This window comes from Paenibacillus sp. OK076 (assembly GCF_900110055.1).
Taxonomy (GTDB): Bacteria; Bacillota; Bacilli; order Paenibacillales; family Paenibacillaceae; genus Paenibacillus.
Genome location: NZ_FOCH01000001.1, coordinates 1,557,128 through 1,614,798, shown reverse-complemented (window position 1 = coordinate 1,614,798; position 57,671 = coordinate 1,557,128). Strand labels below are relative to the sequence as shown.

Below are 57,671 nucleotides of genomic sequence, written 5' to 3'. Positions count from 1 at the left end.
GATATTGGAGTGCGACGTAACAAATCTTACGACACGTTCCTGCATCTTCTCCATATATTCAAACGTCTGAGGCACGCCTATCACGAGTCCGTTCATACGGATCGGATGAATGGTCATGGTTGCACTACCCGCGATCAGGGAATAGGTTGAAGCAACCGCGATTGGAACCCCAATGCTGTGTCCTCCTCCAATGACGACGGTAACGGTAGGTTTGCTAAGTGAAGCAATCATTTCGGCAATAGCCAAACCCGCCTCCACATCTCCTCCTACCGTGTTTAAAATGATCAAAATGCCTTCAATTCGCTGGTTCTGTTCTGCTGCAACCAGCTGCGGAATGATGTGCTCATACTTTGTTGTTTTATTTTGCGGTGGTAAAATTAAATGCCCTTCCACCTGACCGATAATGGTCATGCAGAAAATGTTTGATTCAGCTGCAGGTGACTGCGTTTGTCCAAATTGCTGAATGGCCTCCGTTACCGGAGACATGGTCTTTTCCTCTTGTGCCGGCACTTCCGGTGCCTCGGTGCCCGGTTGTTCCGATTTGGGTGTTTGCTTGCTTTTCATGTATTCACTCATTCGATTAATCCCCTTCTCCAGAAACATGTAATGTATTTCCTTAGTATGGGGAATGTTCCAGCTGACTTATACCCCATTACCATCAATTTCTCCAGAATCTGGTGTTGGGCCAGAAAACAACAAAAAAAGCCCCTTCTCTACGAGGAACCGTCCAATATTACTCGTAGAGAAGGGGCGACTGTGTGCCTGAATTTATGTTTTTGTTTGATTTATTTTAAACTTCCATAATGATTGGCAAAATCATCGGTCTACGACGAGTTTGCTCATACAAGAAGCGTCCGAGAGCATCTTTAACATTCGTTTTGAGTGAAGCCCATTCGTTAACGTTCTCACTCATCAACTTCTGCAATGTGCTGCTGACGATGCGATTGGCTTCATCAAGCAGTCCTTCCGATTCGCGTACATAGACAAATCCACGAGAGATAATGTCCGGACCGGATACAATTTTGCCATCCTGTTTGCTCAGTGTTACCACGACAACCAGAATACCATCCTGTGACAGCAACTTACGGTCACGCAATACGATGTTACCTACATCGCCTACACCCAAACCGTCGATTAACACGTTACCTGCAGTAACTTTACCTGCCTTGCGTGCAGCTCCGTTTTGAATTTCTACCACTTCACCGATATCCGTAATAAAAATGTTGTCTGGATCAATACCTACAGACTCAGCCAGTACCGCGTGGCGGCGCTGCATACGGAATTCACCGTGAATCGGCAGGAAGTATTTCGGTTTCATCAGGTTAAGCATCAGCTTGAGCTCTTCCTGGCTACCGTGACCGGATACGTGAACGCCACTGTTTGCACCGCTGTAGTGCACATTGGCACCCAAACGGAACAGTTCGTCAATCGTACGGCCTACATATTTCTCATTACCCGGAACTGGTGTTGCCGCGATAATTACTGTATCCCCAGGCAGAATATCTACCTTACGATGAGTGGAACGAGCCATACGTGTCAATGCTGACATTGGCTCGCCTTGGCTACCTGTGCAGAGAATTACTACACGGTCAGCAGCCATTTTGCCTACTTCTTCCGGCTCAATGATCATGCCGTCTGGAATCTCAAGGTAACCCAGTTCAGAAGCAATACCCACCACATTTACCATACTGCGTCCAATAACTGCGACTTTACGTCCAGTTACTTCAGCTGCATTGATAACTTGTTGAATCCGGTGTACGTTGGAAGCAAACGTTGCTACAACAACACGTTGGCTTGCTTTACGGAAGATATCTTCCAGAACGATACCCACATTTTTCTCCGAAGGTGTAAATCCAGGTTTCTCTGCGTTAGTACTATCGGACAAGAGGGCAAGTACGCCATTCGTTCCGATTTGTGCCATACGCTGGAGATCTGCATATTGACCATTGACTGGAGTGTGGTCAAATTTGAAGTCACCTGTATGAACAACAGCGCCTTCCGGTGTTTCGACACATACGCCGACGGAGTCCGGAATACTATGGTTAGTAGCGAAGAACGTTGCTTTCAATACAGAGCCGAGTTGGATCTCGGAATCCGCATCAATCAGGATGCGTTTTGTTTCACCCAGCAAATTGGCTTCTTTCAGCTTGTTTTCCACAAGTCCGAGAGTAAGCTTTGTTCCGTAAACGGGAACATTCAAGTGTTTCAGAACATATGGCAGACCACCGATATGATCCTCATGTCCGTGAGTCAAAATAATACCTCTTACTTTGTCACGGTTTTCAGTCAGATAAGAAATGTCAGGAATGACAATGTCAATTCCAAGCATATCTTCTTCCGGGAATTTAAGACCAGCATCTACGACTACAATGTCGTTAGCGTATTGGATGACGTACATATTTTTACCAATCTCGCCTACGCCGCCCAAAGCAAAAATCATCAGTTTATCGTTGTTATTTTTCTTAGACAAATGAATCTAAACCTCCTATGGTAGTTGGACGTCGTACCTTATTATTTTATTGTAAGTTAAGAAAAGCAGTCCATCACACCCATGCCCGTAAATAGGGATGAATGCAAAAGAGCACCTTTATTCACGATATTTGGAAGAAGTTCTTCGAAGTTATTCCCCTTCACCAACAAGATGGATTTTGAAATGATCCTCCTTAGCCGTTCCTTCCTTTTTCACCACAAAGCTACACCGAGAAACGATGTCGCTTTCAATTTCAAAAAAATACCGCACCCAGTCACTTGACATCATTATACATGATTAAAAACAAAAAAAACAAGTCACTCTCTCGTGAACCTCTACGTTTGCCTCCAGTTGTGAAAAGAAACCTAACAATCATCGTCAAAAAAAAGAACCGCCTCCTCTTCAACGAGGAGCGGTTCTTCTGCAATTTCTATGGGTTTATAAAAAATTCACAAACCCGTTTAATAACGTATTATTGATAATTAAACAAGCCACGAATAAAACCTTGCTCATCCTCTGTTGCAGCTATAAGCGGTAGGCGTACAGATCCGACATTCAGACCGCGCAATGTGAGAGCGTATTTCACCGCTACAGGGTTCGGTAAAGGCTGCGGGCACTCGAACAGACCTTTAAACACCGGAAAGAGCTTCTGATGGATCTGAGCCGCCTGTACAGGTGCACCACCGAAGTAGGCATCAATCATTTCTTTCATCTCAGCGCCTACCACATGGCTGGCAACACTAACGATCCCGTAAGCACCTACAGCAATCGCTGGCAAACCAGAAGCATCGTCACCGGAATACACCCTGAAATGTCCCGGTGCACCAGCAGCAATCTGCGTGACTTGCTCCAAAGAAACACATTCCTTCGTAGCAACAATGTTAGGAATCTGTGCCAAACGAAGCGTTGTTGCAGCTGAAAGACTGGCTGCCGTACGTCCAGGAACGTTATACAACATAACTGGCAGTTTCGTCGCGTTCGCAATCGCTTCAAAGTGTCTAAACATTCCCTCTTGACTGGGTTTGTTGTAATAAGGAACAACCAGCAAAACGCCATCTACACCAGCACGTTCAGCGTCCTGAGTCAGATGGATGGAATGAGCGGTGTTATTGCTACCCGTTCCAGCAATGATTTTGCACCGTCCAGCCGCATGTTTTACTGCGAATTCGAATAGCTCTACTTTTTCTTTGTCGCTAAGCGTGGGAGATTCTCCAGTTGTTCCAGAAATAACGAGCGTCTCTGACTTTTGATCTTCAATCAAATAGTCTATTAGACGTGCAGTTTCCTCCAAATGGATCTCCCCTTGTTCGTTAAACGGAGTGACCATTGCTGTAATCAATCTTCCAAAGTCCAATTCGATTCCTCCTTCAAAACAGGCCCGGCTCCGCTGACTTCAAAGTACTACAAGTGAAGTTCGAATGAGGCATGAAGCGCCCTCAGAGCTTGAACCATATCTTCTTTTTTCACAAGTACCCAAATCGTTGTATTGGAATCTGCAGATTGCAGGATCTGAATATCCGCCAGTGTCAAGGATTCCACGATCCGTGCCATAATGCCTGGCACTCCGTTGATCCCTCCGCCGATGACGGAAACTTTGGCACAGCCGGAAAGACTTTGCGGTTTAAGACCAATCTCCTGCAATACCTGAATGGCTTTCTCGGAATCACTATCAAAAACGGTATAGACAACTCCCAGGGGGGTAACATTAATAAAATCGACGCTAATCGAATTTTCAGCCATCGTTTTGAACACTTTCAGCTGCAAGCGATCTGCACCGCCCGGCACTTCTACCGTTATTTGCGTAACATTACTTACATAGGCAATCCCTGTTACATATCGGTCGACAATGCCTGTCTGCACATCCTGGAATCCTTCTGGATGCGTAACCAGCGTCCCTTCACTATCTGCAAAGGTAGACCGGACACGCACTGGAATCTGGGATTGCATGGCAATCTCGACTGCACGCGGGTGAATTACCTTGGCTCCTTGATGGGCCATATTACATATCTCGGCATAACTTACAACAGTCAAAGGACGAGCGTCCTCCACGATACGTGGATCTGCTGTCAATATCCCATTTACATCCGTGTATATGTCAACCATCTCAGCGTGTAATGCTGCACCAAGTGCTGTAGCTGACGTATCGCTTCCTCCACGACCAAGCGTTGTAAAGTCCCCGTTCTCGGTCTGCCCCTGGAATCCTGTGACAATGACAACACGCCCACTCTGAAGCTGCTCCAGCACACGAACAGGACGGACATCCAAAATTCGGGCATTCCCGAAATTGTCGTCCGTCACAAAACCTGCTTGTGCACCGGTCAGCACTGTAGTTGGAATGCCTTCATGTTCAAGTAGACTGCTCAAAGTCGTCGCAGATATAATTTCACCACAGCACAGCAGTAAATCCTTTTCGCGTGCAGATAGTGCATTTCCGTTCTGTGCAGCCCAGTCCAGTAACGTATCCGTAGCATAAGGCTCGCCGCGGCGGCCCATCGCTGACACAACGATAACCAGACTCAATCCTGCTTCAAGTTCACGTTTAACATGACGGAGCACATGCTCTCTCGCCTGAACGGTAGAGAGAGACGTACCTCCGAATTTCTGTACCATGATGCGCATCTTTATTCCTCCATTTGTGTACGCAAGAAGACTGGACACGGGTCAAATCAACAAATGGATCACCCTAGGGAGCGTTCCGATGCGATAATTTCAGCTATTTATACGGCATTTCATGCCGCTCCTCATCAAAGATTGTTGGAAACAATCCCGGATGAAGGCCGCGGTTGTTATCGAGATCATGACGCACACGTTCCCCGTGCACTGATCCCGCTTGCCTGACTTCATCATTGCAAGCAGGAATTCCCTTTTATGAAAGGAACGTGGACACAGGTAGCTGTTTATGCCAGCATAACGTCCCTCATGATTTTCTTTGTCTCTCGAACCATCTTCATTTCTTCAAGCGTATAACCGTTATCCCCGAAACTAAGTCTGTTCAGAACCCTGTCTGAAAACAAACAGATGTTACGGCGGACCCAATAAACATCAAGCCTGTGCAGAACGCTGCACAATCATTGGCTGCAACTGTTTGCCTTCAAGCGCACTCCAGCATGCCTCCGGAATCAGCTCCATTTTCGCCACTAACGAATTCGGTTTTTTCACCGGATCATCCTGCCCAAATGGCACAAAATACACATGTTTGGCCACCAGCAGTTTGGCGATGTTCGCCGCATTCAACCCGAGACCGTCATTGGTGGAAATGGCGAGTACAAGCGGACGCTGATTTCGCATCTGAGCTTTGGCTGCCATTAAAACCGGACTGTCCGTCATCGCGTTAGCCAGCTTGCTCGTCGTGTTCCCTGTGCATGGAGCAATGACGAGCACATCGAGCAGCTTGGAAGGACCTAACGGCTCTGCCTCAACAATTGTAGAAATGATATCATTCCCCGTTATATCTTTCAACTGTTTTTGCCAATTTTGCGCGGTCCCAAAGCGTGTATCCGTAGTCAGAACCGAGTTGGATATAATCGGGACAACATTGGCACCTTCGGCCACGAAGCGGCTAATCACCGGCATAACCTCTTCAAACGTACAATGAGAACCTGTAATTGCGTAACCTACCGTTTTTCCCTGCCAGTTCATTGTTCAACCTCCCGTGCGTTTTGTTCTTCCAAAAGCAAACGGATTAACACGTCGGCAATAATGCCGCCAGCCGTTTTGGGAGCAACAATGCCGGGGAGGCCAGGCGCAAGCAGCGCTTTGATACCGCGCTTTTCGGCATACCTGAAATCACAGCCGCCAGGAGCGGATGCGAGGTCGATAATGACTGCTTTTTGCGGCATTTTGGACAGGATTTGTGCTGTGATTATCATAGTCGGTATCGTATTAAAAAGCAAGTCAACTTCCCCGGTTTGAGCGGCCAAATCCGTTGTCATAAAAGGCTTCCAGCCCATTATGGCTGCTCGAGCAGCATCCTCTTCTTGCCTGATTCCCACCCGTACATTTGCCCCAAGTCCCTGAAGCGTTTTGGCCATTGTGAAACCTGTTCGACCCAAGCCAAGCACTATACATTCCGAGCCGTGGATCGTGAAGTCCGTCTCCCGAATCGCCATGGCAATAGCGCCTTCGGCTGTCGGAATGGAGTTGTAGAGCGCGATATCATCACGATCGAGCACTTCAACAAGTCGCAGACCATTTTCCCGGCACAAATCACGTAAAAAAGGCTTCGCCATACCCGTGAACACAATACAATGCTCCGGCAATGCCGCAACATGTTCCTTTTTCAAAAAAAGCGGTGTATCACTGAACGAAGTGCTTACTTTCCCCTCATCGTCACACCCAACTACAGGAAGCACCAGCACATCTGCCGAAGCAAGCACATCGTCCTCCAATTCCTGGTGTTCGATACCCGGAATGGAACGCTCCAGCTTATCGAAGCCAACCACACTTACCGTAGCATCCAGCTCTGCGCACTTTTGAATGACTTCAAGCTGCCGCGCATCTCCGCCCAGGACTATAATCCGGACACCGGTCAGCATCGGGACGTCACTCCTTTCACCACATGTATGCCTTATCGTATGCAGTGGCCCACAGGGGGGTGAAACAATAAAATTGAAGCAGGCAAAGAAACATTGGTTCTATCGTTCAAACAAAAGAAAAAGAGCCGCCCCCGTGGGGACGACTCTTCGAGAACATGCTCAGTAAATTAAACTGTGAAGCTCTTATTGCTGAAGATGCTCCTTATTTACAGTGTAGTTTCAGAACCTTTATTTTCCGGTGTGACCGAATCCGCCTTCTCCACGTACAGTTTCCGACAGTTCAGCGACCTCGGTTAATTCAACTGCTGGAACGGTTTGAAAGACGATTTGGGCAATGCGCTCCCCACGTACAATCGTGAATGGCTCCTGACCCAGATTAATCAAAAGGACCTTAACCTCACCGCGATAATCGGCATCAATGGTACCTGGTGTGTTCAGACAAGTAATTCCGTGTTTGAAAGCCAGACCGCTGCGAGGGCGAACCTGTGCCTCCAATCCAGCGGGCATCGCCATCGCGAGTCCCGTAGGAATCAACGTGCGCTGTCCCGGCTGCAATACAACCTCTTCCTGCAATGCCGCAACTACATCAAAGCCGGAGGCCAACTCTGACATTTTTTGAGGCAACTTAATATCTTCATTGCCCGGTAACTTTTGAATTTGAACGTAATGCAACAAAATCATCCCTTCTTAATCCAGCGATGGTACGATCCGAAGCACCGACCATAGCGAGAGCAAATGGCTCAGCAAACATCAGGTCCAGCACAGCATCGACATCGTCCATCGTCACTTCTTCAATTTTGGCAATCATTTCGTCCAGCGTGTGATGTCTGCCCAGCATCAGCTCGTTTTTGCCCAAACGGTTCATCCGGCTTCCCGTACTTTCCAAACTGAGGATCAGACTGCCTTTCAGCTGTTCTTTTCCTTTACGCAGCTCATCTTCAGACAACCCATTTACAGCCAGATCGTGTAGGACCTCTTTGGTCAGATCCAGAACTTCCTTCGTCTGTTTCGGCGCTGTACCTGCATAGATGGTGAAAAGTCCACTATCCGCATGGGAACTATGATACGAATAAACGGAATAAGCAAGGCCACGTTTCTCCCGAATTTCCTGGAACAGTCTGGAGCTCATACCTCCACCAATCGCATTATTCAGCACGACCATCGCGAACTGAAGCGGATCTCCGATCTTACATCCCGGGAACGAGATACAGATATGATTCTGTTCCGTTTTCTTTTTGTGAAAGAGTTGTCCGCTCTGGAATGCAGGCAGCGTGACCTGTTCAGCTACACCGTTGACATCAAAAGCACCAAAATGCTTTTCCATCAAATCGATCACACTGTCATCAATGTTACCTGCGATACTAATAACGGTATTCTCAATCGTGTAGTGCTCTTTCATATATGCACGCAAATGGCTGGAGTCCATCGCCTTGAGGCGCTCCTCGGTACCCAGAATCGGATAAGCGAGCGGATGCTCACCATAAGCGGCCAAGGCCATAAGATCATGGACCATGTCATCCGGCGTATCCTCATACATCGATATTTCTTCCAGAATGACATTTTTCTCCTTGAGCAGTTCACCATCATCCATTTTAGAGCGGAAAAACATATCAGACAGCACATCGACAGCTATTGGCAGATGTTCATCCAATACTTTGGCGTAATAACAAGTGTATTCTTTCGAAGTGAACGCATTCACGTTACCACCAATGGCATCGAATTGCTCCGCAATCGCCTTGGCATCATAACGATCCGTTCCCTTGAACAGCATGTGCTCAATAAAATGGGACACGCCGTTGTTTACAGGCTGCTCATTGCGAGAACCTGTCTTGACCCATATTCCAAATGACACGGAACGACAGGTCGGAATCTGTTCCATGACAACTCTGAGGCCATTGCCCAGCTGAATTTTTTTCACGGTTGGCCCTCCTACATCTCTATAATTGCCTGGATTTCAACGTCAAGTTGAAATCGACATTTGGTTCCAACTGTTTGATAGTAACAAAAAAACATCATTCACTCAACCGCTGAACCCTGCACCCGCTCCGATGACAACGTTTCGCTAACGGTTCCAAGCGTCAAACCCTTGGCCCCTATGGAATCAATCATTCCTTTTAAAGCTCCTGAAGAGGCAGCCGTGGGGTGCATCAGAATTAATGTACCGGCTTCTACGTTTTTGGCAATTTTGGCTACAACCGAATCAGAACTTGGTTTGCGCCAATCTACGGTATCCAATGTCCAAAGCACCGTTTGTAGTCCCATGCCGGAAGCAATGTCAACCGTCTGTTGATTAAAATCACCGGAAGGTGGAGCAAACCAGTGGTTCTCTACACCCAGCTTTTCTCTGAGCAGGTCCTGGGTTTTACTGATTTCCAGCTTCGCCCGCTCCTTACTCAACTGACTCATATTCGGATGTGAGTAAGCATGATTTGATAACTCATGTCCACGCTTTTGGATTTCCTTGGCCAGTTCCTCATTTTTGCTCAACCAGCTTCCATCCAGAAAAAAAGTAGCTTTAACTTTTTCGGCATCCAGCGTATCTAGCATCGGGATAATGAATTCATTGCCCCACGCAACATTAATCATGAAAGACACCATTGGTTTCTCTGCATTTCCCCGGTAAATCGGGTGTGCACCCAAATCCTTAAGCTGGATTTCAGGTACAGTCTGCCGATAGACATACGCTATCTTGGTATTCAGCGTTCCACCAAGTGCTTTGCGATACGTAGCTTCCACATCAATCTCTAGTCCGTTATACCCGGGTATTGCTTTCCAGACCCGATCCACTCTGGCATTTACCGGAGCGATTTTCGTTTCGGCCGCTTTATCCCGGATCGCCGACAACAGCTGCTCTTCTCCGGTTGCCTCTTTGAACATATCAAATGCATTTTGCGTGCCTGGTCCATCACGGATTTCCGTAATGTATGTACGTACACTGCCCACTTGTCCGATCAGTATGACAGCTGCCATACCCACCAGAACAGCCGCCAGCTTTTTGGATTGGTTTCCCACAGCTCCATCCTCCCGCCGTCTTTGTCCCCATCATATGAGGACAAGAGCAAGAATATGAATAAAACAAGCTGTTCATGTTAACTATCTTCAAAGCTGGATTCATTGGCTTTATCTGTAGTCAACCCATTATATATACGTATTTAAACGTTAAAAAAAGAGCCAGAAATTCACATTCTGTCTCTTCATTCAATCTATCTTTTCATAAAAAAGTTGGCACGCATTCTATGATTGAGCCGGAGCTTCAGCAGTTAATACGGCTTTGCGGGACAAGTTGATACGGCCTTGAGGGTCAATTTCCGTTACTTTTACCGTAATGGAATCACCAATGGCAACAACATCCTCCACTTTAGCAACACGCTCTGTAGACAATTGTGAGATGTGTACCAGACCTTCTTTGTTCGGCAGCACCTCAACGAAAGCACCAAACTTCTCAACACGTTTTACTTTACCTACATAGATCTCGCCGACCAGTACTTCACGCACAATGCCCTCGATGATCGATTTGGCTTTATCATTCATCTCTTGGTTTGAAGAGGCGATAAAGACACGTCCATCCTGTTCAATATCAATTTTAACACCGGTTTCCTCGATGATTTTGTTGATAATTTTACCACCTGCACCGATAACATCACGGATTTTGTCCGGATTGATATGCATGGTTGTAATTTTAGGCGCATATTGTGACAACTGCTCACGTGGAGTTTTCATCACTTCGGTCATTTTGCTCAAGATGTGCATACGACCTTCTTTGGCTTGAGCCAATGCTTCGGACAAAATTTGACGATCAATACCATCAATTTTGATGTCCATTTGAATAGCTGTTACACCATCAGGTGTTCCTGCTACTTTGAAGTCCATGTCACCGAGGTGATCTTCCATACCTTGAATATCGCTCAGGATGGATACATGATCTCCGTCTTTAATCAGACCCATAGCTACACCAGCTACTGGAGCTTTAATTGGTACACCTGCATCCATCATAGCCAATGTGCTGGCACAGATACTTGCCTGGGAAGTTGAACCGTTCGATTCCAATACTTCGGATACCAGACGAATCGTGTATGGGAAGTCTGTTTCGGAAGGAATTACTTTGGAAAGAGCACGCTCACCCAGAGCACCATGTCCGATTTCGCGACGACCTGGAGCACGCAATGGACGAGCTTCACCTACGCTGAACGGTGGGAAGTTGTAGTGATGCATGAAACGTTTCGTTTCTTCAAGACTGATTCCGTCCAAAATCTGAACATCACCCAGTGCACCAAGAGTACAAACGCTGAGCGCCTGTGTTTGTCCACGAGTGAACAGACCTGAACCGTGAGTACGTGGCAGCAGGGAAGTATCACATTCAATTGGACGGATCTCAGCGAGTCCACGTCCATCCGGACGAACTTTATCATGTGTGATAAGACGACGCACTTCTTCTTTAACGATATCGTGCAGCACTTCTTTCACATCTTTGAGCAGTTCTGGAGTCTCAATATACTTCTCTTCGAAGTGAGCAACGGTTTCGTCATTCACGGCATCGATTGCATCCTGACGCGCATGTTTCTCAGCAATTTTAACCGCTTCAACCAGACGAGCACTGGCGAACTCACGTACACTGCTGTTCACTTCAGCATTAACGGCATGCAATTTCACAGCCATTTTTTCTTTACCAGCCACTTGTACGAGTTGTTCAATGACTGCAACAATGTTCTTGATCTCGTCATGTCCGAACATGATTGCTTCAAGCATGATTTCTTCCGGAACTTCGTTCGCTTCCGCTTCAACCATCATGATGGCATCTTTGGTTCCTGCAACAACCAGTTCAATCTCACTTACCTCAAGCTGTGCAATCGTTGGGTTAATGATGAACTCACCATTAATACGTCCAACTTTCACGCCACCAATCGGTCCGCTAAATGGAACATCCGAAATGCTCAGTGCAGCCGATGTACCGATCATGGCAGCAATTTGCGGTTCGCAGTCCTGATCCACACTCATAACGATATTAAGTACTTGTACATCATTCCGGAAACCTTCCGGGAACAAAGGACGGATTGGACGGTCTGTCAAACGGCTCGAAAGAATTGCTTTCTCACTTGGTCTGCCTTCACGTTTAATAAATCCACCTGGGATTTTACCTACGGCATACAATCTTTCTTCATAGTTTACCGTTAATGGGAAAAAGTCCAGATCTTTAGGCTCACTTGATGCTGTCACGGTACACAATACAACGGTATCCCCGTACGTTACCTTAACGGCAGCATTAGCCTGCTTGGCCAAACGCCCTGTTTCAAGCGTAAGCGTTCTTCCACCAAGCTGCATTTCAACACGCTGTTCCATGAAATCCCTCCTTTTATTCGTTCCTAACACAATGGATTCTGCATTTTCACAGTATTTCCTGCTTGTCCTGTATTCATTAACTCCACAGCAACATGCTCACTTGCAAAACAAAAGCTCCTTGCGGAGCCATCAGCTACAAATATATGGCAACATGTTCATCTACAAAACAACCCGGCTGTAAGCTCCGCTTGTCCTTTTAGACAAAGGAATGACGGATAACAGCCAGGTTGATTTTGAAAACATGTACGATAATTAACGACGCAATCCGAGTTTTTCGATCAGTGCGCTGTAACGTTTAACATCTTTGTTTTTCACGTAAGCCAAAAGCTTACGACGTTGACCTACCATTTTCAAAAGTCCACGACGTGAGTGGTGGTCTTTCTTATGCGTACGCAAGTGGTCTGTCAAACTTCTGATGTTTTCCGTAAGGATAGCAACTTGCACCTCAGGTGATCCAGTATCGGACTCATGAGTTTTGTGCTCGTCGATCAGTTGTTGTTTACGTTCTTGAGTCAATGCCATCCTATTCACCTCCTTCATTATAATCGCCATTAGCCTCGTCACCGCCGGTGAGAGCAAGTAACCAAGCCAAGGTTATTGTTGTCTCAATCGACAACGTAGTACATTATATCATAGTTGCCCAGACAAAGTAAATGTAAACATGTATTTTGTCCTGAGCCTTAGGTTAACAGGCGGGCGGCGGTTAATGCATCTTCACGAATCTGACTGATCAAAGCATCAATAGAGTCAAATTTTCGCTCTGCACGAATGTAGTGAACGAGATCAACCTTTAATTCCTGGTCATATATCTGCCCATCAAAATCAAGCAAGTGCACCTCAAACGTAGGTTTCATCCCGTTTTCGTGAAAGGTAGGTTTCACACCAAGGTTCATAACGCCACGCAGTTCCTGCTCCCCATACTGCACACGAACAGCGTAAACGCCTTTCGCTGGCGTAACATAATGATCCGTAAGTTCAAGGTTAGCGGTAGGAAAACCAATGGTCCGCCCACGTTTCTCTCCATGAATTACAATTCCCCTGATGCTGTAAGGTCGGCCGAGCCATTGGCTGGCTTCGTCCATTTCTCCACGTTTCAATAGGCCACGAATGAGAGAACTGCTTACCTTCTCACCATTTAACAGGAATGGAGGTACAGTTTCCACCGTCATTTCGCCTTCTCCCAATGTGCGAAGAAGCTGCTCATCCCCTGCTCCCTTGTGACCGAAGCGGAAGTCAAAACCAACGACCGCTGTTCGAGTCTGAAGCGGAAGCAGCAGATCATGTGCAAACTGCTGCGGCGTCAATTTTGAGAACTCCTCATTGAATTCAACCACATAAAGTACGTCTACACCCATCCCTGCCAGGATGTCTTCTTTATCTCTCAAGGGAGTTAGATAACCCTCGTAATCCCCTTTGCGCATAACTTCCTTCGGATGAGGATGAAAGGTCATCACCGCTGCCTGCATGCCCGTTTCGCGTGCAATGCGGACAGCTGACAAAATGACACTTGCATGTCCGAGATGCAGCCCGTCAAATTGACCGATCGCAAGCACTTGGGGATGTGTGCCCTGAACAGCCGATTGTAACGTCTGCGGATAGGTTAGCATTACGGTTTTCACAATCATTCACCTGCATTTCACTTGATAGGCCAGGCTTGAGTACCACCACTCAAACCAGAAACCTCTTTATTCCGGTAAAAAGACTTTAACAGCTCTCACCGTTGCTTTCAATTCATCCCGCTCAAATATCCCCAGAAACGTTCCATCCTGATCATATAACCGCAGTAGACCAGGTTGCTCTGCAGGCGGTTCGAGCAAACGCGCCGACAATTTCTGGCCCTGAAGTGCTCCTTTGGCTTGATCCGCACCCACCGTATGTGCCGGAATGGACGAAATGGCTTCATCAACCGGAATCAACACTTCGGCTAATGTTCCATCAGTCATACGTTGTTCCACTTCTTCAAAATGAAGGCAATGATCAGCAGAAATCCCTGCCGATATCGTGCGCTCCAGGTGTAGCATAGTAGACGGATATCCCAATTTTTTGCCGATATCCACGCATAACGTTCGAATATATGTCCCTTTGGAACATAAAGCGCGGAACGATATATCCGTAGTGTCGCCTTGATTTTCAATTCCTGTCAATTCGAGCTCATAGATCGTAACTTCACGGCTCTTGCGCTCTACCGTCTTGCCTTCACGAGCAAGCTCGTAGAGGCGTTTCCCATCCACTTTGACCGCAGAATACATAGGCGGAACCTGTGAGATAGTGCCTACGAATTGCTCAAGCACCTGCTGAACCTGTTCCTCTGTCACTTCAACGGCCTTCTCCGACCGCTCAATAACCTCACCCGTCATATCCTCCGTGTCTGTAGACAGACCCAGACGTAGCGTTGCCAGGTATTCCTTGGGAAGCTCCTGCATGTACTCCACCACACGGGTTGCCCGTCCAAGACAGAGCGGAAGTACGCCAGTAACTTGCGGGTCCAATGTACCGGTATGACCAATACGTTTCATTTTGAGAATGCGACGCATTTTGGCCACAACATCATGAGAAGTAAATCCCGCTGGTTTGTACACCGGAAGTATACCTTCGAATGGTTTTACCATTGAGTATTCACCTGCTTCAGCACGAGTGTGACGATATCTTCCAACTTGCCTTCTACGCGACATCCAGCTGCGAGAACATGTCCGCCTCCACCAAAGTTCTGTGCAAGCGCGGCCACATCAACCTTGCCAGCAGACCGAAGAGATACTTTCACCGCATTGTCATTGATCACTTTAAAAAAGATGCCCACTTCCACACCTTGAATGTTACGCGGGTAATTGACTACCCCTTCAAGATCTTCATTGGCCGCTCCACAAGCGATCATATCTTCTGGTGTAATGACTACCCAAGCAATCCTGCCATCGTCAGTCATTTGCAGACTTGAAAGTGCCTGATTCAATATACGGACTTGGGGAAGAGTAACCTGTTCAAGCAAAATCTGTGCAAGATAAGGTCCGTCCACACCATGTTCAAGCAATTTGGATGCGGTGGTCATCACATTAGGACTCGTATTGGCATAGCGGAATCCACCTGTGTCTGTTAGCAACCCCGTATAGACTGCTGTAGCCACATCCTTATTCCATTTCACTGGGAAAAGGTTGAGGAAATCAAATAGAATTTCAGCTGTTGCTGCGGCATCTGGCTTAATGATGTTTACTGTACCATACGCGTCATTGGTTGGATGATGATCAATATTTAAAATGACAGCATCTTCTGCGAAATAATGTCGAGTCAGGCCTACTCTGGAAAAGTCTGCACAATCCACACAGATTATCGCTTTATATTTCCGTTCCGGTGGTTGTTCGGTCATGTTCACAATCTTGCCAGCTTCCCACAAAAAATTCATGCGCTGTGGAATTTCACCTTCATTAATCATCGTGAATGTCTTGCCCAGACATGACAGCAGCCAGCCCACCGTTACCGTCGAGCTGACTGCGTCACCGTCCGGCTGTACATGCGACACGACCAGGTAATCATCATGCTCCAGCAGAAATTGCTTTCCGTCCTGAAGCGCCTGTTCATAAGTGTGCATTGCCGTCTCCTTTATGCTGTTACTCGGATTCGTTCTTGTCGGTACCGATATCACCAAGCAGCTTCTCAATTCGGCTGCCATATGCAATAGATTCGTCAATCTTGAATATCAACTCGGGAACATGTCGAAAACGGATACGCTTGCCCAGTTCCGAACGCAAAAATCCATTTGCTTTTGCCAACGCTTTAAGCGAGTTATCCTTTTGTTCCTGTTCACCGAAGACACTCAGATAAACCTTGGCTTGCGACAAGTCGCCTGTAACTTCGACTCCCGTTACGGTAATAAAGCCGATACGAGGATCTTTCAGTTCAGACTGGATGAGCAGACTTAATTCTTTCTTAATCTGCTCGCCCACTCTACCTGTACGAATCTTAGCCATTGTTGTTCACCTCATGCTTCCTTGCTTATCGTTGTACTGTCTCCATAATGAAGGCTTCGATAACGTCGCCTTCTTTGAGATCATTGTATTTATCCAGCGTGATACCACACTCATAGCCTTGAGCTACTTCTTTGGCATCATCTTTGTAACGTTTCAGGGAATCCAGCTTGCCTTCGTAAAGGACGATTCCATCACGAATCAGGCGTGCTTCCGCGGAACGCGTAATTTTACCAGAGGTAACCATACATCCAGCAATGGTGCCGACTTTACTGATGGAGAACGTGCTACGAACTTCAGCATGACCGATTACTTTTTCTTTGTAAATCGGATCAAGCATACCTTTCATCGCTTGTTCAATTTCTTCGATAACGCTGTAGATCACGCGATGCAGACGAATGTCTACTTGCTCTTGATCTGCCGTCGCTTTCGCCTGATTATCAGGACGAACGTTGAAACCAATCACGATGGCATTGGATGCTGCAGCCAAAATGATGTCGGACTCTGTGATCGCACCAGCGCCGCTATGAATGATTTTCACGCGTACACCTTCAACTTCGATCTTCGCAAGGGAACCTTTCAATGCTTCAACCGAACCTTGTACGTCACCTTTGATGATAACGTTCAGGTCTTTGATTTCACCGTCTTTGATGTGTTGGAACAAATCGTCCAATGTCACACGTGTGTTTGTACCCAGATCGGATTCACGTTGTGTAATGGCACGTTTGTCGGCGATAGAACGCGCTTTACGCTCATCCTCGAACACCATGAATGGATCTCCCGCACCTGGAACTTCAGTCAGACCGGTAATTTCTACAGGTGTTGAAGGTCCAGCTTCTTTTAAACGGCGACCTTTGTCATTCACCATCGCACGTACGCGACCGAAACAGTTACCTGCAACAAAAGCATCTCCGACTTTCAGTGTACCGTGCTGTACAAGAATACGGGCAACTGGGCCACGTCCTTTATCCAGCTCGGCTTCGATCACTGTACCACGGGCACGTTTGTCCGGGTTCGCTTTGTACTCGTTCACTTCTGCAACGAGCAGGATCATTTCAAGCAGACCTTCCAGACCAATTCTTTGTTTCGCCGAAACGTTAACAAAGATGGTGTCGCCGCCCCACTCTTCCGGAACGAGTTCATAGTTAGTCAATTCTTGTTTTACTTTATCTGCATCTGCACCCGGCTTATCAATTTTGTTGACAGCTACGATAATTGGCAGTCCAGCCGCTTTGGCATGGTTAATCGCCTCAACGGTTTGTGGCATAACACCATCATCTGCAGCTACAACAATAATGGTAATATCCGTAACCTGTGCTCCACGTGCACGCATAGCAGTAAACGCTTCGTGACCCGGTGTATCCAGGAACGTAATTTTTTTGTTGTTAATTTCAACTTGATAAGCACCGATATGCTGCGTGATACCGCCTGCTTCTCCGCCCGTTACATTCGTTGAACGAATCGCATCAAGCAATGTTGTTTTACCATGGTCAACGTGACCCATGATCGTAACTACCGGTGGACGAGATTGCAAATCTGCAGGATCATCATTCTCTTCCAGAGTTTCGAAGCGGTCATCTTCAAGGACAATTTTCACTTCAACCTCAACACCGAACTCTCCAGCAAGCAGCAGGATTGTTTCGATATCAAGCTCTTGGTTAATCGTTGCCATAACACCCATTGCGATGAGTTTTTTGATAACTTCGGAAGCATCTTTATGAAGCAGCTTCGCTGTTTCACCAACAGTCATATCACCACGTACGATGATTTTCTTAGGTGTGTTATCGATTTTCTCACGTTGTTGATACTGTTGTTGATTTCTGTTGCGATTGTTCTTGCCACCACGATTACCGCGGAAGTTGCCGCCACGGTTGTCGTCATAACGACGTCCACCGCCACCGCTGTTCGAACGATTGCCGCTATTGTTGTTATTGCCGGAATTACCTTGACCGCCTCTGCGTTGGCCTTGTCCTGAGCTCTGTCCTTGGCCACCAGTACGGTTGCCGCCAGTGCCCGTGTTGCCACCGCTGTTCGGTCCTGCGCTTCTTGTTTGACCGCCACCAGTGTTCGATGGACGTTGACCCGTACTTTGAGGACGGGATGCTGTACTGCTTTGTCCACCTTGAGCTGGTCTTGGACGATTACTGGATTGTCCTCCTTGGCTTGAGCCTTGGGAAGAGTTTGTTCTGTTGCGGCTGTCTTGGCCGCTAGGTCTTTGGGAGCCATTGTTATTGTTGGAATTTGGTCTATTGTTCATACCTACCTGCTTTTCCTGTTGTATTTTTGTTTGTACGGGACTACCGGATGGTTTGCTGCTATTCGGCGTGTTCACTCCGCCGGCCGGCTTGTTGCTGTCCACTGTTTTGTCACTGCGCACTGACGAAGTAGCAACGGATTTTGCTTCGTTGCTTTGTTTGGAAGCGGCAGTGGATTTTATATCTTTAAAAAATTGTTCCACCTTACCGACTGAACCATTCTCCATGACACTCATATGATTGTTTACGGGAATATCCAGCTTTTTAAGAATGGTTATAATTTCTTTACTACTCATATTAAGGGACTTCGCATATTCATAAACTCGCAATTTATCCTTGTTTTCCTGTTTACTCAATATACTCCACCTCCGACATTATACCGACTTGCTTGGAGATCATTTTTGCAAACCCTCGATCCGTTACTGCAAGAACAACCCGCGTTTCTTTACCGATACTTGAGCCCAGACTATCCCGGTCAAATCCGATCACCAGTGGAACGTTATATGTCCCACATTTGTCGCGAAATTTCTTTTGTGTATTGGCCGAGGCGTCACCCGCAACAATAACCATTTTAGCTTCGGAAGAACGGATCGCTTTAAGTACAATTTCTTCACCTGTTACAAGTTTGCCTGCACGCATGGAGAGTCCCAGATAAGACAATGTTTTATTATTCATCATGTTCACGCTCCTGCGCTGCGATGAATTCGTCCTCTACCGCAACGAAATCAGCTGCCAATTGCTCATAAATTTCCGGTGAGACTTTGCCTTTTAGCGCCCGATCCAAAGACCGGTTTTTGAGTGCAAGCTTAAAACAGGACTCTTTGCCGCATAAATAAGCACCACGTCCGGATTTTTTGCCAGTCAAATCGATCAGCACTTCATCCTCTGGCGTTTTAACGATACGGATCAGCTGCTTTTTGGGCATCATTTCCTGACACGCCACACATTTGCGCAGCGGTACTTTTTTTGTTTTCATACGTTAGCGCCCCCCGTGCTTTACTTTAGTCGACGGAGACGGAATCTTGGTGCATTTCCGAAGAAGAATCTTTCTCTCTGCCGAATTCCTGTTCCGCCTGGCTCTCGCTCTTAATGTCGATTTTCCAGCCGGTCAGTTTGGCTGCCAATCGGGCATTTTGGCCTTTGATCCCAATGGCGAGGGACAGCTGATAGTCAGGAACAATAACCCGAGCCATCTTTTCTTCCTCGAATACTTGAACTTCCAATACTTTGGAAGGACTAAGTGCATTAGCCACATATTCGTCTACCTGGTCGGAGAAACGAACGATGTCAATTTTTTCACCGCGCAGCTCACCCACAATGGTCTGCACGCGCATTCCCTTCGGACCTACACATGATCCAACCGGATCAACTTCCTCATTGCGGGAATGAACAGCAATCTTGGAGCGGAAGCCCGCTTCACGGGCGACGGAGCGAATCTCGACCACACCGTCAAAAATTTCAGGTACTTCCAGTTCAAAGAGACGTTTCAACAAACCCGGATGGGTACGGGACAAAATGATTTGCGGCCCTTTGGTCGTATTCTCGACCTTGGTGATGTACGCTTTAATACGGTCACCATGAACAAACTTCTCGTTCGGCATCAATTCGGTCAGCGGTAAGGCCGCTTCGATTTTGCCCAGATCGATGTAGATATTGCGCAAATCCTGACGCTGCACCACTCCCGTAACGATATCTTCTTCCTTATCAACGAAAGCGTTGTAGATCAGGCCGCGTTCGGCTTCACGAATCCGCTGGGTCACTACCTGTTTGGCAGTCTGTGCGGCGATACGTCCGAAATCACGCGGCGTAACTTCAATCTCCGCAATATCTTCCAGCTGGAAGTGTGGGTTGATCTCTCGTGCAGCAGGCAATGAAATTTCGGTACGTGAATCCAGAACTTCTTCTACGATCAATTTGCGGGCGTATACCCGGATAACACCCGTATTACGGTTCATGTCAACACGCACATTCTGGGCGGTGTTGAAATTACGCTTGTAGCTGGAGATGAGTGCTGCCTCGATCGCTTCAAACAGCACATCCTTGCTGATCCCTTTTTCCCGCTCCAATTCATTCATTGCTTCAATAAAATCCATACTCATGAATGTTGATCCCCCTTTCAAACATGGCATCTCATACGTAAAACGGCGAAAGGCTCTAAACTCATGAGCACCTTGCCGTTATCGTGAGATGTGTCTTTTTTCATTAATAAGTGAACAAGGCACTTAAAACAGAATGGCCAGGCGCGCACTCGCAACCTTGTCATAAAGAATGGCATGCTGTTTCTTGCCTGCTTCGATCACAAGTTCCCCGTTATCAAAGGAAAGCAGCTTGCCTTCAAATTCCTTTATACCATTTACCGGCTCGTAGGTTGTAACAAATACATTTTTGCCTACGGATTTGGCAACGTCCTCCGGTTTCTTCAGTGGACGCTCCGCACCGGGAGAAGACACTTCAAGGAAATAGATGGTTGGAATCGGATCGTTCTCATCCAGCTTGGCGCTTAGCTTTTCGCTGATCAAGACACAATCGTCGATGTCGATGCCACCCTCTTTGTCGACATACACCCGTAAAAACCAGTTGCTGCCTTCTTTGACGTATTCGATGTCAACCAGCTCGAAGCCTTGTTCGTTCAAGTAGGGTTGGATCATTTCTTCCACGGTAGATTTAATGTTCGTTGTGCTCAAAACCGATAACCTCCAACTTAGGTTACACCAGCAAATATGGACTGGCAATTTCTTCATTACCCAAGATTCTTGTATACCAAAGACTAAAGAGTGGGTTTCCCCACTCTTTAGAAATTCGTACTATCTCGTTCACTTCAAAAATTATAACATAGTCTGGTAATAGTGACAAGTAAGCGATCACTCTGTCATTTTAACCACTAATGAAGAAAAATTTACGTAATCACATCACAGACCATAATTAGATACGCAAAATGCCATTTTAGAACAAGGATAATTGATTGCTTTCCGGCAAACCACGGAAGCATCCCATACCCGTTAGCAGCTCAACAATTGTTTTACTTGCTTTGGACTTCTGCTGGAAATCTTCAATCGACAGAAACTCTCCATGCTCTCTTGCCGCAGCGATATTGCGTGCAGCATTATCCCCGATTCCGCCCAATGCCGAGAACGGAGGAATAAGTGAATTTCCGTCAACGATAAACTTCGTCGCTTCCGAACGATACAGATCAATCGGTTTGAGCGAGAATCCGCGAGCTGCCATTTCCAATGCCATCTCAAGGACAGGCAGCATGTTCTTCTCTTTTGGCGGTGCCTGGAAACCTAATTGTTCAATCTCTACAATCTTCCGATAGATGGGCTCATAGCCCTGACATACCAGTTCAATGTCAAACTCATCCGCACGAACTGTGAAGTATGTCGCATAGTATTCAATGGGGTGATACAGCTTAAAGAAAGCTGTACGCACTGCCGAGATAACGTAAGCGGCCGCGTGGGCCTTCGGAAACATGTACTGGATTTTAAGACAGGAATCAATGTACCATTGCGGCACCTTGCAATTTTTCATCTCATCAATCCATTCTTGCGGCAAACCACGTCCCTTACGCACACTCTCCGTAATTTTAAAGGCAAGACTCGCGTCCATGCCCGCCTTATAGATCAGGAACAACATGATATCATCCCGGCAACCAATCACCGTTTTGATGTTACATGTTCCATTTTTGATTAGATCTTGTGCGTTACCAAGCCATACCCCCGTACCATGAGACAATCCGGAGATCTGGAGTAGATCGGCAAAAGAGGAAGGCTGGGATTCGACAAGCATCTGACGTACAAACTTCGTCCCCATCTCCGGTACACCAAAAGTGGCAACTGGTGAACGAATCTGCTCTGGTGTAACACCCAGTGCCTCCGTCGAGTTGAACATGCTCATGACCTTAGGATCATTCATCGGAATAGTTGTAGGATCGACACCCGTCAAATCCTGCAGCATCCGCATCATGGTTGGATCATCGTGCCCCAGAATATCGAGTTTTAGCAAGTTCTCTTCGAAGGCGTGGTAGTCAAAGTGTGTGGTTTTCCACTCCGCATTAACATCATCCGCCGGGAATTGAACAGGCGTTACATCTTCCACTTCAATGTAATCCGGTACAACGACAATACCACCGGGATGCTGTCCTGTGCTACGTTTTACCCCGGTACAACCGGAAGCCAAACGGTTCAGCTCAGCGCCGCGCCATTTCTTATGATGTTCTTCCTCGTATTTCTTGGCAAAACCAAACGCCGTTTTCTCAGCGACTGTACCAATTGTGCCCGCACGGAACACACTCTTTTCGCTGAAAAGCACCTTGGTATAGTTATGGGCATGCGGTTGATAATCACCTGAGAAGTTCAAGTCAATATCGGGAACCTTGTCCCCTTTAAAACCAAGGAAAGTCTCAAACGGAATATCCTGTCCTTCGCCTTTTAATCGGCCTCCACAATTAGGGCATTCTTTCTCAGGAAGGTCAAATCCACTTGGCACACTGCCGTCGAGGAACCACTCACTGTGTTTACACTCCGGATTCACACAAATATAGTGTGCTGGCAATGGATTAACCTCGGAAATCCCCAGGAAAGTAGCAACTACAGACGAACCAACCGATCCCCGGGAGCCGACAAGGTAGCCGTCTTGATTCGATTTTTTAACCAAACGTTCCGAGATCAGATAGTTGGCAGAGAAACCGTATTTGATGATTGGATTCAATTCTTTCTCCAGTCGTGCCACAATGACTTCCGGTAGTTCCTCACCATAAATTGATTTGGCGGTATTATAGCAGGTATTACGAATTTCATCGTCTGCACCTTCCAGAATCGGAGTAAACAGCTTGTCCGGGAACAGCTTGATTTCCTCGAATCGATCCGCCAATTCAACCGTATTCGTAACGACGACTTCGTAGGCTTTATCTTGGCCCAGGTACTGGAACTCTTCCAGCATTTCATCCGTCGTTCTTAGGTGAGCATCCGGTTTACGTTGATCCTTGAGCGGGCTGAAGCCTGTAATTCCGTGAATGGTGATATCCCGATATAGCTTGTCGCGCGGCTCCAGATAATGCACGTTACCTGTGGCTATGACTGGTTTCCCCAATTTTTGACCAATATCGACTACTTTACGAACCGCGAGCTTCAATTCCTCTGGTGTAGCCACCAGCCCTTTGTCCACCAAATGCATGTACATGGTGAGAGGCTGGATTTCCAAAATGTCATAGAAATGCGCGATCTCTTCCGCCTCTTCAAGTGATTTGTTCAGCACTGCCTCGAAAAACTCACCTTTTTCACAACCGGATAAAATAATGAGACCTTCACGCAAATTGATCAGCTTCGATTTTGGAATACATGGAACCCGCTTGAAATGCTCCGTATGAGAAAGAGATACCAGTTTATAAAGGTTCTTTTTGCCGACATCATTCAAAGCATAGATTCCGCAATGGAATGGACGCGTATTCGAGAGATCAACTCCGACATAATCGTTAAGCCGATCAAGCATGGTCAAGCCTTTCATCTGGGCAGCATCATTAACCAATCCATTCAGTATTCCTGCGAGCGCAATCGTATCATCAATCGCCCGGTGATGACTTTCCAGTGCTACTTTATATTTATCTGCCAGCGTATTCAGACGGTGATTCTTCATTTTTGGATATAGGAGTCGTGCAAGTTCCAACGTATCCAGAACGGGATTCGGAAGCTCAGGCATGCCAAGCTTTTTCAATGAAGCCTGAATAAAGCCCATATCGAATCTTGCATTATGCGCAACCAATACGCCATCTCCGGCAAACTCTACAAAATCACGAATAACCGGTTCTAGCTCAGGTGCATCCTTCACCATTTCATCGTTAATGTTAGTCAGCTGCTGAATGTTGTATGGGATGCGCTCATGTGGATTTACAAACGTAGCAAAGCGGTCAATTTCTTTACCGTCCACTACCTTCACTGCCGCAATCTCGATGATTTTGTTCTGGGTTACAGACAAACCTGTGGTCTCAATATCAAACACGATATAGGTCGCTGATTTGAGTTCCAACGGCTGTGGTGCCATAACTACAGCAACCGAATCGTTTACCACATTGGCCTCAAGGCCGTAGATCATTTTAATTCCGTTTTTCTTGGCCGCTTTGGACGCCTCCGGATACACCTGCACACCGCCATGATCACTTACGGCGATTGCCTTGTGTCCCCATTCCGCTGCAGTTTTCACGTATTTGTCGATTGAAGTTACGGCATCCATTGTACTCATGGTAGAGTGGAGATGGAACTCAACCCGTTTCTCAGCTGCATTATCCTTACGGGATGGCGGTGCCTTTACTTCCATCAAATCTGAAGGAATCATGGCCAGTTCTGGAATTTGCATAAACCGGTCGTATTCTACACGGCCACGGACTTTTACCCATTTTCCATTAGCCAGCAAGCTGAGGATTTTGACATCCTCTTTTGTTTTGGCAAACATCTTCATTTGCATGGAATCTGTGAAATCCGTCAGATAAAAAGTAAACAAGGTATTCCCGTTCCGCAATTCCTTGCGATCCAGACCGAAGATTGTTCCCTGCAACGTAACCTTTTTCTCTTCATCTTGAATTTCCTGCATAGGTACAGCCGGTTCCTTGATCTCATATCCCATTTGTAAGCGAACATCGCCTTGTTCTTCCTCTTCAGGCATTTCCGAGTCGACTTCACTCATCATCTGCTCAATAACTTGAAGCTCCTCTTCCCGCTTCTTGAGCTGAAATTGTTCCATCGCCTCTTTATTGCTTTCAACCTCACCAACCAACAATTTGACCCGTAAAGGCAGTTGAAAATATTTATCATAAAAAGTAGTTATAGCCTGGTCAATCTGCTTCTTCTTCGCAAGCTCCATCGACATGGCATCACTCATGGTCAATTGCAGCAGATCTGCTTCACATTCAAACTTGGTACGATTCATCCAACCATTAACAGATGGGATCTCCCGTGTAACCCATTCAAGGAACAGGTTCCAATATTCACTGACAATATCACCAATCGCGACCTGCTCACTATATTTGAATCCAAACGTAATCTTGGAAATATGATTCATTTTCTCCTGGATATGCAAGCAAAAAGTACGATAGATTGGAGCAGGTACCAAGGTATCCTTCGCAATCACAATAGTCCAGTCGCGGTTGCTACGGCTTGTCTCCACCCGTTCAATCCATCCATCCAAAAAGTAGGGCTCCATCAGGCCAGCCGGAAGCTCCGTCTGTTTCATCAACAACTCAAACCGTTTTCTCTTCTCCTCGAATCCACTCATCGTGTTCCTCCTTGTACCCCCTTAAAACAGGAAAAGCCTCTGCATTCAAAAATGTCCCCGATCCGAACCCGCACCGACTCATTTTATCCGACAGAAGCTCTCCATTCCTTACCCTTACGGTGAATAAGTGCTGTTAGTCAATTCTTCCTGACTTAGTACGCTCTTGCAAACACTACCGTGTGTTTCGCTTGTTCACCACAAGCCAGGCACGTATGCTTTTCTTCCGCAGGCTGGAACGGAATGTTCCGGCTTGTTGCACCTGTTACTTCTCTTACTTTATCTTCGCAAGCTTCAGAACCACACCATCCAGCCAGTGTGAACCCGCGTTTGTTCTCCATTAGTTCTTTCATCTCATCAAGCGTATCTACAGAGTAGAAGTTGTCCGACATAAACGTGCGAGCACGTTGCAGCATATCGGCTTGCACTTGAGTCAGCATCGTCTGGATTTCTTCCACCAGATTTGCTTGTTCAACAACTTTCTTCTCTCCAGTAATCCGGGAAACGAGAACACACACACCGTTCTCCATATCACGCGGACCAATTTCGAGACGAATTGGAACACCACGCATCTCGTATTCATTGAATTTCCAGCCTGGACGAACATCACTGCGATCATCCATTTTCACACGAATTCCCGCTTGTTTCAGTTCAGCGAACAACTCGTCCGCACGGCCTACAACGGCATCACGTGTTTTTGGCGGTCCAATTGGAATCATAACCACTTGTGTTGGTGCAACTTTAGGAGGAAGTACCAGACCACGGTCATCCCCGTGAACCATGATTAACGCACCGATTAGACGTGTGCTTACCCCCCATGAAGTGGTGTAAGCCAGCTCCAGCACATTATTCCGGCTAAGATACTGAATTTCAAATGCTTTTGCAAAGTTCGTTCCCATGTAGTGTGATGTACCTGCTTGTACAGCACGTCCATCCTTCATCATGGCTTCGATCGAGTACGTATCCACCGCACCCGCAAACTTCTCGGATTTGGTTTTCTGACCCACAATTACCGGAATAGCCAAATACTCTTCAACCACTTCACGATAAATCTGAAGCATTTTCATCGTTTCTTCACGTGCTTCTTCTTCGGTCTCATGCGCAGTGTGACCTTCCTGCCACAGGAACTCACTTGTGCGAAGGAAAGGCAACGTTCTTTTTTCCCAACGGACTACGTTAGCCCACTGGTTGATCAATACCGGAAGATCCCGATAAGACTGAATCCACTTGGAATACATGTGACCAATAATCGTTTCGGATGTAGGACGGATTGCCAGACGTTCTTCCAGCTTCTCTCCCCCAGCTTCCGTAACCCAAGGCAATTCGGGATTGAAGCCTTCAACATGTTCTTTTTCTTTTTGGAAAAAGCTCTCGGGAATGAACATCGGGAAGTAAGCATTGCGATGGCCCGTTTCACGGAAACGACGATCCAACTCATCCTTAATATGTTCCCAGATCTCAAATCCGTCTGGTTTGAAAACAATACAACCGCGTACGGGTGCATAGTCCATGAGATCAGCTTTTTTAATAACATCAATGTACCAGCGTGAGAAATCCTCGCCCTGAGGTGTAATTTCAGTCACGAACTGTTTATCATTTTCCTTTGACATAAGACTCCAGCGTCCTCCCATAACGACTATCTCTGAATAAACAGAGCGTAGTCAAACCATAATTATCCGTTAATTAATCGTAATATATCATTATATGTTACTGCCAGCATCAGTACAAACAACATCGCAAAGCCGACAAAATGAACCATGCCTTCCCGGTTGGGGTCAACAGGTCTGCCTCGCAGCGCCTCAATCCCGAGGAAAACCAAACGGCTTCCGTCAAGCGCTGGGATGGGCAACAGGTTGAAGATACCAAGATAGAGGCTCAAAATGGCAGCCCACCTGGTTAATTGCTCAATACCCTGTTTTGCAATCTGGCCCGTAACCTCAAACGTACGCACCGGACCACCGATATCGTCCATGTTAAATTGATTAATGAGATGTCTGAATCCTTCAAAAATCACTCTGGTCGTATCCACCATGGCTACTCCGGACACTTTAAATGTTTCCACGAATCCAACAGAACGGGTTGGCAGCGTAGGTACAATACCCACTTTACCGCCTTCCTGGCCTTCTACCGCGCGAGGTGTGATCGTAATATTAAACGTTTCATTCCCCCGGCGCAGCGTCCATTCCATTGGCTTGTCTTTGGAATCGGCAATCATGCTCACCATTTTTTGCGAATCCGTACCAATAGCAGTACCATTGATCGTCTCAATGATATCTCCCTTTTGCAAATTTGCCTGGTAGGCAGCTCCACCTTCAAGCACTTCACCAATCTCCAGATTTTTCGGATTCTCAACTGGAACCCCAGCCATCTGTGCATAGACTGCAAATAAAACAAAGGCCAGGATGAAATTCATGAGTGGACCGGCAAAAATCGCCATTGCCCGCTGACCTACCGTTTTACTGCCAAATTGGCGATCTTTCGGTGCAATCTGCGTTTGTTTTCCACGGCTCACGAGCATCGCTTGCGGATGTATCCGGTACTGCTGAATTTCGCCATCCACATCAAGTTGCAATTTCAATGCATTCTCCATATCAATGGAGATGACTTCACCACGAATGACATTTTTTCGATTATCCAATTGATCGAGGTAGATCATTTTGACTTGGTCATCCGCTGATCTTACTGCAATGGTCTGACCTTCTTGAATCTCTACTAGTTCCGGGTCTTCCCCTGCCATACGTGCATATCCGCCAAAAGGCAGCAAACGCAGTGTGAACTGGGTCTCGTTTCTTTTATATGAGAACAATTTGGGACCAAAACCGATCGCAAATTCCCGTACAAGAATACCGGCGCGTTTGGCAAAATAATAATGTCCCCATTCATGAACCGTCACGATGACAAAGAACATGAGCACCGTTAGAAATACCACTTGTATGGTTTCCAATCCCTATCCATCCTCCTTCACGGCACGAACCGCAGTCTGTCCCTTTAGATTATCATTATTCTCTGATGCCGCACAAGAGAATCACTTCTTCCATTTTATCTTGAAAAAAGAGATTACAGACTGAACGCAAGTTGACGGCTTTCCTGATCACATCTTGCGATTTCCTCCAGATCAGGCTCGTCCACATTGCGGTGCGCATCCAGCACAGAAGCAATAATATCCTCTATTTTAAGGAACGAAATCTCTTTACGCAAGAAACGTGCTACGGCAACCTCATTGGCTGCATTAAACGCCGTTGTTGCGGTTCCCCCCATTTTACCACACTCGTATGCCATTCTTAAACAAGGGAACCGTTCCATATCCATCTCACGGAAATGCAGCTTGCCCGCTTGTGCTAGGGATAGACGTTGTGCAGGTGATGGCAAGCGGTCTGGATAGGTCAATGCGTACTGAATCGGAACGCGCATGTCCGGATTGCCAAGCTGTGCAATAATGCTCGTATCATTGAACTCCACGTAGGAATGAATGATGCTCTCCGGGTGAAGCAGCACATCAATCTGATCATAACTTAGACCAAAAAGCCAATGCGCTTCAATAACTTCCAGACCTTTATTTACCATCGTCGCCGAGTCTATCGTGATCTTCGAGCCCATGGACCAATTCGGATGTTTGAGCGCATCTTCTACGGTAACTTCCTTCAGCTGTTCACGAGTCAAATCACGGAATGATCCTCCAGAGGCAGTTAGCGTAATTCCCATCACACGTTCACGGGGTTCTCCATTCAAGCATTGGAAGATAGCGGAGTGCTCACTATCCACAGGCAGAATCGGTACCCCTTTCGCAACTGCTCTGGCAGTAACAATGTGTCCCGCTGTAATTAGCGTCTCCTTGTTAGCCAGCCCGATCTGTTTGCCTGCATCAATAGCAGCCAGGGTCGACTCAAGCCCAACACTTCCCATTACGGCAGTAACAACCGTATCTGCATCCGTGCCGGCAGCGACTTCCACCAGTCCTTCTTTGCCATAAAAAAGCTGCGTTTCGGCAGGCAAGTGCGGAGCTACGGTCTCTGCTAACTCTTTTGAGCCAACCGATACCTTTTTTGGGCGATAACGCTTCGCTTGCTCTATCAGCAGTTCTATATTGCCCCCAGCAGCAAGTCCCTCTACTTGAAAGCGTTCGGGATGCATATCGACTACATCCAGTGTCTGGGTTCCAATGGAACCGGTTGACCCGAGAATCGCAATTTTTTTCATGCTGCACCTCATCTTTATTTATCCAATGCCTATGACAAATCGTTCGTCATGTGGCTTGTGCTCATTTTTAATAGGGCAGAAGCATTAGTATATGTACGAATGGAAAAACGACAATCCAGCTGTCGCACCGATCCAGAATACCACCATGCCCCGGGAGCAAATTACCGGAATCTTTGATGTTATACACACGTTTGTAAGCAGATTGAATCAAATCTCCCATCTGTCCTACAACCGCACATGCAACCCCAATCCAGATCGCTCTTTGCCAAGACAACAAGCCGTCTGACACCCATGCAAAAACAACAGAAGTGACTACTGCGATTATAATACCACCCAGCGCACCCTCCACCGTTTTGTTAGGACTGATCGAAGGCCAAAGTTTGTTCTTCCCGATAAGTTTCCCTACAAAATAGGCACCTGCATCACTTGCCCATATGGAGCCCAGAAGCAGGAACGTCCAGAACAGCCCATGATGCAAGTGTCTGGATTCCGCGATGTAATAAAAACCGATTCCAATATACATTACTCCCAGAAAGAGCATGGCGACTGTATTCACAGGAATCTTGTTTTTAGTTACAACAGACGCCGTCATTAATACAAGCATCACAAGCCAGCCAATCTGGAATAACGTTAGCGGCCTGGCTTCCCATACCATTTCCCAAGGAAACACAATTGCAAAGATACCTGCATAACCGATTAGGGCTACACCTGAAAAAGGCTGTACCCCGGTCATTTTCACAAATTCATAATAACCGATGAGAGCCATAAGCAATACCAAACCATGGTACCAGGGTCCGCCCAGCATGCAAAAACCCAAAAACAACACACCTGCTATGATTCCTGTCGTTAATCGCTGTTTCAACGGCTTCATCCTCCATCTATTTCAAACCGCCGTAACGCCTTGTTCTGCGCTGATATTCGGCTACTGCTTCAAGCAAATGCTTTTTGCCAAATTCGGGCCAGTATATATCCGTAAACCATAATTCGCTATATGCAAGCTGCCAAAGCATGAAATTGCTTAATCTCAACTCTCCGCTCGTCCGGATCAGCAAATCCGGATCAGGCATATCTCCAGTGAGCATATGTCTGTCAATGAGTTCAGGCGTAATGTCGTCTGCCGATAATTCCCCCGACTTTACCTGCAGAGCGATCTGTTTGACACAGTCTGTCATTTCGCGACGACTTCCGTAGTTCATTGCAAAATTCAAAACAAGTCCTGTGTTATGTTCCGTAAGACGAATAGCTTCACGCAAAGCATTAATGGTATGGGAAGGCAAGTGCTCCTCCTGGCCCATCATACGGATGCGTACATTTTTTTCTATAAGCTCATCCAGCTCTATCGCCAAAAATTCTTGCGGAAGCCGCATCAGAAAATCCACTTCTTCTTTTGGACGCGTCCAGTTTTCTGTCGAAAAAGCGTACATCGTCAGATATTTGATGCCCAGTTCATCCGCCGCGATGGTCGCACGTTTGACCGCCTTCATCCCATTCTGGTGGCCAGCTATTCGTGGGAGACCCAAACGTTTCGCCCATCGTCCATTGCCGTCCATAATGATGGCGACGTGCTGCGGGATATTATCCTCGGATATAGTCAGCGTTTCCTGCTTGTCAGCCCCATTCCACCACGACCGAACCCGTTTGATCATTCCTGTTCCTCCAAAATCCCTGAAGTTTCTTCACCTGAAGCTTGGAAAAAGAGACAAAACCCCACCGTATTGGAGGGGCTGCGCTTGTCTTACACTTCCATGATTTCTTTTTCTTTGGCAGCGAGTACCTTATCGACTTCAGCAATAAACTTGTCGGTCGATTTTTGGATGTCGTCTTGATGTCTCCGGGACTCGTCCTCGGAAATGTCTGACTTCTCCATTTTTTTAATATCATCATTCGCATCACGGCGAATATTACGAATGGCTACTTTGCCTTCTTCACCAAACTTTTTCGTCAACTTCACAAGTTCTTGTCTGCGTTCTTCCGTAAGTGCTGGAATGGACAGACGAATCATAGTTCCGTCGTTCGCTGGCGTAAGACCAAGATCGGATTTCATAATAGCACGCTCAATGTCCCCCATGGAGGATTTATCCCACGGCTGGATCAGCAGTGTCCGGGAATCCGGTGTACTGATATTAGCCAATTGGTTGAGCGGAGTCATTGCACCGTAATACTCCACTTGAATCCGGTCGAGAAGAGCCGGAGTTGCACGACCTGCACGCAAAGTGGCAAGATCACGTCGTAACGCTTGAATCGCTTTATCCATACGTTCTTCGGCATGTTTTTTAACCGCTTGTGGCATTAATCTACACTCCCTTTAACGATTGTCCCGATGCGTTCACCAAGAACAACACGTTTGATGTTACCTTGTTCCGTAATGGCAAATACGATCAACGGAATGTTGTTGTCCTTACACAGCGAGGACGCCGTTGAGTCCATTACACCAAGATCTTTGTTAAGTATATCCATGTAAGTCAACTGATCAAACTTGACAGCGGTGCTGTCTTTAAACGGATCTGCTGAGTATACACCATCCACTTTATTTTTGGCCATCAAGATGACTTCTGCTTCGATCTCTGCTGCGCGCAGTGCTGCTGTTGTATCGGTGGAGAAGAACGGGTTACCTGTACCTGCTGCAAAAATAACGACCCGGCCTTTCTCCAGATGACGAATAGCTCTACGACGAATATAAGGCTCTGCAATTTGCTGCATAGCAATCGATGTCTGTACGCGAGTAGGTACTTCAATCTGTTCCAATGCATCTTGCAGTGCGAGCGAGTTCATAACCGTCGCCAGCATCCCCATATAATCCGCAGTCGCTCTGTCGATGCCGTTCTCGCTACCGGCAATTCCACGCCAGATGTTTCCGCCGCCGCATACGATGGCAACCTGTACACCTAGTTCAACTACTTCTTTTACTTGCTGGGCAATCGACGAGATCGTCTCTGCATCAATACCGTAGCCATTTTGACCGGAAAGAGACTCTCCGCTGACCTTTAAGACAACACGTTTAAATACTGGCTGTTCCAATTATTCACCCTCCACTTTGAATTGAACACCTTCGGCGTTCAATCAACAAAACTTCTCGCGCATGGCCTCCTGCTTAAAAAGAAAGGAACACAGTTGTGTTCCGCTCTTTTAGGAAAAACGTTCAACCGGTAAGGCATTGTTTTCCTGGGATATAAGGGAGTAGCGCTTCGAAGTTTCATCATTCTTATATCTTCGAAAATCATTTCTGCTTGCCGGTTTGAAAACCGTCTTATTTGTTTACTTGGGACATAACTTCTTCTACGAAGTTGTCTACTTTTTTCTCAAGACCTTCACCCAGTTCGTAACGAACGAAACGACGGATGGAGATGTTTTCACCGATTTGGCTAATTTTTTCGTTCAACAGTTGGGAGATCGTTTTGTCTGGATCTTTAACAAAGGTTTGCTCCAACAGGCAGAATTCTTCGTAATATTTACCGATACGGCCTTCAACCATTTTCTCAACGATTTTTTCTGGTTTGCCTTCGTTCAGAGCTTGAGCTTTCAGGATTTCTTTCTCTTTTTCCAGCTCTTCTGTAGGAACTTCTTCGCGAGTTACAAATTTCGGGCTCGCTGCCGCAATTTGCATAGCGATGTCCTTAACGAAATCTTTGAATTGATCTGTTTTACCAACAAAGTCAGTTTCACAGTTAACCTCTACCAGCACACCAATACGGCCACCAGCGTGGATATAAGATTCTACAACACCTTCAGTTGCTGCACGGCCAGCTTTGCTTGCTGCTGCTGACAGACCTTTTTCACGAAGCAATTCAGCTGCTTTCGTGATGTCACCGTTTGCTTCTTCCAGTGCTTTTTTACAATCGAGCATACCTGCGCCCGTTTTTTCACGGAGTTCTTTTACTGCACTCGCATTAACTGCCATTATTAATTCCCTCCAAAAATAAGTAATTGTACGTACACTCTAAAAAAAGGGCAGTGAGAGGTTATCCACCTACCAACCACCCTTTTCATTTAATTCATTAGATATGTTCGAATCTATTAAGCGGAAGTTTCTTCGCCTTGGTTAGCTTCGATAACGGCATCAGCCATTTTACCTGTCAACAGCTTAACGGCGCGAATTGCGTCGTCGTTACCCGGAATTACATAATCGATCTCATCCGGATCGCAGTTTGTATCAACGATACCTACAATTGGGATACCCAATTTGCGAGCTTCCGCAACAGCGATACGCTCTTTGCGCGGATCGATGATGAACAGGGCGCTTGGCAGGCCTTTCATATTTTTAATACCGCCGAGGAATTTCTCCAGACGATCTTTCTCTTTGCGAAGCAAGATTACTTCTTTTTTAGGCAATACAGCGAAAGTACCGTCTTCTTCCCAAGCTTCCAACTGTTTCAAACGATCAATACGTTTTTGAATAGTTGAGAAGTTAGTCAGGGTACCGCCGAGCCAACGTTGGTTAATGTAGAATTGACCAGCGCGTTCAGCTTCTTCTTTAACGGAATCTTGAGCTTGTTTCTTAGTACCCACGAAAAGAATTGTACCATTCTCTCCTGCGATTCCTTTAACGAAGTTGTAAGCCTCTTCGACTTTTTTCACTGTCTTTTGCAAGTCAATGATATAAATTCCGTTTCTTTCAGTGAAGATATAACGATCCATTTTTGGGTTCCAACGACGAGTTTGGTGACCGAAGTGTACCCCAGCTTCGAGAAGCTGCTTCATGGAGATTACTGCCATCTTCACACACCTCCTAATATGGTTTTATTGTGTCCTCCGCCGGCATCATTTTTCGCCAAGACTCTCCATCAGGAAAGCACCCTCAACAAAATTAGCACATGCGTGTGTTTTAACACCGTTATCTAATATAGCATAACTGATTGCCTGATGCAACAGTCTTTCAAAGCAATTTATTGATCCATCATAGCGAGACAAAACTTGTCATTATTTATACGAAAAAACCGCCCTGCCTGAGCGTACTCAGTTTGACGGTTCTTTTGTAATCTTGGCGATAATAGATTTGAAGCTTTCGCCTTTTTCCAAGTCATAGGTACCGACCTGTATTTTGGTGTTAATCCGCTCTGCTCTTCCAGCCTTTATGAAAGCTTGTGCACTATCGACAATCCCGGCTTTCTCCAGATTCCCGGCCACGATGGCCAGACTGTTGCCTGAACGTACTTTGAACGATACAGTAGCCGCAGCTTCTGGACGATTAGGCGTTGACGGTTCGGTCGTCTTTGGCTGATCTACTTCGTCCTGTTTGTCGTTTTCATTGGTATCAGGTTGCTTTGGATCGTCAGGTTGCTCCGGTTTCACAGCCGATTCTGCCGCTTCAGGTGCCGTTGCCGTTTTCCCCTGCAGTTCACTGCTTTCCTGTTTCTTCTTCGCTACCCACTCAGCTTCTGTATACAGCTCATCATCAGAAGCTACAAGCTTCATATCCATGCTCTTAGCGGCTGCTTCAAGCTGTTCCATCGTCAGGTTGGCTGTAGCCAGCTCAGGGTCGAGATTACTCTCAGACAGTGCGTTTTGTCCAACCGTTGCAAGCTGCAGCAATACCGCACCAACAATCATGCCACTTCCAAGTCCAATCCATAAGGAGCGCTTGTCCATCTGTTAGCTCTCCTCCCGTTCTGCCAACTGTAAAATCAGCTGCACTTCTCCACGTTGTATGCCCGTCTGCTTGGCAATGGCATCCACTGACTTTCCTTCAGCATATAAATTAAACAGCTCTGCATATCGGTCCTTAATGGATTCACGTACAGGCTTAGATTCTTGTTCAGCGGCCTGCTCGTCTGCTTCTGACACCTGTTGGGCCGAATCTGGTCTTACACTGTCTACAAGCGCCTGAGCTTGCAATCCGCTTGAGCTATGTACCGGAATTATATTGGAGGGTACATCTGTTTGTGTCGCTTTACTTTCTTCCAGTTGATCCAGCCTCCGCTGTAATTCCTGAAGCTGTGATTGCATACGCTGATCTGCCGCCGTCGCCTCACCCTTCATTTCAGCAACACGCTGAATAAGAGCATCATTGTCGTTTTCTATCTCAGCCATATAGTGTTCAAGCGTAGATTCCATCTCTTGCACCAGGTGATGCCCAGGCTCCTGCACCTTGTTTTTCTTGGGCATGATAAGCGCATATGCAATTGCGCAGGCTCCTAATATGACAATAATGATCCATGGTGACAAATTGGGTTCTCTCCTTTTAATGCAGCCATCGAGGTTCAAGACTACACGTGAGTCACATGTTATCCATTACAACGACAGGTCAATATGTTTACCTTTGTATGGATGCTCAGCAGGTTTGACAGGTTCCAGGGCCGAAGTAGCTTCAGGTTCGTTGGAGCCACTCTGCTGCTCTTTGTTTCTAGATTGGCCATCACGAATATCTGTATGCGCTGTTTCATCCAAGGCCTCGCTTCGTTGCCTTGCTTCATTTGCTTCTTTGGCCGTTTGTTCCGCCAGCAAGTTCTGATCAATGACCGGTCTCTGCTGGGCTTCACTCTGATAACGCCCCGCCTCACTTGTTCTAGGTACGGCAATCTGCAGCTCAACCGCTTTGAAACTCATACGCTCACCTCACGGTATCGAATGGATTTCTTCATGTGCCTGAATGCTGTACTTAAACGAATGGAACCATCGTAATATCCCCATCATGATAATAAAAAGAAATTCGACTTATCGGATCTTTAATAAATTTGGTGTATCTGCCGATAACTATTTTAGAGCCACCGTAAATCATCTTATGAATATCGACGCGAGCCCTGCTTGTATCTTCAAGTACCTTCTCAATTTCAAAGATACGTGTTTTCGTTTCCTCGCTAAGACGAAGGGCAGATTTTTGTGTAGCACTTAGTTTGATCCGCATGGACATTTTATCCGGGCTCAGTTGGCCTGCAGCAGCTAACTGATCCAATAATGTCAAAGCTTTTTTCGTCTTATCCAAGGCATCCATCTGCTCCCTGACTTCCTTACGCAAGTCACTCAACTCATTACGGAGCTTAGGCAGTACGCCTACTTCAATGGAAGTCACAGTAGACATGGTGTTGCCAACAACACGTGCCGAGACGTTTTCACCAGCCTGGATCGACCCGCCAACGATAAGTCCTTTAGTGCCTTCACAGATCACCGCATGACCTGCTCGAATCGTGGAATGCATAATACTTTGGGATACCAGGACGTTTTCAGCCGCATCGACGTTACCTTCTTGAATAAACGTACATTTCACGTTATGTCCGGCTTGTATAAGCCCTTTGTTATAACCAATAATACCGCCGGTAATTTCGACAGAGCCACCTGCTTCCAGTTCAGCTCCCTCGACCCCTCCGACGACACGTATATCCCCCGCCGCTTTTACTTTAAATCCGGTAAGCACATTGCCACGAATGACAACCGTACCCACAAAATCGATGTTACCGGTGTTATAATCCACATCGCCATTAATCTCGTATACCGGAAACACATTCAATTTGTTGCCGTCTGTTTTGGTAACCAACCCATCCAGAGCGGCATACATCGCAGATCCATCAGGGTTAACAACAACATTTTTCCCCACTTTGAAGCGTGCTTCTTTCCCTGGTCGAAATGGTATTTCTTCACCTGTTACAGCCCTTCCCACCGTGCCATCCACAGGAGGAATTCGTTCGGCAATGATTTGACCTGTTCGAACATTGTTTAAGCGAGTCACTTCTTTGTAGTCAACTTTTCCATCCTCGGCCTCCAGAGGGCGGCGTTCATTGGAATCGTCCATGCCCACCAGCACTTTAATAAATCCATCCGTTCCCGGTACTGGTTTGATCCCTTCGGCAATCTTGTATCGATCCTTCACATACGTCTCAGGATGATTCACAAAAACAAGCAATGCTTCGCGCAGCACACCATACTTAATACCCTGACTCGCTAAATATTTTTCGAGTTCGTCCGGTGTACAGGCAAAACCTTCATCCTGTTTGGAAAATTCAAGGTAGGCCGTACTTTTATCATCTGATAAAACAATGCTCAAACACTGTTCCAAAACAGTCTGCTGTGTCAATGCATTTCTTCCCCCTTTAGACTTTCCACTCCCCAATATCCAATGTTAAAGCTCTATATTCATATATTAATTAATCTTTGCGCATAAGCAAGTCTTTCTGTTTATCCAGCGTTCCACGTAACCGTAAGATGGCCTTTGAGTGCAGCTGCGAGATACGTGACGGGGAAAGCGACATTACCTCAGCAATTTCACTAAGAGACAGATCTTCATAGTATAAAAGTGAAACTACCGTTCTCTCTTTGACCGTCAATTTTTCTAGCCCTTGCACTAAAGCTTCTTTTAAGTAGAATTCATTTACTTTGTAATCCGGGTTTTTGGCTTTTTCATCGACCATTAATGAAAGTCGAGTCTCGGACTCTTCCTCCCGGATTGGATCTTCCAGAGAGCAAAGCGACATAACTGCCACTTCCTGAAGCATATGTTGAAAGTCTTTCGTAGACACGTCGAGATACTGACTCATTTCTTCATCACTAACGGAGCGTAAATATGTCTGCTCTAGCTGTTGGTAAGCATCTTCGATCCGCTTAGCTTTCTCCCGCACGGAACGAGGAACCCAATCTCCCTGACGTAAACCATCCAGAATGGCACCGCGCACCCGCCAGGATGCATACGTCTCAAATTGAAGACCACGTTCATAGTCAAATTTCTCCAACGCATCAATTAATCCCATCACTCCATTGCTCTCCAGATCATCTTTCGGGACATTTTTGGGCAGACCGACAGCCAAACGCCCGGATACATAGTTTACAATATGAAGGTACTTTTCGATCAAACTTTTCTTGGCTTCAAGGTCACCTTGTTCTTTCCACTTTTCCCACAAGTCAGCGTGGTTCAAATGTGAAGCTTTACGCTCGTTCAATTGCTTTCACCCTCCTTATTTGTCTGTCAGGTGACGAACGGCCTGCGCCAACTCCTCCGGATCCTTGGTCCGGACAAGTTTAGGCGGATCCAAAGGGGCAAATCCCGTTGGAGCTTTCGTCTCAGATGGTGGAAGGTTCTCCCCAGAGGAGGCGTTCTGTCCATGTTTGAGCAAGTCATTCAGCTCTTGTCCATCGTCTTCGAGTTTAATGTCCACCTGTGAACCTCTTAGTTCTTGAGCGCCCGGTGAATCATAACCATACCCATTCCCCTCTGATGAAGGATTCAGCAGCAATCCTAGTCCCCAGCGTAAACCATAAGCAAGGACAAACCAGGCTACAAAGCCGATCAACCCGCGTATTAAACTGGTCATCAACACATTGCTGCTGTATGCTACAAAAAAAGTCAGAATAAATCCGACTATGCCTGCTCCAAGATTAATGCGGTAGTTTCCTATCATGTCTTATAGTTCCTTTACACCCATTTGGACACTTCGAATAGTCAAAAGTCCAGTTTCACAGTCCATTTCAATCGTTCGTCCATAATTCCCACCTGTATCTTCGGCAAGGAGTGGAATTCCAAGCTTTTCTAACCATTCCCGACAAGAATCCGCATTCCTCGGTCCGATACGCATCGTATCCCCTGCTCCCGCGAAGGCAAACATCTGAGACCCTCCAGCCATTTTGGACACAATACGTGAACGAGATGCACCGAGTTGTATCATTCTTTGTAACAATTCCGGCAATGCGGTATCTGCATATTTGGCTTTGTTCAAAGTTCCTTCACGAGCAATCTCTGAAGTGGGGAGCATGACATGCGCCATTCCGGCAAGCTTCAGATGAGGATCATACATTGTTAATCCCACACAAGAGCCCAAGCCAGTCGTACGGATTACGCCGGGAAGATGAGCAATGTTCAAATCCGCCATACCGACTTTAACGACGCTTTTGTCCTCAATCATGATCCAGTGGCACCCCTAGAGATTCAAATATCTTAGCAAATGATGGCGGGTCGGGAATCAGGAAAAATTGCCCCTCTACCTGATCTTCACCTTCAAAGAAAGATGTGTCAATCAATAATGCATCGTCTCCCATTTCACCAAACTGCAACAGACCATAACTCAAAATGGCTCCTGCCATATCAATAGCAAGTCCAGGAACGGTTGGATACATAGATAGTTTTGTGAAATCTGCCAAAGAAGAAAGGTATGAACCCGCCAAAATATTCCCGATTTCGGACAGAGCCGATTGTTCCATCTCCGTGAATGCAAGACCTTCCTTCAGATCAAAACCGGCAAGCCGGTTCAGCAGCATCTTGGCAGCCTCAGGCGTCATCATGAAGAACAGATTGCCTGGTGCTTCGCCTTCAACACGAAGAAATACAGTCACAACAATACGTTCATCTCCGCCCACTTTTTCAGCAACTTCTTCAAAAGGAAGCATCTGTACTGTGGGTACACCCATGTCAATCGGTCTATTGAGAAGCTGAGACAACGCCGTTGCGGCGTTGCCTGCTCCAATGTTACCGACCTCTTTGAGTACATCCATTTGGAAACCCTCAAATCGGTTGAACAGCTCCACGGTGTTAGCCCTCAATACTTTCCAGCTGTACAATCTCGCTTTTATTTAATACTTCGTTCAGGTTAAGCATTATCAACAAGCGCGCATCCTCCAGCTTGGCTACACCGCGCAGGTATCTTGCTTTGACTCCACCAACCACTTCAGGCGGACTATCGATAGCATCTCGTTTGATGTCAATAACATCATTTGCAGAATCAACGATAAAGCCAACTTGCATATCGTCCACACCTACAATGACAATACGAGTTTGATCCGTATATTCTGTTTCCGGCAAAGCGAAGCGACCACGCAGATCAATGACGGGAATAACGACACCACGTAAGTTAATAACTCCTTTTACAAAAGAGAAGGTCTTCGGAACACGGGTGATAGGCATCATACGCTCGATCGTCTGAACCTTGTCTACCTCAATACCATACTCTTCGGAACCTAATTTAAAGACAATGACTTTCAACTCTTCTTCCATGGAAAAAACCTCCCTATTAAATGTAAGACTTATCTTGCGTGCTTATTTAATAAATGCATTAGGGTCAAGAATCAGAGCTACTTGTCCATCTCCCAGAATCGTTGCACCAGAGATCCCTTCTATGGAAGGAAGATAAGTCCCCATCGATTTAAGAACTATCTCACTCTGTCCAATAAATTCTTCAACGGCTACAGCTGCAAGACGTTCACCTTTCCGAATGACTACAATTTCAGTTTCTTGTTCGTCCGCATCATTGAAATCAGGCACTCCGAAAACTTCGCTCAATGACAGGTACGGAATTAGAGACTCTCGGAACGTGATCATTTTATTGCCATGAATGTTGCGAACCTGTTCCCGCTGGACAATAGCTGTCTCCACAATAGAAGACAAAGGAACAGCATATTTCTCGGACCCTAGTCGAACAAGCATCGCAGCGATAATAGACAGGGTCAATGGTAACTGAACAGAGAAGTTAGTCCCTTTACCTGGTGTCGAATGAATGGTTACATTCCCACCAAGGGAAGTGATTTTGGATTTTACAACATCCAAGCCTACTCCACGGCCGGAGATATCCGAGATTTTATCAGCGGTACTGAAGCCTGGTGCAAACAACAGCTGGTTGACTTCATCATCGCTCATCTTGGCACCTTGTTCTTCGGTAACAACACCACGTTTGACCGCTGTTCTCAAAAGATTATCGCGGTAAATGCCTTTACCGTCATCTTCGATTTCGATAAATACATGATTTCCGCTATGGAAGGCCCGAAGATTAACTGTTCCCAATTCCGGTTTACCTGCTGCCACACGCTCTGCGATCGATTCAACCCCATGGTCAACTGCGTTACGCAGCAAATGCACCAGCGGATCGCCAATCTCATCGATTACAGTCCGATCAAGTTCCGTTTCGGCACCCGTAATGACCAGATCGATCTTTTTGTCGAGTGTTTTAGCCAGGTCACGAATCATACGTGGGAAACGGTTGAATACCGTATCTACAGGAACCATCCGCAATTTCAATACAATATTTTGCAAATCTGTACTAACTCTGCTCAGATGAGCTACCGTATCGGATAAATCATTATTACCCGTCTCGCTGGCCAACTGCTCGAGACGCGAACGATCGATTAGTAACTCACTGAACAAGTTCATCAGTACATCCAGACGTTCGATATCCACGCGGATGGTACGTGATGGTGCAGCAGCTTGTTTTGGTGCAACTGTTTTAGTCGCTGCCGGTTTCTTTGGTTCTTCTTTCGATGAAGAATTCGGTTCCTGGGATGCATCTACTGGAGCAGGAACAGGTGCAGCTTCCACTTCAGCTGTTACCGCAGCCTGATTAGTCATCTGCTGAAGCGTCTCTTGATCCAGCTGAATGACCTTGGCACTCTCAATTTCAGAGATGCTCATAATGCCTTTTTCAAGTTCCTGCGCCTCTTTGGTTGTTATGTAATACAACGAAAAACTGCGCTCAAACTTCTCTTGCTCGATATCCTGAACGGTTGGGAACGATTTAACCACTTCACCCGAGCGTTCCAACAGATCGAAGACCATATATGCACGTACGCCCTTCAGCTGGCTCTGCTCGCTGACAAGAACTTCAATATAGAGCACACGGTGACCTTCAGCTATGGACTGGTCCAATACGGAGTACTGGAATTCGTCGAGTTCAACCGCGCTTGATGTTGTTGTACCTGATGATTGATTTACTTCTGCTACCGGAGCAGTACCTCCCGTCCATTCACCACTCTCAATGGCTTGGAGAGAAGCTACGATGGAGGAGACATCCGCTTTACCCTCTCCACCTTGTGTAATATCCTGGACCATTGTTTCCAAAGCATCCAAACTCTTGAATAGAGTATCAAAAATAAAATCCTGCATTTTCAACTTTTCGTTACGTACCAGATCCAGCACATTTTCCATTTTGTGGGTCAATGATGCCAAATCCTCAAAACCCATTGTAGCAGCCATACCCTTCAACGTATGAGCAGAGCGGAATATGACCTGAACAATTCCCAAATCCTCCGGACTGCCTTCGAGTTGAAGCATATTTTCGTTAAGGGACTGCAGATGATCATTAGACTCATCAATAAACATAGATAAATATTGATTCATGTCCATTGTGAGGCACCTCCTCCATGAGTTAACTCCGTTTATTTCACAGCTTGAACAAGTTTTGGCGCAATCTCCTGCAAGGGCAGAAGATGACGCACGCATTGCAGCTCTACAGCAGAACGCGGCATACCATACACAACACAAGTTTCTTCATTCTCTGCAAAGGTTGATGTGACACCCGCTTCATACAATTTTTTCATCATACGAGCGCCATCGCTGCCCATCCCTGTCAGCAAAACCAGATGTCGTTGCAATGATGTGTACGGCAGCAGCGATTCAAACATCGTATCTACTGAAGGCCTGTGTCCATTAACTGGTTCTTCCTCTGTCAGCTTTATGGTGAACCTTCCATCCGCAGTTTTGTTGACTTTGACATGGAAGCCGCCTGGAGCAATATAGGCTGTCCCTTTTCGTAGAACCATGCCTTCCTCAGCTTCAACCACATGCAGTTCACTGAACGTATTCAATCGCTGCGCAAGGGAACGGGTAAAGTTCGGCGGCATATGCTGTACGATAATGACTGGAGCAGGTAAATCACCTGGCAGTTGCTCCAGCAAAGTTTTGAGGGCTCTAGGTCCCCCAGTTGAACAACCAATTGCCACAAGTTTGTTAACTGATCCTTCCGGTCCTCCTGCTCCCTTATGAGACGGGATAACCTTTGCAACATCTTTGGATGGTTCAGTTGAAGCTGCCGCTGTCTCCTGTTCTGCCAATCGAGATATATTGGACAAACGGTTTTCCTTGGGAGGCTGCGCTGGCTTGTTTGGCTTTGCTAATTTGTCAGTAAAGGCATCTGAAGCCCGATTTGCATCTCGTAAAGGTTGCAGCTTTTTGTCCATACGTTCTGCATTCTGCTTTGTCAGTGGGACAGTAGGTGGCTTCGGTTTTGCTCTTAAAGGTTCAGTTTGTCCGCTGCCAAGTCGTTTTCCTGACTGGGTAGGTTCTATCGTTTTCTTCAATTCACCTTTACGATCTGGTAAAGAAGGATCAACCTGAACTCGCTGGGACTGTTGCAACAGTTTGCTCTGTGCTTCATCCCGTTTCTTCATCGATGCTTCACGATCGGCTTTTCGCTTAATTTCATCCATAGCTGCTCGCATCCGCTCAACCAGCGCTTTACCTACTTGGGCAATGTCCTGATCATGCACAATCGATGGCTTACGAATAAAGTCAAACGCACCCGCCTCGAGAGCCATGATGGTTTCCTTCATGCCTTGTTCATTGATACCCGAGAGCATAATCACCGGAACGAAAGATTGCTTCATGATCGATTTTAATGCGTCCAACCCATTCATTTCAGGCATCTCAACGTCCATTGTGATAACATCGGGCTTCAACTCTATTGCTTTTTGAATAGCTTCCTTACCATTTGATGCTGTTGCCGTAACCTTAAACTCCGAATCTGCTTCAATTAAGTCTGAAACAATTTTACGCATAAAAGCGGAATCATCGACAACCAAAACTTGATACACCGCCATGTTATTTCCACCCCTATTTCCTTTATTCAGAAATCATGTTGTCCGCTTTAGCCACTTTTTCATAAATCCTCTGATTCCTGTCAAGGTTTCGGATCCCGGAGCAGCAGGTGCAGCCAGATAGTAATGTGCGAGTTTCAATATATCCCTGGAAGCTTTTGCATTTGGATATGCCAGACTGTATGGCACTTGCCTTTTAACTGCCTTTACAACTTGGGCATCTTCGGAAATATATCCAAGTAGCGGGATATCGATCTGTAAAAATCTTTTTGCCACTCCAGCTATTTTATCCGCCACCCGTTCCGCCTCTTGCTGGTCTTCAACCCGGTTAACGATCATCCGAAAGGGTGTGGCATTTTCCTGGCCATGCATAACTTTAACTAAAGCATAAGCATCGGTTATTGAAGTCGGTTCAGGTGTGGTGATGATCAGACATTCATCAGCTGCACCGATAAATTTCATATTTTCTCTGGAAAGTCCTGCCCCTGTATCAAAAATGACATAATCCATTTCCTGTGCAATCTCTTCAACTTGTCCAGCAAAAAACTCCAGATCTCGATCTGACAATGAGAACAATTCTTTCATCCCCGAACCTCCGGCGATATAAGGCAACCCGCTTGCACCTAGCTGTATGATTTCCTGTATGGATTTCTGTCGGTATAACAGATGGTACAGATTATAAGGAGAAGAGGTTCCCATCAGGACATCAATATTAGCCATCCCTATATCTGCATCAAACACCAATACCTTTTGCCCCATCGCCTGTAAGCTCAATGCAAAGTTAAGTGTAAAGTTGGATTTACCAACCCCTCCCTTTCCACTGGCAACGGTTATGATTTTGGAGGAGCGTGAATCACGTCCCCTCCCCTCCTCTCCGTTAGGCATGGCGACCATACTTCTGAGTGAGGCTGCCTGGTCCTTCATTGTACAAGCTCTCCTAACAATTGTTTGGTCAGAGAATCCGCATCAGGCTTGAGCAGGTCATCCGGCACATTTTGTCCGTTAGCCACATAAGCAAGTTTGAGCGGAAAACGGTGAAGCAGGTTAAACATTGGACCGCAGCTTCCGGTCTCATCCATCTTGGTAAAAATAACCTTATCCAGCCCATATTTGCTGAAATGCTCCGTAATTTGAACCATATCAGCACTTTTGGAAGTCATGCTCAAAACCAAAAAGGTTTCACTATTTTCCAAAGGCGCGAGTAAACTTTGCAGTTCTGAAACAAGCAACTCATTTCTGTAGTTTCTTCCGGCTGTATCCATGAAGATCAGATCACATTCCTCAAGACGGGAGATCGCACGTTGTGTATCACCCGGGGATTGTACGACCTCTAGCGGAACATTTAAGATGGATGCGTATGTTCTAAGTTGTTCTACTGCTGAGATCCGATAGGTATCCGATGTAATGAACCCTACCTTTCGCTGTTTGTTGAACATCTGTTCAGCCGCCAGCTTGGCAATGGTCGTTGTTTTACCAACACCCGTTGGCCCAGCTACATACACAATGCGTGTGGTTGGCAAAATACCCACGTCGATACGTTTCTCCAAAAAATGCGATATTTCCAATTGAACTGCTTGAACAGCTTCTACTTCATTTAATCCTTTTTCAGAGAGCTTCGTCTGAACAAGCTCAAACCAAGATTCCCATACTTCTGGCCAAATGTCTTGCTCCATCAACCTTTCTCGAAGAGCATGAAGCTCCTCTGGTAAAAGGTCTGCCGAAGCTCCTTGTTTAGACAACTTGGTCATCATCAGTTTGAGCTCCTGCAATTCAGACATCAGTTGGTCCTGCTGTGGATCGATCGCCTTCTCCTTCTGCCCACTCGCAGATGTTAAACCCGAAAAATCCGCCCCTTGCGGTCGCGGTTTATGCTCGATACTCAAAGAAGCTCTGCCGTTGCCCATGTCTGAACCGAGTTTACTCGATTCAGACACAGCTGTGGCATCCGTCGCTTTCTCTTGCACATTTTTTTCAGCGATACTTGCAGCCGATTCTTCAGAAGCAACGACAAACGAACGAGCCGTTTGCCGATATGCTTCAGGTACAAATGCGCGAGGTACGGGTGAAAATTGGTTTTGTAATTGATTTGTAGCCTGTTTTTTTTCTTCCTTATCTACAGCTGCTACAACTTCGATCCTTTTTTTTCGGAACATTCCCAGCACACCGCCCACCTTGATTTCCTTGGTGGACAGAATGACGGCATCACTTCCCAGGTCTTTACGAATTTGAAGCATAGCTTCGGGCATGGTTTCAACGACGTATTGTTTTACTCTCATATGTTCACCACCCCGACACTTTGGATTTCAACATTCGGTTCCAACTCACTATAGGAAAGCACTGGTATGTCCTGCATGGTGCGCTCAATCACCTGACGAAGATACATACGAATGGTTGGAGAAGTTAATACAACTGGCTGCTGGCCCGACTGGATCAATCGATTAACTTGTTCAGTCAACTTTTGATATACACTTTGTGTTGAAGCCGGATCCAATGCAAGGTAACTGCCTTGATCGGATTGCTGCACACTCTCTGCAATTTTCTTCTCCAGACCAGGTCCAACAGTGATTACTCTAAGCGTTTCACCTTTTTGAGAGAATTGCTGGGTAATCTGACGAGAGAGCGATTGTCTCACGTATTCCGTCAGTACATCCGGGTCTTTGGTATACGTTCCGTAGTCCGCGAGTGTCTCAAAGATTGTAACCATATCACGAATGGAGACTTTCTCACGCAACAACTTGGCGAGCACTTTCTGTACATCTCCGATAGACAGGACGGATGGGATGAGCTCATCCACCAGCGCAGCATAATTCTCTCTGAGATTATCCACAAGTGCTTTGGTTTCTTGTCTGCCAAGTAACTCATGCGCATGCTTCTTAATCAATTCAGTCAGATGTGTGGCTACAACTGAGGGAGGATCTACCACTGTATATCCTGCAAGTTCAGCTCTGTCTTTGGTTACTTCATCTATCCATAACGCTGGAAGACCAAAGGCCGGCTCTGTCGTTTCGATTCCTGTAACCGATTCCTCTTCATACCCCGGACTCATAGCCAGATAATGATTCAACAACAGTTCTCCGCCGCCAACAACATTACCCTTGATTTTGATGACATATTCATTCGGTCTTAATTGGATATTATCCCGAATCCGGATAACGGGAACGACTAACCCCAGTTCAAGAGCACACTGCCTACGAATCATAATGATCCGATCCAATAAGTCCCCACCCTGTTGATTGTCAGCCAGAGGAATCAAACCGTAACCAAATTCAAACTCGATAGGGTCCACCTGAAGAAGGTTGATTACACTCTCCGGACTTCTAACTTCTTCGATCTGCTGCTCCTCTTCCATTTGCTCCTCTGCCTCTTGCTTCTGATTCAGATTGTTCTGCATCCTCCATCCGGCAAAAGCCAGCAACCCTGCAAGCGGCAACGTTGTAATAATGTGGATCGGCGTGAAAAAGCCGAGCATAGCTATTACAAAAGATACAATATAAAGGAGCATCGGGTATGTAAACAATTGCCCCGTAATGTCATCGGCCAAATTCCCTTCCGATGATGCTCTTGTTACAATAAGACCTGCTGCTGTAGATATCAGGAGTGCAGGAATCTGGCTAACCAGCCCATCCCCGATCGTCAATACGGAATAGGTGGATAGCGCATCGGCAAAAGCGAGACCATGTACCGTCATCCCGATGATAAAACCACCAATAAGATTGATCAGGAGAATAATGATACTTGCAATAGCGTCCCCTTTTACAAATTTACTGGCTCCATCCATGGCTCCGTAAAAATCAGCTTCGCGTTCAATTTTGGAACGGCGTTCACGTGCTTGCTGCTCGTTGATCAGGCCTGCATTCAAATCTGCGTCGATACTCATCTGTTTACCAGGCATCGCATCGAGGGTGAATCGTGCTGCAACTTCAGCTACACGCTCCGATCCCTTCGTAATAACGATAAACTGAACAACGACGAGAATCAGAAACACGATAAATCCGATGGCTATCTGTCCGCCAGCGATCCAGCTACCAAAGGTAGCGACTACCGATCCTGCGTTTCCTTGACCCAAAATCAGTTTTGTTGTTGATATGTTGAGTGCTAATCGAAACAACGTCGTAATCAGCAGCAATGCAGGAAAGATGGAAAATTGCAGTGCTTCTTTGCTGTTCATTGCAACAAGCAGTATCATCAGTGCAAGTGAGATATTGATGACAAGCAACATGTCCAACAACCAGGTTGGGATCGGGAGAATCATCATCAACACGATGCCGATGATACCCGCAAGGACAGCTATATCTTTTATTTTCAATGGATGTACGGCCTCCGATCCCCTGTTATTTCGTTCTGCCCTTTAATTTATATACATAAGCCAGCACTTCGGCTACCGCTTGAAACAAATCAGCCGGTATGGCGTCACCAATCTCGGCTCTCTGGAACAATGCCCGTGCCAGCGGCTTGTTTTCCATGGTAATGACACCGTGCTCTTTGGCAATTTCCTTAATACGTAAGGCGACGTAATCCTGACCTTTGGCTATAATCTGGGGCGCTTCCATCTCCGAGCCCTCATACTTAAGCGCAACGGCAAAGTGAGTTGGGTTGGTGATAATCACGTCCGCTTTGGGAACTTCCTGCATCATACGCTGAACAGCCATACGACGCTGACGCTCCCTGATTTTACCCTTGATCAGTGGGTCACCTTCCATTTTTTTGTATTCGTCCTTGATGTCTTGCTTGGACATCCGAATGTTCTTTTCGTAATCATACTTCTGGTACATATAATCGAGTACAGCAAGTACTAACAGGGCTACTGCAATCTTGATTCCCAAGCTTAAGGTGATTGAAGCAGCAAAATGCAGAATCGCATCCAATGAAAAGTGAGACAATGAAGCAATATCTGACTGATAACCTGTGATTGTACTGTAAACCAGAAAGCCGATAATCGACATTTTCATAATGGATTTAGCAAACTCCACCAAAGAACGAAGAGAAAAAATGTTCTTGAACCCTTTAATCGGATCCAACTTTTCCAGTTTCGGCTTTAAACCCTCTCCTACAAGCAGGAAACCTACCTGCATGTAATTGACAATTAACGCAACGAGTACCGCACCGAGCAAAACAGGAGCAAGCAATAGCATCACCTCGATGCCATAACGCATCATTAAGGCTACGACATTCTCCCCGGTAATTTCCATACTCATCCGATTAATGAAGATGTCTGTAAACAATCGAACTATACGTTCTTTGTAAAAGTTACTGAACATCATCATGATCAAAAAGGTGAATAGGAGAATGGATGCGCCGGACAGCTCCATACTTTTGACAACCTGTCCTTTTTTTCGCGTATCCTGCCTCTTTTTCGGGGTAGCCTTCTCTGTTTTTTCCCCTGCGAACATCTGGAGGTCGAGTTGATATTTCATTCGAATCTTGTCCTCCGTTTCACTCAGCCTGGCCTTTGTCCAATAGTCCCAAGCAAGTTTTCCATGGCTGTGAACATTACTTCGAACAATTGACTAAACACAAAGCCAAAACTGGGAACCAGCAAAAGCAAAATAGCAAGTCCAACGAGTACCTTAAGCGGCATTCCGACAGCAAATACATTAAATTGTGGAGCCGTCTTGGCCAAGAATCCCAGCCCTACATCTGTCAAAAACAGAGCTACTACAATTGGCGCAGACATCTGAAAAGCCAGCATAAATGATTGGCCTAATGTACTCACCAAAAATTCAGCAATACTTCCATCTGCCAATCGTAGAAAGAATACATTCGACAACGGAATCCAGCGATAACTGTAAACAATGGCATCGAGCAGATAATGATGTCCGTTCATTGTCAGAAAGAGCAATACCGCAAAAGCATATTTGAAGTTACCTGTAAGCGGAGCAGATGCACCTGTCATTGGATCATATACGTTGGCCATACCAAAACCGATCTGAAGATCGATAAAGGTTCCTGCTGTCTGTACAGCCGTCATTAACAGATATGCAACAAAGCCTAGGAGCAAACCAATCAATATCTCTCGGATAACCAGCAGGATATAACTCAGATCTGTAGGGACAACCTGATCTATGCCGTATACCATATACACAGTAAAGGTTACAAATGCCGATAAACCAATTTTAAGAGAATTCGGCACATTCCGAGCCGAGAAGACTGGCGCAGTTACAAAAAATGATGCTATTCGACAAAACATAAGCAGAGCGACAGGAAAACTTTGCAACAATGTCTCCATCTGCAACAGCCTACCCTATGTATCTGTATAAATTATCGAGAATGTTATACGTGAAATCGACCAGTATATTCAATATCCAAGGACCAAACAAAAGTACTGCCAGAAGTACAGCAATGATTTTAGGCACAAAGGCCAGGGTTTGCTCCTGAATTTGAGTGGTTGCCTGAAACACACTGATAATGAGTCCTACAACCAGAGCTAGAATAAGCATAGGTGCGCTGGCCAGCAGTGAAGTATAAACTGCTTTCCCGGCCAGACCGATAATAAACTCCGAAGTCATGACCGTCCTCCTTTAATATGCCGGCTCAAGTGTTAAAACTCAGCAACAGTGACTTCACGACCAGATACCAGCCATCGACAAGTACAAATAACAGTATTTTAAAAGGTAATGAGATCATTACAGGTGGAAGCATCATCATACCCATAGCCATGAGTGTACTCGCAACTACAATGTCTATAACCAAGAAGGGAATAAAGATCATGAATCCCATCTGGAATGCTGTCTTCAACTCACTGATTGCATATGCCGGTACCATCACAGTAATCGGAATATCCTGGTATGTGCTGGGCTTTTCGGTTTGATTGTACTTCATAAACAGCAATAGGTCTTTCTCCCTAGTGTGGGAGAACATAAACTTCTTCATGGGATCCGCAGCTTTTTCCAACGCTTCGGTTTGTGTGATGTCTCCCTTAAGATAGGGCTGAAGCGCTACCTGATTAATGGATGACAACGTCGGTGACATGATGAAAAGTGTCAGAAAAAGTGCTAAACCGACCAGCACCTGATTGGGTGGCATTTGCTGCGTACCCAAGGATGTCCGCACAAAACCGAGAACGATAACAATCCGTGTAAAACTGGTCATCAGTACCAGCAAGGCTGGTGCGATACTAAGTACCGTGATCAACAGGATAATGGATAGTGAACTCGTGCTTGGTGTGCTCCCATCCCCGTTCCCAATTTGAATATCAATATTCGGAATCGGTTCGGCAAAGGCAGCAGTGACGGAAGCCAGACTGATGAGTCCTATGAAAAAACACGCTAACCAAATCTTTTTCTTCATGAATCCCTCGACCGATCTGTAGTATTGTCTTCTTCCAGGACCTTCTCCATCTTCTCTTTACGGTTAGGCATCTGCCGAAGTTTAGATTCAAACAGTTCGTGAAAAGAGGTTGTATCCTCGAGTTCCATTTCTCGCGGCGGTTCATCTTTGCGCAAGCGGGCAGCCAGCTTTGCAATAAGAGGCGAAAGGCTTCCCTGTTGTGCTGAAGCATCCCGTTCAAATGAATCAATGATTCGCTGAGCCTCTTCAAGATCCGAAACCTTATCCACCAGCTGTATGTCATCACCCACACCGAGTAGGTAAACGCTACCGCCAATTTCTATAATTTGCAGCGACTTGTTTGGTCCCAGTCCGACCCCACCCAAAATACGAATTGTGCCGTTCCGGAACCATCGCTGATTCCGTTTGTTTAGAAAACGAATCAGATAGACTATAAGAACCAGAATGACGGCCAGGACAACAATCACCCATACAAGCTGAAAATAATAATTGACTCCCGTGCCCACATCATCTGGAATCTTATCCTGAGCCATCATCATGTCTCTTAAACGCCCAGCGTTTTGCTGATTGCTTCGATAACCCGGTCAGATTGGAACGGCTTCACGATGAAATCTTTAGCTCCGGCCTGGATTGCATCAATAACCATCGCTTGTTGACCCATCGCAGAGCACATAATTACTTTTGCGTTGGCATCAATTTTTTTGATTTCTTTCAAAGCTGCAATACCATCCATCTCAGGCATGGTAATATCCATTGTGATCAGATCAGGACGAAGCTCCTTAAACTTCTCAATTGCTTGTGATCCATCCTGTGCTTCGCCAACGACCTCGTATCCGTTTTTGGACAAAATGTCCCGGATCATCATTCTCATAAATGCAGCGTCGTCCACGACTAAAATTCGGTTTGCCATCTTGATTCAAGTCCTCCCTAAATTGTGCTTATTGTAATTTCTGAATTCGGTCCCATTGGCTTACGATATCTATAACACGAACACCAAAGTTTTCGTCGATTACGACAACCTCACCTTTGGCAATCAACTTGTTATTCACCAAAATATCGACAGGTTCACCGGCCAGTTTGTCCAGCTCGACAATTGAACCTTGTGACAGTTCTAAAATATCCTTAATTTGCTTCTGGGTCCTTCCTAATTCTACGGTGACTTTAAGGGGAATGTCCATCAATAAATTCAAATTGTTTTCGTCTACCTGGCCGAACGCCCCATTTTGCAAATTGGCGAATTGAACCGGTTGTACGTTTACATTCCTATTCGGCACACCGCCGTAATGCTGCGGTACACCATAAGGTTGCTGCGCAGGCATGCCATAAGGCTGCTGTGGCGGCATTCCTTGAGGCATCCCCATTGGAGCCTGTCCATAGCCATTATAATCCTGAACAGGCGGCTGCTGCGCCTGTGGCGGTATCTGTTGTTGAACCGGAGGTTGCTCAGGGGCAGCCGGTACTGCTGCCGGTGCTGGCTCAGGTGTAGACGCAACTGGTGCGCTAGCAGTAGACTCTTGGGCTCCGCCAATCAACATCTCTACCATTTCTTTTGCAAAATGCACGGGAAGCAGCTGCATGAGATTGGAATCAATCAGATCGCCAATCAACAGCCGGAATGATACTTGGATCAGAGTCTCATCTTCTGGAAGATTGCTGACTCCCTCACCACTTTCCATATTGAGAATATCAATTCCCGGAGGAGAAATATTCACGAAACGGTTAAAGATTGTGGACATGGATGTAGCAGACGAACCCATCATCTGATTCATGGCTTCCTGTACTGCACTGATATGGATTTCATTCAATTCTTCATCAACCGGATTCCCTTCACCGCCAAGCATCAGATCGGCTATGACTTGAGCATCCCGTTTTTTGATGACTAATGAGTTGATTCCTTCAAATCCATCTACATAATTCACATGGACTGCAACGTGAGGCTTAGGAAAGGCTTCATCAAACTGTGTCCGACTGATGATGGACACCTTAGGTGTTGTAATATCTACTTTTAGGCCTAATAGCGTGGACAAAGCTGTCGCCGCACTACCAAATGTAATGTTACCAATCTCCCCCAAGGCATCCTGTTCCAGCTCGGTCAAAAAATCATCAACTGTTTTCTCAGCCGGTTCCGAACTGTTCATCGATTCCGATTGTCTGAGCAAAGCATCGATTTCTTCTTGGGATAAATAATCCTTACTCGTCAAATTCTTCAACTCCTTCGGTGACAATCTTGTCTATTTGCACAGCCACACGATCCTTGATCGTTCCCGGGCTCCCCATATACTTCAGTCTGTCTCCAACTTTAATGGACAGTCCCTCATCAACGGGTTTGTTCAACGTAATGACATCGCCAACCGACAGACCCAAAAATTCAGCAATCGAAATCCTGGATTCTCCCAACTCCGCAACGACGGGCAGTTTAGCTTTGTTCACACGCTCTCTGAGAGCATCATATTCTTCCGGCGCTCTCGTCTTTTTCTCCGAAACAAACCACTGATGAGTCGACAACCGGGACATAATAGGCTCAAGAACGACATGCGGGATACACAAATTGATCATGCCTGTGGTGTCACCGATTTTGGTGCTCAGTGAGATCAAAGCAATGGTCTCATTGGGGGATACAATCTGCATAAATTGCGGATTGGTCTCCAGTGCTTCCATCCTTGGAGAAATATCCAACACCGTCTTCCATGCTTCCTGCAAACTCTCAAACGCACGGCTGAATATTCGCTCCATAATCGTCGTCTCAATTTCCGTCATCGATGCGATCTTGGTCGGTGCATTTCCTGTTCCGCCAAGCAGACGATCCAGCATTGCATAACCCACGTTGGGATGAACCTCCATCACCATCCGTCCCTGTAATGGCTCCGCCTCAAATATGTTCAATATCGTCATCTTTGGAATAGAACGGATAAACTCGTCATAAGGCAGCTGTTCAACCTGAACGACATTGATCTGAACGAACGTCCGCAGTTGGGCTGAAAAATAAGTGGTGAGAAAGCGTGCAAAGTTTTCGTGAATACGGGTCAAGCTTCGAATATGATCTTTGGAAAAACGAACCGCCCGCTTAAAATCGTAGGATCTAATTTTCTTTTGAGTTTCTTCCTTTTTCAATTCCTCCGCATCCATCTCACCAGAGGAAAGGGCAGCTAATAGGGCGTCAATCTCATTTTGTGATAATACATCCACCATGTTCTCACCCCCTTACAGATTTACAGCGTGTCCTGTTCATTACATTGGCGCCATCACAAAAGCAGAAAAACTAGTGCTGGCAAGTTTACCTTCTGGTAAAGCTTCATTAATAAGCTCGGTCAATTTTTTATTAAATTGAATGCGACCTTTCGCTGTAGCCAGCTCATCAGACTTGGTATCCGCAAAAGTCTGGATGATAATAGGCTTCACCGTGATTTCCTTAATTTTCTCAAAATCTTCTTTAGCCTTTTTGTCGGATAATTTGAAAGAAAAACTTACAACTACAACATGGTCTATATCAGCCAAATTGGTTTTAATTTCTCCAAGCTCTGAGGAAACTGCAACAATCTCATCCGCAGTCATCTTCTTCTCTGCCGCGGCTGCCGTATGTGTATCAATCTTATTCCCGTTCTGTCCTTGCATAAATACAAACACAACCACCACAATGAGTGTTATCGCTAGCAAGCTTGTTGCAAGCCAAGGCAACATCTTTTTCATCAGGACTCCTCCGTTTGCTGCACTTTAATAGTGGCTGCCTGAACCCCGATTTCACGGTTGTAATCTTTAATTTTGGAAATAACCTCATCGGCTTTCTCAAGCACAATAAGTCTCTTTCCGGTTACCAGAGTAATATACGTGTCTGGTGTCTCTTCCACAATTTCAACCATCAGCGCATTTAACCACATGGGAGAACCATTTAACCGCGTAACCGAAATCATGCTAAGCCCCCTTGATCAGAGTGGAGGAGCAAGCTCCTCCACGCATTAAAAATTGCTAATCAGCTATTAACGTTTCAGGTTAACAACTTCCTGAAGCACTTCATCGGACGTTGTAATAATCCGTGAGTTCGCCTGGAATCCACGCTGAGCAACGATCATCTCTGTGAATTCACCTGTTAGATCCACGTTGGACATTTCAAGTTGTCCTGCAATAATAGAACCCGTACCATTCTCGGCATCATTTGCTGTTAAAGGATCAAGTGTGCCATCAGGATTGGCATTGGCTGTCATTCGGTAAAGATTACCCCCTATTTTTTCTAGACCTTCAGGGTTGACAACTTTCCCAATACCCAGTTGAGTTTCACTTTCGATTGTTCCGTCAGCCATTGTTTGGTTAATCATACCGTTTTGGCCGATTGTAAAGGAAACGACATCATCAGCAATTGTGATTGGTCCACCTCCACTGTCTAGTACGAAGAGGCCGTCAGATGTAACCAGATTACGATCCGCATCTACGTGAAAATCCCCAGCACGAGTTAGGAATGGAACTTCCTGATCCTCCGACATCGCAACCAGAAAGAAACCATCTCCATTAATACGTAAATCTGTTGGATTGTTTGTTGTCATAGGACTTCCTGCAAGATGCAATGTGTCAATTGATCCTACAGATACACCCAAACCGATTTGCTTCGCATTCACACCACCTGTTGGAGTATCCGTTGGTGCAGTCACCCCTGCAGTGGTCTGGCTCATAATATCTTTGAACATGACACGGCTACCTTTAAAACCAACCGTATTCACGTTCGCAATATTATTACCGATAACATCAAGTTTCGTTTGAAAACCCCGCATCCCGGAAACGCCTGAGTACATTGATTTCAACATTTTTTAAAAATCCTCCCAGCCTTAATTTGGTTACCGCGTCAGTCGGTCAGCGGCATTCCGGCTCCCGAGAAGGGCCAGCCGGTCAAGAAATGATTACAGCACTATCAATCTGGGTGAATACATTATCCTTCATGCTTTCACTATCCATGGCTGTAACAACAGTACGATTTTTGACATTAACGATAAAAGCCATATCTTTCATCAAAATCAAGGATTCCTTGGCTCCTTTGGCAGCAGCCTTATCCAGTGCAGTTCCAATCTGCTGCATCTGCTCAGTCTTAAGTTCAATACCGCGCTGTTCTAGCCTTTTGGCAGCATGATTACTCAATTTAAGGAGGTTGTCTTCCAATACCTGTGCAAAAGGGCGTTCAGGTACATTGGATGCTTCTCCCGCTTTGGAGCGGTTAAGCAAATTGGGTGTAATTGGACCTGAGTACAGTTGGCCTACGGTTATGCGGTCACTCATAACATGTTTCCATTGTCTTCAGGCTGTGCTGATGGTTCTGGTTCCTTGGTTTCGTTCGTTACAGTTGAATCTGCAGCGTCCTGAACTGGAGTTTCATTTTCCTCAGCCTGTGTTGGATTAGTTACCTGAATAATTTCATCTAGCTTGATTTCGTCATTGCCCACTTTGGCGTATTGAACACCATCTCGTACGATAATGGAATCCACAATCCCCTGACGGAGGGTTCCGTTATCCTCTTTATTAGAAGAAAGCCAACTGATCTCGCGGCCAATCATACCCGATACTGTCCCAAGGGACTGATTCAAAGTCTTGAGCTGAGATGAGATATTCACCAGTTGTTCTACCGAACTGAACTGAGCCATCTGAGCGATAAATTCCTTATCTTCCATTGGCTGCATCGGATCCTGATTTTGTAGCTGAGTGATCAATATTTTAAGAAACTGATCCTTGCCTAACTCTTTTGTTGCAGCGCTTGTTGTAGCTTTATTCGCTGCCGAATAGTTAGGCCATGTATTATTGGTAGAAATCGCTTCATTAGCCATCTTTTCACCTCATTTCTGTTTAAGCCTCTGCTGTAAACGTGTCTCTTTGCAGGTCGTTTCCTTCCTCATGCTCACTG

General features: G+C 46.1%; 58 protein-coding genes (2 of these 58 running past the window's edge). All 58 read right to left on the bottom strand.

What is annotated here, in order from left to right:
* On the bottom strand, positions 1-576 hold the 5' portion of the coding sequence (locus tag BMY78_RS07345; RefSeq protein ID WP_371129122.1) for a ClpP family protease. It extends 198 nt beyond the left edge of the window; only the first 576 of its 774 coding nucleotides appear in the window; it begins with the start codon at positions 574-576; its stop codon lies off the left edge, out of view.
* Between the two features lie 214 nt (positions 577-790).
* The gene (locus BMY78_RS07340) at positions 791-2,470 is read right to left on the bottom strand and encodes a ribonuclease J (RefSeq protein ID WP_090896050.1); all 1,680 of its coding nucleotides are present in this window, start codon (positions 2,468-2,470) and stop codon (positions 791-793) included.
* Between the two features lie 472 nt (positions 2,471-2,942).
* The gene (gene dapA, locus BMY78_RS07335) at positions 2,943-3,824 is read right to left on the bottom strand and encodes a 4-hydroxy-tetrahydrodipicolinate synthase (RefSeq protein ID WP_090896047.1); all 882 of its coding nucleotides are present in this window, start codon (positions 3,822-3,824) and stop codon (positions 2,943-2,945) included.
* 47 nt (positions 3,825-3,871) lie between these two features.
* Positions 3,872-5,089: an aspartate kinase gene (dapG, locus tag BMY78_RS07330; protein ID WP_063566369.1), complete on the bottom strand. Its 1,218-nt coding sequence runs from the start codon at positions 5,087-5,089 to the stop codon at positions 3,872-3,874.
* A gap of 423 nt (positions 5,090-5,512) precedes the next feature.
* Complete coding sequence (locus BMY78_RS07325; RefSeq protein ID WP_090896042.1) at positions 5,513-6,109, bottom strand: dipicolinate synthase subunit B; 597 nt, start codon at positions 6,107-6,109, stop codon at positions 5,513-5,515.
* Positions 6,106-7,005, bottom strand: a complete 900-nt coding sequence (gene dpsA, locus BMY78_RS07320; protein ID WP_090896038.1) for a dipicolinate synthase subunit DpsA — start codon at positions 7,003-7,005, stop codon at positions 6,106-6,108. Before dpsA ends, BMY78_RS07325 begins: the two co-directional genes overlap by 4 nt.
* A 228-nt stretch (positions 7,006-7,233) precedes the next feature.
* Positions 7,234-7,680 carry a dUTP diphosphatase gene (dut, locus tag BMY78_RS07315; RefSeq protein ID WP_170867769.1) on the bottom strand — a complete coding sequence of 149 codons (447 nt, stop codon included), beginning with the start codon at positions 7,678-7,680 and terminating at the stop codon, positions 7,234-7,236.
* On the bottom strand, positions 7,640-8,923 hold the full coding sequence (locus BMY78_RS07310) for a M16 family metallopeptidase (protein WP_090896036.1): 1,284 nt from the start codon (positions 8,921-8,923) through the stop codon (positions 7,640-7,642). Before BMY78_RS07310 ends, dut begins: the two co-directional genes overlap by 41 nt.
* A gap of 98 nt (positions 8,924-9,021) precedes the next feature.
* The gene (locus BMY78_RS07305; protein ID WP_256221979.1) at positions 9,022-10,017 is read right to left on the bottom strand and encodes a polysaccharide deacetylase family protein; all 996 of its coding nucleotides are present in this window, start codon (positions 10,015-10,017) and stop codon (positions 9,022-9,024) included.
* Between the two features lie 222 nt (positions 10,018-10,239).
* Complete coding sequence (pnp, locus tag BMY78_RS07300) at positions 10,240-12,342, bottom strand: polyribonucleotide nucleotidyltransferase (protein ID WP_090896032.1); 2,103 nt, start codon at positions 12,340-12,342, stop codon at positions 10,240-10,242.
* A gap of 252 nt (positions 12,343-12,594) precedes the next feature.
* Entirely contained in the window at positions 12,595-12,864 is a 270-nt protein-coding gene (rpsO, locus tag BMY78_RS07295; RefSeq protein WP_056700672.1) for a 30S ribosomal protein S15, read from the bottom strand.
* Positions 12,865-13,022: 158 nt separating this feature from the next.
* On the bottom strand, positions 13,023-13,967 hold the full coding sequence (locus BMY78_RS07290; RefSeq protein ID WP_177185673.1) for a bifunctional riboflavin kinase/FAD synthetase: 945 nt from the start codon (positions 13,965-13,967) through the stop codon (positions 13,023-13,025).
* Positions 13,968-14,027: 60 nt separating this feature from the next.
* Positions 14,028-14,951: a tRNA pseudouridine(55) synthase TruB gene (gene truB, locus BMY78_RS07285; RefSeq protein WP_090896029.1), complete on the bottom strand. Its 924-nt coding sequence runs from the start codon at positions 14,949-14,951 to the stop codon at positions 14,028-14,030.
* Positions 14,945-15,922, bottom strand: a complete 978-nt coding sequence (locus BMY78_RS07280; protein ID WP_090896026.1) for a DHH family phosphoesterase — start codon at positions 15,920-15,922, stop codon at positions 14,945-14,947. Before BMY78_RS07280 ends, truB begins: the two co-directional genes overlap by 7 nt.
* Positions 15,923-15,941: 19 nt before the next feature.
* The gene (gene rbfA / locus BMY78_RS07275) at positions 15,942-16,301 is read right to left on the bottom strand and encodes a 30S ribosome-binding factor RbfA (protein ID WP_062326091.1); all 360 of its coding nucleotides are present in this window, start codon (positions 16,299-16,301) and stop codon (positions 15,942-15,944) included.
* A gap of 25 nt (positions 16,302-16,326) precedes the next feature.
* Positions 16,327-18,909, bottom strand: coding sequence for a translation initiation factor IF-2 (gene infB, locus BMY78_RS07270; protein ID WP_090896024.1), 2,583 nt, complete (start codon positions 18,907-18,909; stop codon positions 16,327-16,329).
* Positions 18,902-19,231, bottom strand: coding sequence for a YlxQ family RNA-binding protein (locus tag BMY78_RS07265; RefSeq protein ID WP_090896021.1), 330 nt, complete (start codon positions 19,229-19,231; stop codon positions 18,902-18,904). Before BMY78_RS07265 ends, infB begins: the two co-directional genes overlap by 8 nt.
* Positions 19,221-19,529, bottom strand: coding sequence for an RNase P modulator RnpM (gene rnpM / locus BMY78_RS07260; protein WP_053783828.1), 309 nt, complete (start codon positions 19,527-19,529; stop codon positions 19,221-19,223). Before rnpM ends, BMY78_RS07265 begins: the two co-directional genes overlap by 11 nt.
* Positions 19,530-19,554: 25 nt before the next feature.
* The gene (gene nusA, locus BMY78_RS07255; protein WP_062326087.1) at positions 19,555-20,652 is read right to left on the bottom strand and encodes a transcription termination factor NusA; all 1,098 of its coding nucleotides are present in this window, start codon (positions 20,650-20,652) and stop codon (positions 19,555-19,557) included.
* A 123-nt stretch (positions 20,653-20,775) separates the two neighbouring features.
* Positions 20,776-21,237 carry a ribosome maturation factor RimP gene (gene rimP / locus BMY78_RS07250; protein WP_024630253.1) on the bottom strand — a complete coding sequence of 154 codons (462 nt, stop codon included), beginning with the start codon at positions 21,235-21,237 and terminating at the stop codon, positions 20,776-20,778.
* A gap of 259 nt (positions 21,238-21,496) precedes the next feature.
* A complete protein-coding gene (locus BMY78_RS07245; RefSeq protein ID WP_090896019.1) occupies positions 21,497-25,816 on the bottom strand; it encodes a PolC-type DNA polymerase III in 4,320 nt (1,439 codons plus the stop codon).
* A 152-nt stretch (positions 25,817-25,968) separates the two neighbouring features.
* Complete coding sequence (proS, locus tag BMY78_RS07240) at positions 25,969-27,423, bottom strand: proline--tRNA ligase (RefSeq protein ID WP_090896017.1); 1,455 nt, start codon at positions 27,421-27,423, stop codon at positions 25,969-25,971.
* A 62-nt stretch (positions 27,424-27,485) separates the two neighbouring features.
* Positions 27,486-28,757 (bottom strand): RIP metalloprotease RseP, encoded by a 1,272-nt coding sequence (gene rseP, locus BMY78_RS07235; protein WP_076289526.1) that lies wholly within the window; start codon positions 28,755-28,757, stop codon positions 27,486-27,488.
* Between the two features lie 113 nt (positions 28,758-28,870).
* Positions 28,871-30,010: a 1-deoxy-D-xylulose-5-phosphate reductoisomerase gene (locus tag BMY78_RS07230; RefSeq protein ID WP_090896015.1), complete on the bottom strand. Its 1,140-nt coding sequence runs from the start codon at positions 30,008-30,010 to the stop codon at positions 28,871-28,873.
* A 67-nt stretch (positions 30,011-30,077) separates the two neighbouring features.
* A complete protein-coding gene (locus BMY78_RS07225; RefSeq protein WP_090896013.1) occupies positions 30,078-30,872 on the bottom strand; it encodes a phosphatidate cytidylyltransferase in 795 nt (264 codons plus the stop codon).
* Positions 30,873-30,888: 16 nt separating this feature from the next.
* The gene (locus BMY78_RS07220) at positions 30,889-31,656 is read right to left on the bottom strand and encodes an isoprenyl transferase (protein ID WP_063566384.1); all 768 of its coding nucleotides are present in this window, start codon (positions 31,654-31,656) and stop codon (positions 30,889-30,891) included.
* A gap of 89 nt (positions 31,657-31,745) precedes the next feature.
* Entirely contained in the window at positions 31,746-32,300 is a 555-nt protein-coding gene (frr, locus tag BMY78_RS07215; RefSeq protein ID WP_090896011.1) for a ribosome recycling factor, read from the bottom strand.
* Complete coding sequence (gene pyrH / locus BMY78_RS07210; RefSeq protein ID WP_024630245.1) at positions 32,300-33,028, bottom strand: UMP kinase; 729 nt, start codon at positions 33,026-33,028, stop codon at positions 32,300-32,302. Before pyrH ends, frr begins: the two co-directional genes overlap by 1 nt.
* Before the next feature lie 229 nt (positions 33,029-33,257).
* Positions 33,258-33,908 carry a translation elongation factor Ts gene (tsf, locus tag BMY78_RS07205; RefSeq protein WP_062326078.1) on the bottom strand — a complete coding sequence of 217 codons (651 nt, stop codon included), beginning with the start codon at positions 33,906-33,908 and terminating at the stop codon, positions 33,258-33,260.
* A gap of 116 nt (positions 33,909-34,024) precedes the next feature.
* Positions 34,025-34,723, bottom strand: a complete 699-nt coding sequence (rpsB, locus tag BMY78_RS07200; protein ID WP_024630243.1) for a 30S ribosomal protein S2 — start codon at positions 34,721-34,723, stop codon at positions 34,025-34,027.
* Between the two features lie 240 nt (positions 34,724-34,963).
* Positions 34,964-35,596: an endolytic transglycosylase MltG gene (locus BMY78_RS07195; protein ID WP_090896009.1), complete on the bottom strand. Its 633-nt coding sequence runs from the start codon at positions 35,594-35,596 to the stop codon at positions 34,964-34,966.
* Positions 35,597-35,599: 3 nt separating this feature from the next.
* The gene (locus BMY78_RS07190) at positions 35,600-36,172 is read right to left on the bottom strand and encodes a hypothetical protein (protein WP_090896007.1); all 573 of its coding nucleotides are present in this window, start codon (positions 36,170-36,172) and stop codon (positions 35,600-35,602) included.
* A gap of 66 nt (positions 36,173-36,238) precedes the next feature.
* Positions 36,239-36,553 (bottom strand): hypothetical protein, encoded by a 315-nt coding sequence (locus BMY78_RS07185; RefSeq protein WP_090896004.1) that lies wholly within the window; start codon positions 36,551-36,553, stop codon positions 36,239-36,241.
* Positions 36,554-36,605: 52 nt separating this feature from the next.
* A complete protein-coding gene (locus BMY78_RS07180; protein WP_090896002.1) occupies positions 36,606-38,015 on the bottom strand; it encodes a DUF342 domain-containing protein in 1,410 nt (469 codons plus the stop codon).
* Positions 38,016-38,085: 70 nt separating this feature from the next.
* Complete coding sequence (locus BMY78_RS07175) at positions 38,086-38,874, bottom strand: FliA/WhiG family RNA polymerase sigma factor (protein WP_072732409.1); 789 nt, start codon at positions 38,872-38,874, stop codon at positions 38,086-38,088.
* Between the two features lie 15 nt (positions 38,875-38,889).
* Entirely contained in the window at positions 38,890-39,333 is a 444-nt protein-coding gene (locus BMY78_RS07170) for a hypothetical protein (protein WP_064639054.1), read from the bottom strand.
* A 3-nt stretch (positions 39,334-39,336) separates the two neighbouring features.
* A complete protein-coding gene (locus tag BMY78_RS07165) occupies positions 39,337-39,834 on the bottom strand; it encodes a chemotaxis protein CheD (RefSeq protein WP_063566391.1) in 498 nt (165 codons plus the stop codon).
* Positions 39,827-40,420 (bottom strand): chemotaxis protein CheC, encoded by a 594-nt coding sequence (locus BMY78_RS07160; RefSeq protein ID WP_090902137.1) that lies wholly within the window; start codon positions 40,418-40,420, stop codon positions 39,827-39,829. Before BMY78_RS07160 ends, BMY78_RS07165 begins: the two co-directional genes overlap by 8 nt.
* A gap of 37 nt (positions 40,421-40,457) precedes the next feature.
* Positions 40,458-40,919: a chemotaxis protein CheW gene (locus BMY78_RS07155; RefSeq protein ID WP_090896000.1), complete on the bottom strand. Its 462-nt coding sequence runs from the start codon at positions 40,917-40,919 to the stop codon at positions 40,458-40,460.
* A 42-nt stretch (positions 40,920-40,961) separates the two neighbouring features.
* Entirely contained in the window at positions 40,962-43,037 is a 2,076-nt protein-coding gene (locus BMY78_RS07150; protein ID WP_090895998.1) for a chemotaxis protein CheA, read from the bottom strand.
* Positions 43,038-43,069: 32 nt separating this feature from the next.
* Positions 43,070-44,509 carry a protein-glutamate methylesterase/protein-glutamine glutaminase gene (locus BMY78_RS07145; protein ID WP_090895997.1) on the bottom strand — a complete coding sequence of 480 codons (1,440 nt, stop codon included), beginning with the start codon at positions 44,507-44,509 and terminating at the stop codon, positions 43,070-43,072.
* Positions 44,510-44,542: 33 nt separating this feature from the next.
* Positions 44,543-45,430 (bottom strand): MinD/ParA family protein, encoded by an 888-nt coding sequence (locus BMY78_RS07140; protein WP_090895995.1) that lies wholly within the window; start codon positions 45,428-45,430, stop codon positions 44,543-44,545.
* Positions 45,427-46,782, bottom strand: coding sequence for a flagellar biosynthesis GTPase FlhF (gene flhF, locus BMY78_RS07135; protein ID WP_090895993.1), 1,356 nt, complete (start codon positions 46,780-46,782; stop codon positions 45,427-45,429). The genes BMY78_RS07140 and flhF overlap by 4 nt, the downstream gene beginning before the upstream one ends.
* Complete coding sequence (flhA, locus tag BMY78_RS07130; protein WP_090895991.1) at positions 46,779-48,812, bottom strand: flagellar biosynthesis protein FlhA; 2,034 nt, start codon at positions 48,810-48,812, stop codon at positions 46,779-46,781. Before flhA ends, flhF begins: the two co-directional genes overlap by 4 nt.
* A 25-nt stretch (positions 48,813-48,837) precedes the next feature.
* Positions 48,838-49,920: a flagellar biosynthesis protein FlhB gene (flhB, locus tag BMY78_RS07125; RefSeq protein WP_177185672.1), complete on the bottom strand. Its 1,083-nt coding sequence runs from the start codon at positions 49,918-49,920 to the stop codon at positions 48,838-48,840.
* A gap of 23 nt (positions 49,921-49,943) precedes the next feature.
* Positions 49,944-50,732 (bottom strand): flagellar biosynthetic protein FliR, encoded by a 789-nt coding sequence (gene fliR / locus BMY78_RS07120; RefSeq protein ID WP_090895987.1) that lies wholly within the window; start codon positions 50,730-50,732, stop codon positions 49,944-49,946.
* Positions 50,733-50,742: 10 nt separating this feature from the next.
* Complete coding sequence (gene fliQ, locus BMY78_RS07115; protein ID WP_024630226.1) at positions 50,743-51,012, bottom strand: flagellar biosynthesis protein FliQ; 270 nt, start codon at positions 51,010-51,012, stop codon at positions 50,743-50,745.
* A gap of 25 nt (positions 51,013-51,037) precedes the next feature.
* On the bottom strand, positions 51,038-51,793 hold the full coding sequence (gene fliP, locus BMY78_RS07110; protein WP_079694684.1) for a flagellar type III secretion system pore protein FliP: 756 nt from the start codon (positions 51,791-51,793) through the stop codon (positions 51,038-51,040).
* Entirely contained in the window at positions 51,790-52,329 is a 540-nt protein-coding gene (locus BMY78_RS07105; protein WP_371121409.1) for a flagellar biosynthetic protein FliO, read from the bottom strand. The genes fliP and BMY78_RS07105 overlap by 4 nt, the downstream gene beginning before the upstream one ends.
* Positions 52,330-52,337: 8 nt before the next feature.
* Complete coding sequence (locus tag BMY78_RS07100) at positions 52,338-52,703, bottom strand: response regulator (RefSeq protein ID WP_017689175.1); 366 nt, start codon at positions 52,701-52,703, stop codon at positions 52,338-52,340.
* 28 nt (positions 52,704-52,731) lie between these two features.
* Entirely contained in the window at positions 52,732-53,994 is a 1,263-nt protein-coding gene (gene fliY / locus BMY78_RS07095) for a flagellar motor switch phosphatase FliY (RefSeq protein ID WP_090895986.1), read from the bottom strand.
* The gene (fliM, locus tag BMY78_RS07090; protein ID WP_090895983.1) at positions 53,984-54,982 is read right to left on the bottom strand and encodes a flagellar motor switch protein FliM; all 999 of its coding nucleotides are present in this window, start codon (positions 54,980-54,982) and stop codon (positions 53,984-53,986) included. Before fliM ends, fliY begins: the two co-directional genes overlap by 11 nt.
* A 39-nt stretch (positions 54,983-55,021) precedes the next feature.
* Positions 55,022-55,480 carry a flagellar basal body-associated FliL family protein gene (locus BMY78_RS07085; RefSeq protein WP_090895979.1) on the bottom strand — a complete coding sequence of 153 codons (459 nt, stop codon included), beginning with the start codon at positions 55,478-55,480 and terminating at the stop codon, positions 55,022-55,024.
* Positions 55,480-55,701, bottom strand: a complete 222-nt coding sequence (locus tag BMY78_RS07080) for a flagellar FlbD family protein (protein WP_024630220.1) — start codon at positions 55,699-55,701, stop codon at positions 55,480-55,482. Before BMY78_RS07080 ends, BMY78_RS07085 begins: the two co-directional genes overlap by 1 nt.
* Before the next feature lie 66 nt (positions 55,702-55,767).
* Positions 55,768-56,586: a flagellar basal body rod protein FlgG gene (flgG, locus tag BMY78_RS07075; protein WP_090895977.1), complete on the bottom strand. Its 819-nt coding sequence runs from the start codon at positions 56,584-56,586 to the stop codon at positions 55,768-55,770.
* 82 nt (positions 56,587-56,668) lie between these two features.
* Positions 56,669-57,052 carry a TIGR02530 family flagellar biosynthesis protein gene (locus tag BMY78_RS07070; protein ID WP_090895975.1) on the bottom strand — a complete coding sequence of 128 codons (384 nt, stop codon included), beginning with the start codon at positions 57,050-57,052 and terminating at the stop codon, positions 56,669-56,671.
* On the bottom strand, positions 57,049-57,594 hold the full coding sequence (locus tag BMY78_RS07065) for a flagellar hook capping FlgD N-terminal domain-containing protein (RefSeq protein ID WP_090895972.1): 546 nt from the start codon (positions 57,592-57,594) through the stop codon (positions 57,049-57,051). The genes BMY78_RS07070 and BMY78_RS07065 overlap by 4 nt, the downstream gene beginning before the upstream one ends.
* Before the next feature lie 19 nt (positions 57,595-57,613).
* A protein-coding gene (locus tag BMY78_RS07060) for a flagellar hook-length control protein FliK (protein WP_090895969.1) crosses the window boundary here: on the bottom strand, positions 57,614-57,671 show its final stretch. The gene runs 1,316 nt beyond the window's last position; only the last 58 of its 1,374 coding nucleotides appear in the window; its start codon lies beyond the right edge, outside the window; the stop codon is at positions 57,614-57,616.

Bases quoted from the DNA above. Each gene is read 5' to 3' on its own strand.
- dapG (WP_063566369.1), bottom strand. From the start codon at position 5,089: ATGCGCATCATGGTACAGAAATTCGGAGGTACGTCTCTCTCTACCGTT.
- BMY78_RS07325 (WP_090896042.1), bottom strand. From the start codon at position 6,109: ATGAACTGGCAGGGAAAAACGGTAGGTTACGCAATTACAGGTTCTCAT.
- dpsA (WP_090896038.1), bottom strand. From the start codon at position 7,005: ATGCTGACCGGTGTCCGGATTATAGTCCTGGGCGGAGATGCGCGGCAG.
- pnp (WP_090896032.1), bottom strand. From the start codon at position 12,342: ATGGAACAGCGTGTTGAAATGCAGCTTGGTGGAAGAACGCTTACGCTT.
- rpsO (WP_056700672.1), bottom strand. From the start codon at position 12,864: ATGGCATTGACTCAAGAACGTAAACAACAACTGATCGACGAGCACAAA.
- BMY78_RS07290 (WP_177185673.1), bottom strand. From the start codon at position 13,967: ATGATTGTGAAAACCGTAATGCTAACCTATCCGCAGACGTTACAATCG.
- truB (WP_090896029.1), bottom strand. From the start codon at position 14,951: ATGGTAAAACCATTCGAAGGTATACTTCCGGTGTACAAACCAGCGGGA.
- BMY78_RS07280 (WP_090896026.1), bottom strand. From the start codon at position 15,922: ATGCACACTTATGAACAGGCGCTTCAGGACGGAAAGCAATTTCTGCTG.
- rbfA (WP_062326091.1), bottom strand. From the start codon at position 16,301: ATGGCTAAGATTCGTACAGGTAGAGTGGGCGAGCAGATTAAGAAAGAA.
- BMY78_RS07265 (WP_090896021.1), bottom strand. From the start codon at position 19,231: ATGATGAATAATAAAACATTGTCTTATCTGGGACTCTCCATGCGTGCA.
- rnpM (WP_053783828.1), bottom strand. From the start codon at position 19,529: ATGAAAACAAAAAAAGTACCGCTGCGCAAATGTGTGGCGTGTCAGGAA.
- nusA (WP_062326087.1), bottom strand. From the start codon at position 20,652: ATGAGTATGGATTTTATTGAAGCAATGAATGAATTGGAGCGGGAAAAA.
- BMY78_RS07245 (WP_090896019.1), bottom strand. From the start codon at position 25,816: ATGAGTGGATTCGAGGAGAAGAGAAAACGGTTTGAGTTGTTGATGAAA.
- proS (WP_090896017.1), bottom strand. From the start codon at position 27,423: ATGTCAAAGGAAAATGATAAACAGTTCGTGACTGAAATTACACCTCAG.
- BMY78_RS07230 (WP_090896015.1), bottom strand. From the start codon at position 30,010: ATGAAAAAAATTGCGATTCTCGGGTCAACCGGTTCCATTGGAACCCAG.
- BMY78_RS07220 (WP_063566384.1), bottom strand. From the start codon at position 31,656: ATGATCAAACGGGTTCGGTCGTGGTGGAATGGGGCTGACAAGCAGGAA.
- frr (WP_090896011.1), bottom strand. From the start codon at position 32,300: ATGCCACAAGCGGTTAAAAAACATGCCGAAGAACGTATGGATAAAGCG.
- tsf (WP_062326078.1), bottom strand. From the start codon at position 33,908: ATGGCAGTTAATGCGAGTGCAGTAAAAGAACTCCGTGAAAAAACGGGC.
- rpsB (WP_024630243.1), bottom strand. From the start codon at position 34,723: ATGGCAGTAATCTCCATGAAGCAGCTTCTCGAAGCTGGGGTACACTTC.
- BMY78_RS07195 (WP_090896009.1), bottom strand. From the start codon at position 35,596: ATGGACAAGCGCTCCTTATGGATTGGACTTGGAAGTGGCATGATTGTT.
- BMY78_RS07185 (WP_090896004.1), bottom strand. From the start codon at position 36,553: ATGAGTTTCAAAGCGGTTGAGCTGCAGATTGCCGTACCTAGAACAAGT.
- BMY78_RS07170 (WP_064639054.1), bottom strand. From the start codon at position 39,333: ATGATAGGAAACTACCGCATTAATCTTGGAGCAGGCATAGTCGGATTT.
- BMY78_RS07165 (WP_063566391.1), bottom strand. From the start codon at position 39,834: ATGATTGAGGACAAAAGCGTCGTTAAAGTCGGTATGGCGGATTTGAAC.
- BMY78_RS07160 (WP_090902137.1), bottom strand. From the start codon at position 40,420: ATGGATGTACTCAAAGAGGTCGGTAACATTGGAGCAGGCAACGCCGCA.
- BMY78_RS07155 (WP_090896000.1), bottom strand. From the start codon at position 40,919: ATGGAAGAAGAGTTGAAAGTCATTGTCTTTAAATTAGGTTCCGAAGAG.
- BMY78_RS07150 (WP_090895998.1), bottom strand. From the start codon at position 43,037: ATGGACATGAATCAATATTTATCTATGTTTATTGATGAGTCTAATGAT.
- BMY78_RS07145 (WP_090895997.1), bottom strand. From the start codon at position 44,509: ATGGCGGTGTATCAAGTTTTGGTTGTCGATGATTCCGCTTTTATGCGT.
- BMY78_RS07140 (WP_090895995.1), bottom strand. From the start codon at position 45,430: ATGAAGGACCAGGCAGCCTCACTCAGAAGTATGGTCGCCATGCCTAAC.
- flhF (WP_090895993.1), bottom strand. From the start codon at position 46,782: ATGAGAGTAAAACAATACGTCGTTGAAACCATGCCCGAAGCTATGCTT.
- flhB (WP_177185672.1), bottom strand. From the start codon at position 49,920: ATGAAATATCAACTCGACCTCCAGATGTTCGCAGGGGAAAAAACAGAG.
- fliR (WP_090895987.1), bottom strand. From the start codon at position 50,732: ATGGAGACATTGTTGCAAAGTTTTCCTGTCGCTCTGCTTATGTTTTGT.
- fliQ (WP_024630226.1), bottom strand. From the start codon at position 51,012: ATGACTTCGGAGTTTATTATCGGTCTGGCCGGGAAAGCAGTTTATACT.
- fliP (WP_079694684.1), bottom strand. From the start codon at position 51,793: ATGAAGAAAAAGATTTGGTTAGCGTGTTTTTTCATAGGACTCATCAGT.
- BMY78_RS07105 (WP_371121409.1), bottom strand. From the start codon at position 52,329: ATGATGGCTCAGGATAAGATTCCAGATGATGTGGGCACGGGAGTCAAT.
- BMY78_RS07100 (WP_017689175.1), bottom strand. From the start codon at position 52,703: ATGGCAAACCGAATTTTAGTCGTGGACGACGCTGCATTTATGAGAATG.
- fliM (WP_090895983.1), bottom strand. From the start codon at position 54,982: ATGGTGGATGTATTATCACAAAATGAGATTGACGCCCTATTAGCTGCC.
- BMY78_RS07085 (WP_090895979.1), bottom strand. From the start codon at position 55,480: ATGAAAAAGATGTTGCCTTGGCTTGCAACAAGCTTGCTAGCGATAACA.
- BMY78_RS07080 (WP_024630220.1), bottom strand. From the start codon at position 55,701: ATGATTTCGGTTACGCGGTTAAATGGTTCTCCCATGTGGTTAAATGCG.
- flgG (WP_090895977.1), bottom strand. From the start codon at position 56,586: ATGTTGAAATCAATGTACTCAGGCGTTTCCGGGATGCGGGGTTTTCAA.
- BMY78_RS07070 (WP_090895975.1), bottom strand. From the start codon at position 57,052: ATGAGTGACCGCATAACCGTAGGCCAACTGTACTCAGGTCCAATTACA.
- BMY78_RS07065 (WP_090895972.1), bottom strand. From the start codon at position 57,594: ATGGCTAATGAAGCGATTTCTACCAATAATACATGGCCTAACTATTCG.